The following is a 56,814-nucleotide window of genomic DNA, read 5'->3' as shown; positions in this document are numbered from 1 at the left end:
CCTGGCGGCGGCCGGGGAGGCGGTCAGCGCCGTCACCGCCGCCGGGATCGTGCCGAGCGCGCTGGAGCTGGTCGACCGGCACTGCCTGCGCGCGGTGGACGAGTGGAAGAACATGGGCCTGTCGGCCGACGCGAACGTGCTGCTCCTCGGCCGCACCGACGCCCCGGGAGAGGCCGGCGACGCCGAGGCCGACACGATGGCCGGCTGCTTCAAGCGCGCCGGGGCCACGTGGAGCACGCGGTCGACCGACCAGGAGGAGGCGGACGCGCTCTTCTCCGCCCGCCGCCTCGCCTATCCCGCGCTGGAACGGCTCGGACCGGTCCTCACCGAGGACGTCTGCGTGCCGCGCGTGCTCGTCCCGGAGATGCTCACCCGCGTCGAACGCGCCGCCCGCGATCACGGCACGCACATCGCCAACGTCGCGCACGCGGGCGACGGCAACCTGCATCCGCTGATCATCGTGCCCGCGGGCGACGAGGACGCGCGGGCCCGCGCCGAGCGCGCGTTCGACCAGATCATCGACGACGCGATCGCGCTCGGCGGCACCGTCACGGGCGAGCACGGCGTCGGCCTCCTCAAGCGCCGCGGCCTGCACGCCGAGCTCGACCCGGCGGTGGTCGCCATGCACCACGCCGTGAAGGACGCGCTGGACCCGGCGGGCATCTTCAACCCCGGCAAGGTCTTCGGCACCCCCGCCTGACGCACCGGCCACAGCCTGAGTCCGGCCACGCGGTCTGAGCCTCGGCGACGCGGTCAGCCGACCGTGGGCGCCAGGTAACCGCGAAGCACCTTCTTGAGCTCCACGATGGCGGCGGCCCGTTCGGCGCCCTCGGCGGAGGTCACGAGCGGGACCATCGCCTGGAAGATCTGGATGAGGACGCGGGCCATGCGCCCGCGTTCCGCCTCGGGCATGCCGGGCGCGCGGGTGGCGAGCATCTCCTCGACACGGCCGAGGAGCGCGGCCTGGATGGGCTGGGCGGCCTCGGCCAGGCCGGGCGGCATGTCCGGGCGGGCGAACAGTGCCTTGAAGCCCGGGTTGGCGATGTTGAACGCGACGATCGGGTCGACCATGCGGTCCAGCAGATCGTCGAGCCCGAGGGCGGCGAAGTCGACGGCGCCGAACGCCTCCTGGTGCGCCGCCCGCATCTGCGTGACGAACCGGTCGGCCAGCGCCTGGGCGATCGCCTCCTTGTTCTTGAAGAACTGGTAGAGCGAGCCCGGTGAGATCCCCGCCGACGAGGCGATCGCGTTGGTGGTGGCCGCCTCGTAGCCGGCCTTCGCGAACACCTCGGCGGCGGCGGTGAGGATCTCCTCCATCCGCCGTTCCCCCCGTGCCTGCCGTCGTCGCGGCGGCCGTTCCTCCACGCGCGTGCCTCCCTGATCGATCAGCCCGGATTGCAAATACGAGTAATCGCTCGTATTGTCCGAACCTAATGCGAGCGGTCGCTCGTAAATGCAGCCTACCCAGGGGGACCTCATGCTCGGAAGGTTCGTCGTCCATAGATCGCGATGGATCGTGGCCGCCGGCACGGTCGTGCTGATCCTCGCCGGAGTGATCGGCGCCGGCACGCTCAACGTGCTCTCGCTCAACCGTTTCGAGGCGCCCGGCTCGGAGTCGATGCACGCCCGGGTGGCGCTCGCGCGGGACTTCGGCACGGGCAGCCCCAACGTCGCGCTTCTGGTGACGGCACGTCAGGGCACCGTGGACGGCCCGGAGGCCGCCGAGGCGGGAAAACGGCTGACGGCCGAGCTCGCCGCCTATCCCGGCGTGGGCGACGCCTGGTCCTACTGGACGCGCGGCGCCCCCGACACGCTTCGCAGCCGCGACGCACGCCAGGCCGTCGTCCTCGCCTGGCTGCCCGGCGACGCCGACCATGTGCGCCGGGAGATCCTGCCCGAGCTGGCTCCCCGCTTCGAGCGGACGCAGGGCGCGGTGACGGTCGAGATCGGCGGCGGGGACGAGGTGTTCCGGCAGGTCATGGAACAGGCGCGCCAAGACTTCCTGCGGGCGGAGCTGGTCATCCTGCCGCTCGTCCTGTTGCTGCTATGGCTGGTCTACCGGCGGTTGTCGGCGGCGCTGGTCACGCTCGGCGTCGGCCTCTTCGCGGTGCTCGGCTCGCTGGCACTGCTCCGGGGCGTCGTCGCGTTCACCGAGATCTCCACGTTCGCGTCCAACATCGCGCTGGTCATGGGGATCGGGCTCGGCGTGGACTACGGGCTCTTCGTCATCTTCCGCTTCAGGGAGGAGCTGCGGCGGGGGCTCGACGTGCCGGCCGCCGTGCGGCGCACGGTCCGCGGCGCCGGACGCACGGTGCTCTTCAGCGGGGTCACGGTGGCGGCCGCGCTGTCGGTGCTGCTGGTCTTCCCGTTCCCGTTCCTGAGCTCGTTCGCGTACGCGGGAGTCGCGGTGGTCATCGCGGCCGTGGCCGGGGCGACCGTCCTCCTGCCCGCCGCCCTCATGCTCCTGGGCCACCGGGTCCAGCGCGACGCGGAGCCGCGCGACGGGCTCTGGTACGGCCTCGCCACGCGGGTGATGCGACGGCCGCTCCTCCTCGGCGGCGCGGCTCTGGGCATCGTGCTCGTGCTCGGCGCCCCGTTCCTCGGGATCCGCTTCGGCCTGCCGGACGACCGGGTGCTGCCCAGTTCGGCGCCGGCCCGGCAGCTGTACGACCAGATCCGCGCGGGCTTCCCCGTGGAGGAGGCCGACGCCTTGCAGGTCGTCGCCCCGGACGCCGACCCGCGGGCGGTCGCGCCCTACGCGGCCCGTCTGTCCCGGATCGACGGCGTGGTCCGCGTCGACACGATCACCTCCAGGAAGGGCACCGGCACGGGCGCCGCGCTCTCGGTCGTCGTCTCGTCCGAACGGCGCGAGGCCGACACCATCGGGCTCGTCCGCGACGTACGGGCCGTACCCGCCCCGTTCGAGGTGCTCGCCGGCGGCGCCCCGGCCGAGCTGGCCGACTACCGCGACGGCGTGACGGCGCGCCTGCCGCTGGTGGCGGGCCTGATCATCATGGTGACCTTCGTCGTGCTCTTCGCGATGACGGGCAGCGTGGTCGCGCCGCTCAAGGCCGCATTTCTCAACATGCTGAGCCTGTCGGTGATGTTCGGCGCGCTGGTGTTCGTCTTCCAGGAGGGCCGCCTGTCGGGGCTGCTCGGCTTCACGCCGACGGGCTCGATCGAGCCGAGCGTCCCGATCCTGATGTTCTGCGTCGCCTACGGGCTGTCGATGGACTACGAGGTCTTCCTGCTGTCGCGGATCAAGGAGGAGTACGACCGGACGGGGGACGCCGTCCGGTCGGTGCCCCTCGGCATCGCCCGGAGCGCCCCCCTGGTCACGGCCGCCGCGCTCATCCTGGCCGTGTCGTTCGCCGCGTACGCGAGCGGACGGGTGGTGTTCCTCCAGCAGCTCGGCATCGGCATGGCGCTGACCGTCCTCGTGGACGCGACGCTCATCCGGGGGGTGCTGCTGCCCGCGTTCATGCGCCTCGCCGGGCCCGCCAACTGGTGGGCGCCGCGGCCGCTGCGCCGCCTGCACGACCTGGGCCGCCTGCACGACCCGGCGAGAAGCGGGTATGCGTCCCCCATGAATGATCGCCAAGAGCCGGGCCACGCGCCCGAGAAGACCCATGACAAGGAGTTCGCGCCGGTCAACGAGGGCGCCGACGCCCGCGGCCGGCAGCGGGGCGCGGCTTCCGAAGGGGCCGGCGGGACGGGCGTACCGGGCGTGGACAAGGCCCATCCCGACACGCTTCCGCCCACCGAGGAGGGGGTCCGCGAGGCCGAAAGCCACGACGACTCCCGCTGAGCGTGGCCCCGGGTGCCCGCGGGCGGGTGGCGCGAGCGGATGGCCGCAGGCGCGTGGGCGCGGGCGGGCGCCACGGGCGACGGTGGAGTGTCAGCCGTAGATGGCGTCGCGGGTCCGGTCCAGGGCGGTCAGGACGGCTCCCTGGAGGATCGCGTTGCCTTCCACAGTGGTCGGGCGGACGGCGGTGGGCGCGGGCGAGCGGGCGCTGAGCCGGTCGGCGACCAGGGCCGCCAACTCGTCCCCGCCCTCGCGGCCCGTCCTGCCACCGAGGACCACCAGGCCGGGGTCGAGGACCGCCACCAGCGTGAGCACACCCTTGACGATGCGGTCGGCCGCCGCCTCCAGGGCCAGCCCCTCCGTGAAGCGCGCCTCCATCAGGTTGCAGAACTCGACGCCGCCGGAGTCCAGGAACCCGACCTCCCCGGCGCCGCCGGAGACGCCGCGCCGGAGGCGGCCGCCCAGCACGACCCCGGCCCCGACGCCGTCGTCCAGCCAGAGGAGGGCGAAGTCCTCGTGGCCGGCCGCCGACCCGACCCGGTGTTCGGCGACGGTGGCGAGGTTGACCTCGTTCTCCAGCACCAGGTCCTGGACGGTGAGGCGGTCGGCGAGGGCCTCCCGGACGGCGGCGGCGAGGTCGGGCCGCCAGCCCGGCAGGCCGCTGTCGGTCGTGAGCCCGGTGCGGGGATCGACCAGCCCGGGCGCGCCGAGCACGACGGTGTGCAGCTCACGGCCCGCCGCCGCTTCGGCCACGGTGGCGGCGATGAACGACGCCAGGTCGTCCGGCTCGGCGACCTTCGTGGCGCTGCCGGCGACGCCGCCGATGATGTCTGCGACGGTGACGTGCAGGGATCCCCGGCGCACGTCCACCCCGGCGACGTGGGCCCGGCCGGCCACCAGGCCGTAGAGGCGCGCGTTGGGGCCGCGCCGGTCTTCGCCGTACTCGCCGGTGACCTGGATCAGCCCGTCGGCCTGGAGGCGCTCCAGGAGGTCCGACACCGTCGGCCGTGACAGTCCCGTGAGCGTCCGGAGCTGAGGGGCGGTCAGCGGCCCCTCGGCGAGCAGCAGGTCCAGGGCCAGCCGGTCGTTGATCGCGCGGGCCATGGCGGGGGTGGCGGTCTTCACCCGCCACATATTAGTCAGGGAGCCTGCCTGATATCTCTTTTCATCAGGAAGCCTGCCTGTTAATTTGTTGGATCATGAGCCATCAGCGCGCGATCACCCTCGTCTTCGCCGTCCACGGCGCGGTGGCGGGCAGCTTCGCCACCCGCATCCCCTGGATCCAGGACCAGCTGAGCCTGAGCCCGGCCCTGCTCGGCGGCGCGCTCCTGTGCCCGTCGATCGGCGCCATCGTCGGCATGCCGATGGCCGGCCGCCTGGCGCACCGTCTCGGCGAACGCCCGGCCATCCAGGTGCTGCTGGCGATGTGGTGCGCGCAACTGGTGCTGCCGGCGCTCGCGCCGGCCCCGGTCTGGCTGTTCGGTGCGATGGTGCTGTTCGGCGTGGCGGCGGGCATGTCCGACGTCGTCATGAACGCGCACGCGGTACGGCTCGAACGGCACCTCGGCCGTTCGATCATGACGGGCCTGCACGGGATGTGGTGCGTCGGCAGCCTGGCGGGCGGCGGGGCCGGCATGGTGGCCGCTCACCTGCACATCGACGCGCGGGCCCACTTCGCGGCGGTCGCGGTCGTCCTGCTCGGCGTGGGCCTGGTGAACGGACGCTCGTTGTTCGCCGGCCAGGCGGCGGCAGCGGAACCCGCGCCGCGCCGGTTCGTCCTGCCGTCCAAGGCGATCGCCGCCATCGGCGTCGTGGGTTTCTGCGGGACGTTCGCGGAGGGCGCCACCGCCGACTGGGCCGCCGTCTACCTGACCAGGGTGACCGACGCCGGGCCCGGGGTCGCCGCCGCCGGATACACGATCTTCATGCTGGCCATGGCGTCCGCCCGGCTGGTCGCCGACCGGTTCGTCCGGCGCTTCGGGCCCGTCGCCGTCGTGCGCTGCGGCGGCACCGTGGCCGCCGCGGGAGGGGTGCTCGTCGTGATCGCCCGGACGCCCGCCGCCGGCATCGCGGGCTTCGCCCTCCTCGGGCTGGGCGTCGCCGCGATCGTGCCACTGGTCTTCACGGCCGCGGGCAACGCCGCCCGGACCCCGGCCGAGGGCGTCGCGGGCGTCGCCACGATCACCTATCTGTCCGTGCTGACCGCGCCGGCCGTCACGGGCTGGGCCGCGGACGCCGCGTCCTACCCGGTGGCCTTCGCGCTGATCACCGGGGTGATCGTGGTGATGACGCTGCTGGCGGGCGTCCTCACCGTGCGCGGCGAACCCCCGGCGCCCACGTCCGCCGGCCAGGAGAAGCCCGTTCCACCAGAGAAGCAGCCCGACCCCGCCTCGGCCTGAGCCCCGCAACCATGATCGGCTCTTTACCCCGTTAGCTCCGATGATGATCGGGCAGGGGCCCGCCGATGGGATTCGCTGGTCGGATGAGCCGGTCGCGGGGGCGTTTCGAGCAGACCCGGCGATCGTTGCGCCGTGCCCTGCGCGGGCAGGACGGGAACGGGACCTGCTCGTCCAGTCCATGAAGGCGGCCGTGGCGGCCGTGCTCGCGTGGGTGATCGCGGACGAGTGGCTCGGCGCCCCGATGTCGTTCCTGGCGCCCTAGGTGGCGCTGGTCATGGTCCACGCGACCGTGTACCAGTCGGTGATCAAGGGCGGGCAGCAGGTGCTCACCGTCCTCGCCGGGCTGCTCGCGGCGGCCGGCGGGCAGCTGGTGACCGGCTACCGCACGCTGGCGCTGGCCCTGGTGCTGGTGGTCACCGCGCCGCTCGCCAACTGGCATGTCCTCGGCGACCCGGGACGTCGCGGACGGGCTGCGCGGCGCGGTTCGTCGCCTACTACACCGATCTCCTCGACCACGCGGCCGCCGTGGTCGGGGCGTACCGCCACTCCAGGCTCGGCGAGGCGGAGGTGCCCGCCGGGCCCGATCTCGCCGCCGAGATCGACGCCGCCCGGGACCGCCGCCGGGGCCTTCAGGAGCACCTGCGCTCGGACGAGTTCGAGGGCGACGGCTGGCTGATCTACGGGGCCCTGCTGCTGGAGGTCGACCGGCTGCTGTCCGGCCTGACCCCCGACTGACCTGCATGGTTCCGGAGTGGCTCACGAGGGTAGGCGTGCGGTGTGTGCGACGAGGAGCTGCCTACGATCACCACGCTGGACGAGCTCGCCGGCCTGGTGGAGGGAACGCACGCCCTCTTCGTCCGGTGGTCCCGCGGTCCGGACGCGGACGCCGCCGGATCCAGCAAGGACGCCCTGACCGGTGTGGACATGCCGGGCCTGTCGGCGAACCCGCTGATCGTGGAGGACTGGTGGCGGCCCCGGCCCACCTGGATCTGGGTGGCGCGCCGGCTCTACGACTACTCCCATCTCGAGCACGAGAAGGCCCCCGGCATCCGGCCCTGGGTGCTGGAGGGCGAGGAGCTGGCGCGCGGCCCGGACAACGAGCCGCTCGTCCGCGTGCACCGGCCGGTCGCCTGGGTGGCCGAGTCCGTCCTGGCGGAGGTCAGAAAGGTGATGACGGAGCAGAACGGCCGATGGGGGCCGCTGCGGCGACCGTGACGCAGACCTCAGCCGACCGTGACGCACACCTCGGGTTGGACGCCGCCGTGGGGGTAGGGCAGGCGGTCCAAGCGCCCTGAGCGAGGGGCGCGCGGAGTTGGGAGCCTTCATGACCCGGCAGAGTGACGACACGGTGGTGGGCCTGCTGTTGCGGCAGCACACCGAGATCCGCGACCTGTTCGCCCAGGTCGAGAAGAGCAGCGGGAAGTCCCGCGACGAGGCGTTCGGGCGGCTGCGCCATCTGCTGGCCGTGCACGAGACGGCCGAAGAGGAGATCGTGCACCCGTTCGCCCGCCGGACCATCGGCAACGGCGAGCGCATCATCGACGCGCGGCTGAAGGAGGAGAAGGGCGCCAAGGAGATCCTGCAGGAGCTGGAGAAGTCCGGCACCGGCTCGGACGAGTTCGACGCGCTCTTCGAGCGGCTGCACAAGGCGGTCGAGTCCCATGCCGAGCAGGAGGAGCGCCTGGAGTTCCCCGAGCTCGCCGAAAAGGCCACGCCGCAGCAGCTCAAGGGGATGCGGGCGGCGGTGAAGGCGGCCGAGGCCGTCGCGCCGACCCATCCCCATCCCGGTACCGAGTCGGCGACCAAGAACGCCGCGCTCGGCCCGATGGCCGCGGTGATGGACCGGACCCGTGACGCCATCCGCAAGGCGATGAGCTGAGGCGGGCGGCGGGCCGCCACCGCACAGCCGAGTGAGTCGCGCAGCCGAGTGACCGGTACGGGAACCCCAGGGGATCTGTGGCCCGTGCCGGTCACTCGGCGATCAACACGGCGATGTGACGGCCGCGTGGTCTTCATGTACCCCCGAGGTGAGCACTAAACGGGCGTCCGAATCCCCCCTTGGCGGATAGCCCCGGCGAGCGGCGGGCACGACGCCGCCATGCGAACCGCGATTCTGGACGTGGGCTCGAACTCCGCCCATCTGAAGATTGTCGACCTCGTGGCCGGTGAGCCGATCCGCACCGTCCTGTCCGTGAAGCGGCCGACGCGGCTCGCCGAGGCGATCCAGCCGGACGGCCGGATCTCCCGCACCGCGGTGGAACGGCTGGTGTCGGCGGTGTCGGAGGCGCACCGCGCCGCCCGCGCCGAGGGCTCGGCCGAGCTGATCGCCTTCGCCACCTCGGCGGTCCGCGACGCCGTCAACCGCAGCGACATCGTCGACCAGGTCACCGGCCGGACCGGCGTGGACCTGTGCTTCCTGTCGGGCCGGGACGAGGCCCGCCTCACCTTCCTCGCCGCCCGCGCCTGGTACGGCTGGTCGGCCGGGCCGCTGCTGATGGCCGACATCGGCGGCGGCTCGCTGGAGATCGCCACCGGCACCGGGGCGGAGGCGGCCACCGCGCTCTCGCTGCCGCTGGGGGCCGGCCGGCTCACCCGCGACCACCTGCCCGGCGACCCGCCCGCGCGCAAGCACGTCCGGCGGCTGCGCCGCTTTCTCACCACCCAGCTCGCCGAGCATCTGAGCCCCGGCGACCACGGGCAGCCGAAGGCGTACCCGATCGCCACGTCCAAGACCTTCACCCAGCTCGCCAAGCTCACCGGCGACCGCAATCCCAACGGATATCGCGTGCTGCGCCTCAAAGAGCTCGACAGGCAGATCACCCGGCTGGCCAAGCGCACCGCCGAAGAACGCGCCGAACTCCGGGGAATCTCCCGGTCGCGGTCGCGGCAGATCCTCGCCGGCGCGTTGATCGCGGAGTCCGTCATGACCGTCCTCGCCCTGACCCGTATCGAAATCTGCCCCTGGGCATTGCGCGAGGGCATCGCGCTGCGCCGCCTCCAGCAACTGCATGCGGGCACAGCGCATCACATCGACGACATCGGGCATCTTCTGCAGCCGCTCCGGGATGTTCCGACCCCGATCCGCGCGCTGAGTCCGGTCAGCGCATAGCGGCACGCCGCCCAAAACAGCCACAAAACAACTCAGCCAAGGCCCCGAACGCTTGGCTGAGTGGAGAACTCCGCTGCGAAGCCGGAACGCGTCAGTGCGCCGCTTCGTACTTGTCGATGACGTTGGCCGGAATACGGCCGCGGGCGTTGACCTCGATGCCGCTCTTGCGGGCCCATTCGCGGATCGCGGCGGACCGCTCCCGGCTGCCGGCGGCGGACGAGGCCGCGCCGCGGCGGCGCGCCTTGGCCGGCTTGCGGGCGCCGGCCAGGAACGGCTCGATGCTCTTGCGCAGCTTCGCCGCGTTCTTCTTGCTCAGGTCGATTTCGTACGCGGTGCCGTCGAGCGAGAACCGGACGGTCTCGTCGGCCTTCCCGCCGTCCAGATCATCGACCAGCAGAACTTCGATCTTCTGTGCCATACGAGCCCCCCAATTCGATTACTTCCCGACTATGCGTCCGGCTTGGCATCCGGATGATCGTCAATGAACGCCGCATAGACCTCGTCGGAAATCTTACCGCGTTCCGGCACTTCTACGCCCTTGCGCCTGGCCCATTCTCGGACTTCGGCATTGGTGTAGCCCTTCACCTTTGCCTGGCTCGGGGCTTTGCGCCCCTTACCGGCGCGCTTCACCTCCACGGACTTGCCGATGTACAACGCGACGGTCTCCAGCGCCTCGTTGAGGCGCTTGTGGTTGTCATCGCCCAAGTCGATGGTGAACATCCGGTCCAGGATTTCGAAGTCGCGCTTGGCGACATCGCCCCCTTCGGAACCGTCGATGTCATCTACGCGAATGACCTTCTCGGCCATATGTGTCCGTCTTCCTTCCTCTTGCCGGTGCGGCGCCCATGACCTTAGCGGATTGCGCGCCCCGTCCCCGACCTGACCGGCGGCGCCGCGCCCGGACGCCCCGCCGGATCGCCGCGACCCTTGATCATCGCACCGGAATGTTAGAGTTCGGCCATCATGTCGAGAGCCCGACGATTTCTGTGCCCCCGGCCGGCAACACCGGTCGCCGGGGCGAATCGGCGTGCTCTGACCTGACGCATGAGGATCTGACGAGTGCGGCCGTATCGGTGCCGGCGCGGCCCGGCCGGGGGGATCTCCCGCCCACCCGGACACCACGCACCGATCGGAGCACCTCCATGCGTTCCCCCTTGCTCAGCCCTGACGAGCTCGCACGCGCGCTGAGCGTCCGAGATCTGACCGACCCGTCCCAGGGCCCGCACGCCGCGCAACTCGCCGCGGGTCTCCTCGCCGAAGCCCTCCAGGCCCGCTGGCGGAACGAGCTACTCCTCGTCCGCGCCCATCCCCTCGTCCCCGTCGAGGACAACTACGAGCGGCTGGGCTATCCGGCCGGCGCCGTGACCCGCGACGCCCGCTACACGCGCTATGCCAGCGAGACCTGCATGCTGCGCAGCCACACCAGCGCCATGATCCCGCCCGCCCTCCGCGACCTCGCCCGCGCGCCGGACCGGCACGACGTCCTGCTGGCCTGCGCGGGCGTGGTGTACCGGCGGGACGTGGTCGATCGGATCCACACCGGTACCCCGCACCAGCTGGACCTGTGGCGCATCGTGCGCGGCCGCCCGATGGGGCCGGACGACCTCGACGAGATGATCGACGCCGTCGTGCGCGCGATCCTGCCGGACGCCCCCTACCGCACCGTTCCGGCCGTGCACCCGTACACCACCGGCGGGCTCCAGATCGACGTCCGGACGGGCGGCGAGTGGGTCGAGCTCGCCGAGTGCGGGCTCGCCGCCCCGCACGTCCTGGGCCGCGCCGACCTCGGGCCGGAGACCACCGGCCTGGCCCTCGGCCTCGGCCTGGACAGGCTCCTGATGCTCCGCAAGGGGATTGCCGACATCAGGCTCCTGTCGGCCGCCGACCCGCGCGTCTCCGGCCAGATGCTCGACCTCGATCCCTACCGGCCGGTGTCGGCGCACCCGCCGATCTCGCGTGACCTCTCGGTCGCCGTGCCGGCCGAGGCCGACGCGGAGACTCTCGGCGGCACGGTGCGCGACGCGCTCGGTGACGGCGCGGCCGGAGCCGTCGAGGAGGTCCGCGTCCTCTCCGAGACCCCCGTCGAGGACCTGCCCCCGGCCGCGGTCGCACGCCTGGGCGCGAGCCCCGGCCAGAAGAACGTGCTGCTCCGCGTCGTTCTCCGGGACCCCGTTCGCACCCTGTCCGACGACGAGGCCAACGTCCTGCGCGATCGCGTCTACGCGGCCGTCCACCAGGGCACCGCTCACCAGTGGGCGACCGCGGGCGGTCCGCGGACATGACGACGAGGCGAGGGCGGATCGCGGGATCCGCCCTCGCCCTCTGTCGTGCGCGGGTCAGTGGACGGGTTCCGGTTCGGGGGTCGCCGCCTCGGCCAAGGCCACGCGGTCGTGGACGCGGCGGAACGGGCGGGGCAGCCACCAGTTGCGGTGGCCCAGGAGCGTCATGGTCGCGGGGACCAGCAACATCCGCACGATCGTCGCGTCCAGGGCGATCGCGAGGACCAGGCCCAGCCCGATCGCCTTGATCGGGGCGAAGCCGCCGAACACGAAGCCGGCGAAGACGACGCCGATCAGGAGGGCGGCGGCGGTGACGATGCCGCCGGTGCGCTGCAGGCCTTCGGCGACCGAGTCCCGGGGCCCGGCGCCGGCGAGCCAGCGTTCGCGGATCCGCGACAGCAGGAACACCTCGTAGTCCACCGACAGCCCGAACGCGATCGCGCCGACGAGCACCGGGACGGTGAGGTTGATGTAGCCGAGTCCCTGGGTGCCGAGGAGCCCGGCGAAGTGGCCGTCCTGCAACACCCAGACGACGATGCCGAGGGCGGCGCCGATGCTGAGGACGTTGGTGAGGACGGCCTTGACCGGCAGGACGATCGAGCCGGTGAAGGCGAAGAGGAGCACCAGGGTGCCGAGGACCATGAGCGCCGCGGCCCACGGGATCCGGCCGGCCAGCATCGCCCGGTAGTCGACCATCCGGGCCGAGTCACCGGTCACCTCGACCTTGAACGGCACCGGCAGGTCGCGGATCGCCTTCACCGCGTCCTCGGCGGGCTTCTCGCCCGGCCCCTGAGGGGTCGCCAGGAGCACGGTCTGCGTCGCGTTCAGCTTCACCTCGTCCACGTCGGCGGCCCCGGGCATGGCCTCGATGGCCCTGCGCATCCGGGCCAGGTCGGGGTTCCCGGCGGGGGCGTCGGCGAGCACCTGGATCCGGCCGGCCCACTGCGCGCGCTCGGGGTAGTGAACGGCCAGCTTGTCCCACAGCTGCCGGGTCGAGGTCGACTCGGGCAGCATCCTCGGGTCGCCCTGCGAGATGTGCATGCCGAGCACGGGCCCGGCGAGCGTGGCCATCACGCCGAGCGTGGCGACCATGGTCAGGACGGGGCGGCGCTGCACGCCGTGGGCGATGCGGGCGAAGACGCCGCGTCCCTGGCGCTCCTTGGCCGGGGAGATCCGGTGGCCGAAGCGGGCCAGCAGGGCGGGCAGGAGGGTCAGCGCGGCGGCCATGTCGGCGAGGACGACCGCGCCGCCCGCCATGCCCATCGAGCGGAGGAACGGGTCGGGGAAGACCAGCAGGGCGGCGAACGCGACCATGACGGTCAGGCCGGAGAACACGATCGTGCGTCCGGCGGTGGCGGTCGTGCGGGCCACGGCCGCTGCGACGTCGGGTGCGGTACGGCGTTCTTCCTTGAACCGGCTGACCATGAGCAGCGCGTAGTCGACGCCGAGCCCGACGGCGAGCATGGTGGTGACCTGGATCGAGTACACCGAGACGTCGGTGACGGTGCTGAACGCGTAGAGGATGCCGAAGGTCGAGCCGATGCCGACCACCGCGATCAGCAGCGGCAGCCCCGCCGCGAGCAGTCCGCCGAAGACGACCAGCAGGAGGATCAGCACGACCGGCATGCTCAGCATCTCGGCGCGCGCCACGTCCTTCTGTGCCTGGTCGTCGAACTCCGCGTCCGACAGCGGTCCGCCGGCGATGGTCACGTCCGCGCCCGCGACGCCGTGCAGTTTCGCCGCGGCGGCCTCCGCCGCGCCCTTCGCGGTGTCGCCCGGCGCGACCATGACCTCGATCAGCAACGCGGCGCCCCGCCCCGATGACGCTGTGGACGGCACCGGTTCGGTGAGCCCTGCGATGCCCGGCACGGCGCGCACGGCGGCCAACGCCGAGCCCAGCGCGGGGTCCCCGGCCCGCTTGCCGGTGATGACGGCGGTCAGCCGTTCGGGCCGGGGCGCGGCCTGATCCAGCCGCTTCTCGGCGCTGGCGGACTCGCTGCCCGAGACTTTGCCGACTTCAGGCGTCAGCCGTTCGAAGACGCCGGTGCCGATTCCGAAGCCGCCGGCCAGCACGGCGACCCAGACCACGATGACGAGGAACGGCCGGCGGACCGAGAATCCGGTGACGGTGCGGACCATGACAGCCTCCGTAGATTGAGAGCTGTCCTGATACTCCGCCCCGGACCTGCGGTGACGCCTCGCCGTGAGGAGCGGATCGGCATCCCGCTCTCAGGAGCGGGGCCCTCACTCCGAAGACGGAGTCTCGCCGGGCTTCACCAGTCCCGACTCGTACGCCAGGACCACCGCCTGCACCCGGTCGCGCAGGGCGAGCTTGCTCAGCATGCTGCTGACGTGGGTCTTGACGGTGTGCTCGGTGACGAAGAGCTCCCGCGCGATCTCGGCGTTCGACAGTCCCCTGGCGACCTGGCGCAGCGTGTCGGTCTCGCGGGCGGTGAGCGCCTCCAGGCGGGCGTCCGGACGCGACACCGGCGCGTGGCCGCCGCGCCCGACCACGTCGGCGATGAGCCGCCGGGTCACGGTGGGCGCGAGCAGTGCCTCGCCCCGCGCCACCACGCGCACCGCCTCGACCAGCTCGGCGCGGCGCATGTCCTTCAGCAGGAAACCGCTCGCCCCGGCGCGCAGCGCGTCGTACACGTACTCGTCGAGGTCGAACGTGGTGAGGACGAGCACCCTGGCGGACGTGTCGCGGCAGATCGCCGCGGTCGCCTCGATGCCGTCCACGTTGGGCATGCGCACGTCCATGAGCACCACGTCGGGGGCCAGCTCGCGCGCCGCGCGGATCGCCTCGGCCCCGTCCGCGGCCTCCCCCACGAGGACGAGGTCGGGTTCCTCGGAGAGGATCATTCCGAAGCCGTCGCGGACCAGTGCCTGATCGTCGGCGATGAGGACACGGATCGTCTCGTTGGCTGGCACGCCCCCAATTCAAGGGCACCCGCTAATTCAAGGGCAACCGGGCCGCCACGCGGAAGCCCGATCCGTCCGCCGCCGGTCCGAAGCTCAGGTCTCCCCCGGCCGCCGCGACGCGTTCGCGCATCCCGGTCAGACCGTGCCCGCCGCCTGCAGCGCCGCCTGCCACACCGCCCGACGCGCCGCCGCCCGTGCCGTCCCGCCGGTGACCGTCGTCGCGGATCTCCAGCCGCAGCATGCCGCGTTCCCATCCCACTTCGACCCGCACGCTGCCCGCCTCCGCGTGCTTGACGGCGTTCGTCAGCGATTCCTGGACGATCCGGTAGGCGGTGGTCCCCAGGTCCGGCGGCACCGGCCGTGGTTCGCCCGTCTCCTCCAACGTGACGGTCAGCCCGGCCTTCCGTACGCCCTCGACCAGTGCGGGCAGTGCCGCCAGGTCCGGCTGCGGAGCCCGCGCCGCGCCCTCCGACCGCAGGACGCCGAGCGCCCGCCGCAACTGGGCCAGCGCCTCCCGGGACGTGACGGAGATGGTCTCGAAGACCTGCTCGGCCTTGGCCGGATCGCGGTGCGCCACGGCCGACCCGCCCTCCGCCTGGATGGCGATCATGCTCATGGAATGGGCGATGATGTCGTGCATCTCCCGGGCGATCCGTTCGCGCTCGCGGGTCGCGGCGGCCTCCTGCTCCTCGGCGAGCCGCCGCGCGCGTTCCTCCAGCATCGCGATCCGGTCGCGCCGCGCCCGCGCGCCCGTGCCGAGCGCGTACGCCACCGCGAACCCGATGCCGACGACGCCGATGTTGAGGGTCTCGTCCTTGGGGATCACGATCGAGGTGGTGATGCCGATGACGGTGCCCACCACGGACAGCAGCCTCTTCACCGGCGGGCACAGCTCGGCGAAGGTGTAGGTGGCGACCAGCTGGACCGACGGGAACTGGCCCAGCAGATGCGTCGGCGCGATCAGCGACGTGCCGACCCCGCAGACGAACGTCACCGCGAACGGGTACCGCCGCCGCCACATCAGCGGCAGCGCGTACGCCGACACCATGAGCGGCACCCACCACTCGAGCCGCTGGTCCACCCCGGCCTGGAGCAGGATCTGGACGGAGCACACGATGGCGATCACCGCGTCCACCGCCGGCTGCGGCAGCGCCCGTGCCCGCTCGATGATCGACACGTGATCGCCTCCCGCCCGGCCGGCCGATCACCAGTATCGAGCCCGGACGCGGCGCCGTCCTCACTCCCAAGAGGGAGGCCGCCCGAGGGCTAGCGGACGGCGTGGGCCAGGAGGGCGCAGGCGGGAAGGGCCACCCGGCCGTCGGGGGTGGCGTACCCGGCGACGATCCGGTCGTACTCGGCCCTGATCCGGTCGATGGTGGCGGGACCCTGGCGGGCGATGACCGTGCCGGTGAGGGCCGTGCCGGCCAGGACGTCGGCCCACCAGACGCCGGGATCGACGCGGTGCGTCCAGCGCAGGGTGTCGGCCGCCGCGCCCTCGAAGCCCGCCTCGGCCAGGAGGCGGGCGAACGGCGTCGGCTCGGCGTAAGCGGAGAAGGGCGACTCGGTGGGCACGTCCGCGGGGTGGTCGGCGCCCGCCGAGCGGAGGGCCTCGGAGAACACCGCGCCCGCCCGGTGTTCCGGGTATTTCCAGCAGGTGAGCGCGATCGTGCCGCCGGGCCGCAGGACGCGGTGGAGCTCCCGGGCGGCGGCCGCCGGGTCGCCGGTGTGGTTGACGACGAAGTTGCCGATCACGGCGTCGAACGACTCGTCCGGGAACGGGAGGTCCGGCAGGACCGCGACGCGCACCTCGGTGTGCGGGTGACGGCGGGCGACGAGCTCGGCCATGTCGAGGTCGGCGTCGACCGAGGTGACCCGGGCGCCGAGGGCGAGGGCGGCCGCCGTGACCGGGCCGGGGCCGCAGCCGACGTCGAGCAGGCGCGTGCGGGGGCCGACCGCGGCGCTGTTGAGAAGGGGCTCGACCAGGTGGGCGGTCATCAGGGCGAAGCCGCGCTCGTACGCTTCGGCGCGGCCCTCCCAGCTCGAACGCTCGAACGCGTCGAAGTCCACGCTCAGCCCCCCAGGCGGTCGACCGCGGTCACCCGGAGGACGGCCTCGCCCGCCTCGTCGGACCCGGCCAGGTCGACCTCGGCGCTGATGCCCCAGTCGCGGTCGCCCGCCGGGTCGTCGAAGACCTGGCGCACCCGCCACAGCGAGTCGTCGGGCACCTCCTCGATCTGCAGGAGCTTGGGGCCGCGCGCGTCGGGCCCGGTGAGCAGCTCGTCGTGCTCCTCGAAGTAGGCGTTCATGGCCTCGGACCAGGCGGCGGCGCCGAACTCGGGGTCGAGCTCGCCGAGCTCGCCGTACCGTTCGAGCGCCGCGAGCTCGACCCGCCGGAACAGCGCGTTGCGCACCAGCACCCGGAAGGCGCGGGCGTTGGCGGTGACCTTGGTGACGCGCTCCTCCAGGTCTTCGGCGAGGGTCTCGTCGCCCGGGTTGGCCAGCTGCTCCCACTCGTTCAGGAGGCTGGAGTCGACCTGGCGGACCAGCTCGCCGAGCCACTCGATGAGGTCGATCAGGTCATCGTTCTTGATCGACTCCGGCACGGTCTGCTGGAGGGCCTTGTAGGCGCCGGACAGGTAGCGCAGCACCAGGCCCTCGCCGCGGGCGAGCTCGTAGTAGCCGATGTACTCGGTGAACGTCATCGCCCGCTCGTACATGTCGCGCACGACGGTCTTGGGACGCAGCGGATGGTCGCCGACCCAGGGATGGCCGCGCCGGTAGATCTCGTACGCGGCCTCCAGCTCCTCCTCCATCGGCTTGGGATAGTCGATGTCCTGGAGCGCCTCCATGCGCTCCTCGTACTCCATGCCCTCGGCCTTCATCTCCGCGACCGCCTCGCCGCGGGCCTTGTTGAGCTGGGCGGCGAGGATCTGGCGCGGATCGTCCAGGGTGGATTCGATCACCGACAGGACGTCCAGCGCGTACGTCGGGGAGGCGGGGTCCAGGAGCTCGAAGGCGGCCAGCGCGAACGTCGACAGCGGCTGGTTGAGCGCGAAGTCCTGCTGGAGGTCCACGGTGATCCGCGCCCAGCGGCCCTGCTCGTCGGGGACCTCCAGCTGCTCGACCACTCCCCCGGCCAGCAGCGACCGGTAGATGGCGATCGCCTGGGAGATGTGGCGGCGCTGCTGGGGCCCCTCCTCGTGGTTGTCGGTGAGGAGCTTGCGCATCGCCTGGAACGCGTTGCCCGGCCGGGCGATCACCGACAGCAGCATGGCGTGGCTGACCTGGAAGCGGGACCTCAGCGGCTCGGGCTCGGCGGTCTGCAGCTTGGCGAACGTCTCCTCGTCCCAGCCGATGAAGCCCTCCGGGGGCTTCTTCCGCTGCACCTTGCGCCGCTTCTTGGGGTCGTCGCCCGCCTTGGCGAGGGCCTTCTCGTTCTCGACGACGTGCTCGGGCGCCTGCGCGACGACATATCCGATCACGTCGAAACCGGCCCGCCCCGCCCGGCCCGCGATCTGGTGGAACTCCCGCGCCCGCAGCCGCCGCACCCGGTGCCCGTCGTACTTCGACAGCGCCGTGAACACCACCGTCCGGATCGGCACGTTGACGCCGACGCCCAGCGTGTCGGTCCCGCAGATCACCTTGAGCAGCCCGGCCTGCGCCAGCCGCTCGACGAGCCGCCGGTACTTCGGCAGCATCCCCGCGTGGTGCACGCCGATCCCGTGCCGGACGAAGCGCGACAGATTGCGCCCGAACTTCGTCGTGAAGCGGAAGTTGCCGATCAGATCGGCGATCTGGACCTTCTCCTCCTTGCTGCACACGTTGATGCTCATCAGCGACTGCGCCCGCTCGATCGCGGCCGCCTGCGTGAAGTGCACCAGGTAGATCGGGGCCTTCTGGTCGGTCAGCAGGTCCTCGATGGTCTCGTGCAGCGGCGTGACCCGGTACTCGTACTTCAGCGGGACGGGCCGTTCGGCCGACGTCACCACCGCGGTCGGCCGTCCCGTCCGCCGCTTCAAGTCCGTCTCGAACCGCGCGACGTCGCCCAGCGTCGCGGACATCAGCACGAACTGCGCCTGCGGCAGCTCCAGCAGCGGGATCTGCCACGCCCATCCCCGCTCCGGCTCGGAGTAGAAGTGGAACTCGTCCATCACCACGAGCCCGATGTCGGCGTCGGCCCCGTCCCGCAGCGCGATGTTGGCCAGCACCTCCGCCGTGCAGCAGATGATCGGCGCGTCCGCGTTGACGCTCGCGTCGCCGGTCATCATCCCGACGTTCTCGCTGCCGAACATCGCGATCAGGTCGAAGAACTTCTCCGACACCAGCGCCTTGATCGGCGCGGTGTAGAAGCTGACCTCGTCCCGGCCCAGCGCCGCGAACTGCGCCCCCGCCGCCACCAGGCTCTTGCCCGACCCCGTCGGCGTCGCCAGGATCACGTTCGACCCGGAGACCGCCTCGATCAGCGCCTCCTCCTGCGCCGGATACAGCGTGATCCCGCGCTCGGACACCCACCCCTCGAACGCTTCGAAGAGGGCGTCGGGGTCGGCGGACTCGGCAGGCAGGCGGTCGATGAGGGTCACCCCACCATCCTGCCCTTGATCACCGCCTGCTCGTGCCATCCCCCGGTGGGTGCCGCGCGTCCAATGATCAGAAACCGCCACACGAGCGGCAATCTGCGCAGGGTCGCCGTTCACGGGACGAGAGGTGTTCATGAGCGACGATCAGCAGCCGCCTCCGGACTGGGTCGCCCCAGGGTCCGACCCGGGCTCGCAGGCGACCCCGCCGCCCGGCCCCCCGCCGCCCGGTCCGCCGCCCCCGGCCGCGCCGCAGTGGCCGCCGCCGGCCCCCACCCAGCCCGGAGTCTGGGGTCCGCCGGCCCCGCCGGCGGCGAAGCGGCCGATCGGCCTGATCATCGGTGCGGCCGTCGCGGTGGCGGTGCTGGCCATCGGCGGCGCGATCGTCGGCGCCGTGGCCCTGTCCGGCGACGAGTCGGCGCCGCGGGCGACCCAGAGCGCGGAGGCACCGGCCGCGAACGGCCAGACTTCGGCCGCCCCGGTGCCCGAGACTCCGACGGCCTCGACGCCCTCCTCGCCTCCGCCCGCGCGCTCACTGAGCCTTCCCAAGTCGGTGGCCGGTTTCGACCGGCAGACCGGGAACGTGGCACGCCGCGTCATCGGCGAGATGCGCAAGGCGATGGCGAACAGCGATCCCATGTTCAAGGCCAATGGGGACAAGATGAAGACCGGGCTCTACGCGAAGGACGGCGAGCAGGTCATCTTCATGGGCTTCTCCTACACCGAGATGTTCGGGCAGGGCCTGCCTCCGGATGAGTCGCCGTCCACCGCGGTCGACACCATGTTCGTCGGCATGGGCGTCCCCGATACCAAGGACTACCCCGAGGGCCGGCTCGGGGGTGAGCTGCGATGCGGTCAAGCCAAGTCACAGGGGATCTCCATGCAGGTCTGCGCCTGGGCGGACGCCTCGGTGCTGGGCATCGTCATCGGGCCCACCACCCCGCAGAAGGAGCTGTCGTCGGTCACGCTGAAGTTCCGCGAGGCCGCGGAGCGCTGACCGCCGGGTGCCGCATGCATCTGGGAACGTTCCGGTTCAATCCAGGCCGCTCCCGGCCGCAGCGCTGGTCGACCGCCCCGGCCGGATGGACGATTTGTCCTGACTGATCCTGTTCATCGAGGACAAGGGGGCCGGTCAATGAGGCGCTATGTGACCGAGTTCATCGGGACGTTCTTCCTGGTCTTCACGGTGGGGTGCACCGTGCTGGCCAAGTCGCCGCTGGCACCGCTGGCCATCGGGGCGGTGCTCATGGTGATGGTGTACGCGGGCGGCCACATCTCGGGGGCCCACTACAACCCGGCCGTCACCCTGGGGGTGCTGGTCCGCGGCAAGATCGAGCCGATCGAGGCCGCCTTCTACTGGGCCGCCCAGCTGGTGGCGGCGGTGCTGGCCGCCGTCCTGGCCGACTACGTGGTCGACCCGCCGGCGGTGTCCGCGCTGTCGCCGTCGGGCCGGGACCTCGGCGCCGCGCTGGTCGCCGAGGCGCTCTTCACCTTCGCGCTGGTGTACGTGGTCCTCAACGTGGCCACGAGCCGGGACCACCCGGACAACTCCTTCTACGGGCTGGCCATCGGGTTCACCGTGGCGGCCGGGGCGTTCGCCGTCGGCGGCGTCTCGGGCGCGGCGTTCAACCCGGCGGTGGCGCTCGGCGCGTCGGTCATGGACCTGTTCGCCTGGTCGAAGATCTGGCTCTGGCTGGTCGCCGACCTGGCGGGCGGCGCCGCCGCCGGAGCCGCGTTCCTGACACTGAACCCCGACGACCGGGTCGCCGCAACACCAGCCGAGCACGCCCCAGCGCGGAGCTGAGCCACGGCGCGGAGCTGAGCCACGGCGCGAGGCTGAGCCGCGGCGCGGGCCCGAGCCCCGGCGCGAGGTTGAACCCCGGCGCGGGCGTGAGCGCCCCGGCGCGAAGTTGAGCCCGGCGCGAAGCCGAGCGGCCCGGCACGGGGCTGAGCGGCCCGGCACGGGGCTGAGCGGCCCGGCACGGGGCTGAGGGCGGCCGAGGCCCGCCAGGACGGCGCGCCCGTCCTGGCGGGCCCGGGGCTCAGGCGCCGACCTCGGCGCGGTCGCCGCCCCAGAGGGTGTGGAACGAACCGTCGCGGTCGGTGCGGCGGTAGGTGTGGGCGCCGAAGAAGTCGCGCTGGCCCTGGGTGAGCGCGGCGGGCAGCCGGTCGGCGCGCAGCGAGTCGTAGTAGGCGAGCGCGGCGGAGAAGCCGGGCGTCGGGATGCCCAGCCGCACGCCGGTGGTGATCACGTCGCGCCAGGCGTCCTGCGCCGCGCCGACGGCGTCGGCGAAGTGCTCGGCCTTGAGGAGGGTCGGCAGGGCCGGGTCGGCGTCGTAGGCCTCGCGGATCTTGTCGAGGAAGCGGGCGCGGATGATGCAGCCGCCGCGCCAGATCGTGGCCATGGCGCCGGGGTCGATGCCCCAGCCGTACTCGGCGCTGCCCGCCTGGATCTCGTGGAAGCCCTGCGCGTACGCGACGATCTTGGAGGCGTAGAGGGCCTGCTCCACCGCGTCGGCGAAGCCCGGCTCCTCGACCTTGGCGCGGGCCGGGCCGGGGAGGTTCCGGGACGCCTCCCGCAGGTCGGCGTGGCCGGAGACGGCGCGGGCGAAGACGGCCTCGGCGATGCCGCCCACCGGGACGCCCAGGTCGAGGGCCGTCTGCACGGTCCAGCGGCCGGTGCCCTTCTGCTCGGCCTGGTCGAGGACGACGTCCACGAACGGCTCGCCGGTGGCGGCGTCGGTGTGCGCGAGCACCTCGGCGGTGATCTCGATGAGGTACGACTCCAGCCGGCCGGTGTTCCAGGTGCGGAAGACCTCGGCGATCTCGGCCGGGGCGAGCCCGGCGGCGTGCCGGAGCAGGTCGTAGGCCTCGGCGATGAGCTGCATGTCGGCGTACTCGATGCCGTTGTGCACCATCTTCACGAAGTGCCCGGCGCCGTCCGGGCCGACATGAGCAGCACAGGGCACACCGTCGACCTTGGCCGAGATGTCTTCGAGGAGTGGCCCGAGCGCCTCGTACGACTCGGCCGAGCCGCCCGGCATGATGCTCGGGCCGTTCAGCGCGCCCTCCTCGCCGCCGGAGATGCCGGCGCCGACGAAGTGGATGCCTCGCTCGCGCAGCGCCGCCTCACGGCGGCGCGTGTCGGCGAAGTGCGCGTTGCCGCCGTCCACGATCATGTCGCCCGGCTCCAGCAGCGGCGCGAACTCGTCGATCACCGCGTCCGTCGGCTTGCCCGCCTTGACCATGATGACCAGCCGGCGGGGCCGCTCCAGCGCGGCGACGAACTCCTCGGCGGTCTCGGCGGGGACGAACGTGCCCTCGTGGCCGAACTCCTCCACGAGCGCCTTGGTCTTGGTCGAGGTGCGGTTGTGCACCGCCACCGGATGCCCGTGCCGGGCCAGGTTCCGTGCCAGGTTGCGGCCCATGACCGCGAGTCCGGTGACACCGATGCGCGCCTGCTGTGCCATGGCGATGTTCCCTCTCCGTTGTGGCTCCCACGCCGTACCCCAACGTACGCGCGCCGCGGGGCCGCCGTTCGACCGGGCCCGAAATTGATCAACCCCCGTGCATGGCCTTGTCTTCCCTGGGGACAAGTCAAACGGTGGGGCGGAAATCTGAACGCGGAGGGAACGGCGTGCTGGGACTGCCGGAGCAGGTCGAGGCCTGCCTGTTCGACCTGGACGGAGTGCTCACCCGGACGGCCTCGGTGCACGCGGCCGCCTGGAAGGAGATGTTCGACGACTTCCTGCGCGGACGTGCCGCCTCGACAGGCGAGCCGTTCGTACCGTTCGACCCCGTCAAGGACTACGGCGCGTACGTGGACGGCAAGCGCCGCGAGGACGGCACGCGCTCGTTCCTTGAGGCGCGGGGCGTCACGCTTCCCGAGGGAACGCCGGACGACCCGCCCGAGGCCGACACCGTCCACGGCCTCGGACGGCGCAAGAACGCGCTCGTGCTGAAGCTGATCGAGGAGCAGGGCGTCGAGGTGTTCGAGGGCTCGATCGACTACGTGCGGGCCGTGCGCGACGCGGGCCTGCGCGCCGCCGTCGTCTCGTCCAGCGCCAACACCGTCCAGGTGCTGAAGTCCGTCGGGATCACCGACCTGTTCGACGCCCGCGTCGACGGCGTCGTCGCGCAGGAACGCAACCTGCCGGGCAAGCCGGCGCCCGACATGTTCCTGGCGGGCGCGGAGGCGGTGGGCGTCCCGGCGGACCGGGCGGCCGTGTTCGAGGACGCGCTGGCCGGCGTCGAGGCGGGCCGCGCCGGCCACTTCGCCGTGGTGGTCGGGGTCGACCGGGTCGGGCCCGACCACGCGGCGGCCCTGGCCGAGCACGGCGCGGACATCGTCGTTTCGGACCTGTCCGAACTGCTGGAATCCGGCACGTCCGAGGGGGGCCGATGAGCGACCGAAACGAGGCGGACATCCCGGCCACCGACCGGCCGGTCTTCACGGTCGAGCCGTGGTGCGTGCGGGAGCCCGAGCTGAGACTCGACCGACTCGCGCAGACGGAGTCGGTCTTCGCCCTGTCCAACGGCCACGTCGGGCTGCGCGGCAACCTCGACGAAGGCGAGCCGCACGGCCTCCCCGGCAGTTACCTCAACTCGTTCTTCGAGCAGCGGCCCCTGCCCTATGCGGAGGCGGGCTACGGCTTCCCCGACTCCGGCCAGACCGTCATCAACGTCACCAATGGCAAGCTCATCCGGCTCCTCGTCGACGACGAGCCGTTCGACGTGCGCTACGGCCGCCTGCGCTCGCACGAGCGCAATCTCGACATGCGCGCCGGGACCCTCACCCGCACCGTCGAGTGGACCTCCCCCGCCGACCGGACCGTCCGCATCAGCTCGGTGCGGATGGTCTCGCTCACGCAGCGGGCGGTCGCGGCGATCTGCTACGAGGTCGAGCCCGTCGGCCACGCCGTCCGCATCGTGGTCCAGTCGGAGCTGGTCGCCAACGAGTCGCTGCCCGACATGGGCAAGGACCCCCGCGTGGCGGCGGCGCTGGAGTCGCCGCTGGTGAGCGAGGAGCACCAGACCAACGGCACCAAGGCGATCCTCGTGCACCGGACCCGGACCAGCGGGCTGCGGATGGCCGCCGGGATGGCCCACCACATCCAGGGGCCCGACCGGATCGCGGTCGACTGCGAGAGCTTCCCCGACGTCGGCCGCATGACGATCGCGACGCGGCTGGAGCCCGGCGAGCGGCTGCGGATCGTCAAGTTCCTGGCGTACGGGTGGTCCAGCCAGCGGTCCCGGCCGGCGCTGCACGACCAGGTGGTCGCGGCGCTCGCGGGCGCCCGGCACGCCGGCTGGGACGGGCTGCTGGCCGAGCAGCGCGCCTACCTCGACGAGTTCTGGCGCGGCGCGGACGTCGAGGTCGACGGCGACGCCGAGGTGCAGCAGGCGGTGCGGTTCGCGCTGTTCCACATCCTGCAGGCCGGCGCGCGCGCCGAACGCCGGATGATCCCGGCGAAGGGCCTGACCGGGCCCGGATACGACGGGCACACGTTCTGGGACACCGAGACGTTCGTGCTGCCGGTGCTCACCTACACCCATCCGTCCGCCGCCGCCGACGCGCTGGCCTGGCGGCACATGACGCTGCCGCTGGCGCGCGAGCACGCCGAGAAGCTCGGCCTGGCGGGCGCCGCGTTCCCCTGGCGGACGATCCGGGGCCAGGAGTGCTCGGGCTACTGGCCCGCGGGCACCGCCGCCTTCCACATCAACGCCGACATCGCCGACGCCGTGGTCCGGTACGTGGACGCCACGCAGGACGAGGCGTTCGAACGCGAGGTCGGCCTGGAGCTGCTGGTGGAGACCGCGCGGCTCTGGCGGCGCCTCGGCCACCACGACGTGGAGGGCGTGTTCCGGATCGACGGCGTCACCGGCCCGGACGAGTACAGCGCGGTCGTCGACAACAACGTCTACACCAACCTCATGGCCCGCCGTAACCTGCGGGAGGCGGCGGCGATGGCGATGCGCCATCCCGACCTCGCCGAAGAGCTCGGGGTGTCGACCGAGGAGGCGGCGTCCTGGCGGGACGCGGCGGGGTCCATGCTGATCCCGTTCGACGAGCGCCTGGACGTGCACCCCCAGAGCGAGGGCTTCACCAACCACGCCCGCTGGGACTTCGCCGGCACCGCGCCCGAGCACTACCCGCTGCTGCTCAACTACCCCTACTTCGATCTCTACCGCAAGCAGGTCATCAAGCAGGCCGACCTGGTGCTGGCGATGCACCTGTGCAGCGACGCGTTCACCGTCGAGGAGAAGGCCCGCAACTTCGCCTACTACGAGGCGCTGACCGTGCGCGACTCCTCACTGTCGGCCCAGACGCAGGCGGTCATCGCGGCCGAGGTCGGGCATCTGGACCTCGCGCACGACTACCTGGCCGAGACCGCGCTCATGGACCTGCACGACCTCGCGCGCAACACCCGCGACGGCCTGCACGTCGCCTCGATGGCGGGGGCCTGGAGCGGGCTGGTCGCCGGGTTCGGCGGGATGCGCGCCTGCGCGGGCGAGCTGCGCTTCGCGCCCCGGCTGCCCGGCGGGATCAGCCGGCTGGCGTTCCGGCTGCGGTACCGGGGCAGCCGTCTGCGCGTGACGGTGAGCGCGACCACCGCCTCGTACGAGCTGCTCGAAGGCCCCGAGCTCCCCCTGGTCCACCACGGCGAGCACTTCACGCTCGGCGAGAAGCCCGTCGAGCTGGACGTGCCGACGACGCCGACGCCGCCCCGTCCCACCCAGCCGCACGGCCGCGAGCCCCATCCCCGCCGCACCGACCCCTCCTCGTTCCAGGGCCCACGCCACTAAGACTTCGCTAGCAGCAGGGCCCGCCGTCACCGGCGGAACCAGCGTTGGCATCGGAGGTGCGGTCGCAGGCGCCGCCCTGGTGGCGGTCCTGCGTGACATCGCCGTTGCCGCCGGCGGGCCGGGCCCGGTCGGAGGCGTCGGAGTGCCGGACGAGCAGGCGGCGCGGCCCGGGGCCCTCGTCGCCGAGCTGGTCGTACGGGTTGGCCAGGGCGCACTTCTTGATCGACAGGCATCCGCAGCCGATGCACTCGGTGAGGCTGTCGCGAAGGTTCAGCAGCTGGGTGATGCGCTCGTCGAGCTCCTCGCGCCAGGTCTCCGACAGCCGCGCCCAGTCGTCGACGGTCGGGGTCCGCTCCTCGGGGAGCGTCGCCAGGGCCTCCTTGATCTGGCTCAGCGGGATGCCGACCCGCTGCGAGACCCGGATGAACGAGACCCTGCGCAGCGTGTCGCGGGAGAACCGGCGCTGGTTGCCGGCCGTCCGGCGGCTGCTGATCAGCCCTTTGGACTCGTAGAAGTGCAGCGCCGAGACGGCGACACCGCTCCGTTCGGCCAGCTGGCCGACGGTCAGCTCGTGCACCCTGTGTTCCAGCCGCGTCATGCCGTGCATGGTATTCGGCCGAGGCGCCCGGTTGATCGCGGCACGCACCCTCAGGCCCGTCCTCGGACGCGCGCTCTTAGAGGGGTGCCGCCGACGCGCCGCCGCCCGCGGCCATCCCGCCGCGCCGCTCGACCTCGCGGGCCAGCCTGCGGAGCCGGAACGCCGCACCGATCATGAAGGCGCCGAACAGGATCGAGAAGAAGCCGATCATCCAGACCACCGCGAGCGCGCCCGAGACGGGCCAGCCGAACAGCAGCACGCCGAACAGCACCGACACGGCGCCGGTGAGCATGTACAGCCACTCGTTCTCGATCCGGTCGCGCAGGCTGAACGCGGTGAAGATCTCGAAGACGCCGGTGACGACGGCCCAGGCGGCGATCAGCATCAGCAGCGCGAAGCCGGTGATGGCGGGCCAGGCCATCGCGACGACGCCCAGGACGATCCCGCTGATTCCGGTCAGCGCCAGCCAGCCGCGCGGCTGCCCGGCCCCGCCGCGGACGGCCCCGGCGAGCGCGATCGCCCCGTCCACCAGCGCGTACGCGCCGAACAGGACGACCAGCGCCCAGAGCGTGATGCCCGGCCAGATCCAGGCGACCACGCCGAACAGGACGGCGAACGCGCCGCGCAGCGCCAGCACCCACCAGTTGCGGGCCATGAAGTCGAACATCGTTGCCTCCCGCGGATCGACGGCTCCTCGTCCGCCCTTACAGATCGCGGGGCCGTATTCCACTGGTAGCCCCAAGTGGCCACCGCGAACACCAAGGCCGCCCCCCAGTTGGGCAAAGTCACCTTTTTCGGAGACCTCCCGGACACACCGAAGGGACCGCGCCCGGCCGGCGCGGCCCCTTCGATCTCCTCAGCTCCTGCGAACTAGCCGAGGCGGTTGACCAGCGCGTTGTACTCGTCCCACAGCTCCTTGGGCAGGTGGTCGCCGAAGGTCTCGAAGTGGTCGGGGACCAGGGCGGCCTCCTCCTTCCAGATCTCGTTGTCGACCGACAGCAGCGTGTCGAGGTCGGCCTCGTCGATCGTCAGCCCGTCGGTGTCGAGGGCCTCCTTGGTCGGCAGGTGCCCGATCGCGGTCTTGACCGCGTCGGCCTGGCCGTTGAGGCGCTCGACGATCCACTTGAGCACGCGGCTGTTCTCGCCGAAGCCCGGCCAGATGAACTTGCCGTCCGCGTTCTTGCGGAACCAGTTGACGTAGTAGATCCGGGGCAGCTTCTCGGCGTCCGTGGACTTGCCGATCTTCAGCCAGTGGCCGAAGTAGTCGCCCATGTTGTAGCCGCAGAACGGCAGCATCGCGAAGGGGTCGCGGCGCAGCTCGCCGACCTTGCCCTCGGCCGCGGCGGTCTTCTCCGACGCCACGTTGGCGCCGAGGAAGACGCCCTGCTGCCAGTCGAACGACTCGGTGACCAGCGGCACCGCGGTGGCGCGGCGGCCGCCGAACAGGATCGCCGAGATCGGCACGCCCTTGGGGTCCTCCCACTCCGGCGCGATGATCGGGCACTGCCCGGCCGGGGTGGTGAAGCGGGCGTTGGGGTGGGCCGCCGGGGTCTGCGACTCCGGCGTCCAGTCGTTGCCCTTCCAGTCGGTGAGGTGGGCGGGCGGCTCGTCGGTGAGGCCCTCCCACCAGATGTCGCCGTCGTCGGTGAGGGCGACGTTGGTGAAGATGCTGTTGCCCCACAGCGTCTTCACGGCGTTGGCGTTGGTGGAATCGCCGGTGCCCGGCGCCACGCCGAAGAAGCCGGCCTCGGGGTTGATCGCGTAGAGGCGGCCGTCCTCGCCGAACCGCATCCAGGCGATGTCGTCGCCGATGGTCTCGACCTTCCAGCCCGGGATGGTCGGCTGGAGCATGGCGAGGTTGGTCTTGCCGCAGGCCGACGGGAACGCGGCGGCCACGTAGCGGGTCTCGCCGGTGGGCGGGGTGAGCTTGAGGACGAGCATGTGCTCGGCCATCCAGCCCTCGTCCCGCGCCATCGTCGAGGCGATGCGCAGCGCGTAGCACTTCTTGCCCAGCAGGGCGTTGCCGCCGTAGCCGGACCCGTAGGACCAGATCTCGCGGGTCTCGGGGAAATGCGAGATGTACTTCTCGGAGTTGCACGGCCACGGCACGTCGGCCTGGCCGGGCTCCAGCGGGGCGCCGACCGAGTGCACCGCCTTGACGAACTGGCCGCGCTCCTCGATGAGGCGCAGCGCGCCCTCGCCCATCCGGGTCATGATCTTCATTGACACCGCGACATAGGGCGAATCGGTGATCTCCACGCCCAGCTGCGAGATGTTGCCGCCGAGCGGGCCCATGCAGAACGGCACCACGTACATGGTGCGGCCCTTCATACAACCTTCGAAGAGTCCGTCGAAGGTCTTGCGCATCTCCGCCGGGGCGATCCAGTTGTTGGTCGGACCGGCGTCCTCTTCCTTTTCGGAGCAGATGAACGTGCGGTCTTCTACTCGCGCGACATCACTGGGATCAGAGGCGGCGTAGAAGCTGTTGGGCCGCTTTTCGGGATTGAGGCGTTTGAAAGTGCCCTGCTCGACGAGGAGGCCGGTCAGGCGCTCCCACTCGGCTTGCGAGCCATCGCACCACTCGACTCGCTCAGGCTGGGTCAGTTCGGCGATCTCCCGCACCCAGTCAATCAGTTCGGCGTGACTGGTCGGGGCCTGGTCGAGGCCGGGGACGACCTGGTTGGACACGGGCAACTCCTTCAGCTGTTCGCAGGATCCCTGCATCATGAACAAGGACCCGCGTTTTTGCCATTTGGTCTGGACCACTCAGTGCCCTCTATTGGGCGATGCATGGCCCTTTTGTGAGGGAAATCACCCGGCGTCTCCCCCGGTTCTCCCCACCGCGCCCCGACCTCGCCATACAGTCGGTCAAGCCGGGTAGACCCGCGTTTCCGTGGCCTTGACGGCGGCCCATACGACGCTGCCCTCGACCAGCCCCAACTCGGCCACGGCCCCGGGTGTCACGTCCGCGGCGGCGGCCAGCGGCGGGCCTTCCAGCCGCACCCGGACGCGGTCGCCCTGCCTTTCGATCGCCTCGACGCGGGCCTGCCAGAGATTGCGCGGGCTGCCGTCCGGACGGCTCCGGTACAGCGCCACCGCTGATGGCGCGAAGGCCAGGAAGACCTGGCCTTCGAGCCGGTCGACTGTATCCAGCTTGATAGCCCCATCATCGATCAGGACGCTTCCGGCGGCGGCATGACCTCGGTAAAGATTCAGTCCGACCAGCCGCGCCACATAGTCCGTCCGGGGATGCCGTGCGATCTCGGCGGGCGGCCCCTCCTGCACCAGCCGCCCGTTCTCCACCACGACCAGCCGGTCGGCGAGGACCATGGCGTCCAGCGGATCGTGGGTCACGAGCACCGCGGCGCCGTCGAATCCGGCCAGATGGCGGCGCAGTGCGGCCCTGATCTCCAGCCGGGTGTGGGCGTCCAGCGCCGACAGCGGCTCGTCGAGCAGCAGCAGCCGGGGCCGCACCGCCAGGGCCCGGGCCAGCGCGACCCGCTGCGCCTGCCCGCCCGACAGCGCCCTGGGCTTGGCGGAGGCGTACTCGGCCAGCCCGACGTGCGCGAGCCACTCGGCGGCGCGCTGGTGCGCCTCCCGCTTGCGCGTCCCCTGGCTGCGCGGGCCGAACGCCACGTTCTCCAGGGCACTCAGATGCGGGAACAGCAGGTAGTCCTGGAAAACCATCCCGATCCCGCGCCGTTCAGGCGGCAGCGGGCGCAGGTCCTCGCCGTCCACGCGCAGGTGCCCGCCGTGCAACGGCACCAGGCCCGCCAGAGCGCGGAGCGTCGTCGACTTCCCGGCCCCGTTGGGCCCGAGGAGCGCCACGACCTCGCCCGGCTCCGCCGACAGCTCCAGATCCAGGTCGAACGTCCCGCGCCGGACGACCAGGCGCGCGTCGAGCCCCGCCGCCCCGCTCACGAGCCGCCCATGCTCACGTGGGGTCCCGCGCTCATGAGGCGTTCACCCACCGGTCCCGCAGGGCGGCGAGGACGAGGACGGAGACGGCCAGCAGCACCAGGCTGAGGACGATCGCGGCCTGGGGATCGGTCTCCAGGGCCAGGTAGACGGCCAGCGGCATGGTCTGGGTGCGGCCCGGGAAGTTGCCCGCGAACGTGATCGTCGCCCCGAACTCGCCCAGCGCCCGCGCCCAGCAGAGGATCGCTCCAGCCGCGATGCCCGGCGCCACCAGCGGCAGCGTGACCCGGCGGAAGATCGTCCAGCGGGTGGCGCCCAGCGTGGCGGCCGCCTCCTCGTAGCGGAGGTCGGCCGCCCGCAGGGCCCCCTCGACGCTGATCACCAGGAACGGCATGGCCACGAACGTCTCGGCGAGCACGACCCCCGCCGTCGTGAACGGCAGCGAGATCCCGAACGTGTCGTACAGCCAGCCGCCGACCAGGCCGCGGCGGCCCAGCACCAGCAGCAGCGCCACACCGCCCACCACCGGCGGCAGCACGAGCGGCACCGTCACCAGCGCCCGCACCAGCCGCGACCCGGGAAAAGGCACCCGCGCCAGGAGCCAGGCGAGCGGCACCCCCAGCAGCAGGCACAGGCCGGTGGCGAGAGTCGCGGTCACCAGCGAGAGCCGCAGGGCCTCCAGAACCTGTGGCTCCCCCAGGCGGGTGCCGATCGTCGACCAGGGCGCGCGGATCAGCAGCCCCGCCAAAGGCAGGACCAGGAAGGCGAGCCCCACCAGAGCCGGAAGGACCAGCATCCACGGTGGACGCCCCGGAAGCTTGTCGGCCTCCCGGCCCGGCTTGGCGCCGGGCTCGGCCCGCCGCCCGGTACCCGGCCCGGCGCCGCTCAGCATGCGGTGCTCACCATGCGATCAGCTGGGACTCGCGGGCTCGAACCCGGCCCGCGTCAGGACCGCCTGCCCCTGCGCGGACAGCACGAGCTGGACGAGCTCCTTGGCCAGCGCGGACTGCGGAGCCTTGGGCAGGGCCACGATCGGATAGTCGTTGATCGCCTTGGCCGACTCGGGGAACTCGATCCCCCGCACCTGCCCGGCGGCGGCCTTGGCGTCGGTGCGGTAGACCAGGCCGGCGTCGGCCTCGCCGAGCCGCACCTTGGTCAGCACGGCCTTGACGTCCTGCTCCTGCGAGGCGGCCTTCACCCGCACCCCGGCCGCCGCGAAGGCCTTGACCGCGGCGGCACCGCAGGGCACCTGCTCCGCGCAGACCACGACCTTCAGCTTCGGCGCCGCCAGGTCGGCGAGCTTGGTCACCGTGCCCGGGGCCTTCGCGGGCACGGCGATCACCAGCCGGTTCCTGGCGAACACCTGGGAGCTCGCGCTGACCTGCTTCATGGTGGCGGGACTGGCGGACGCGAAGACGTCGGCCGGGGCGCCCTGCCCGATCTGCTGCGCCAGCCCCGAGCTGCCGCCGAAGTTGAACCGGACCTTCACCCCCTGGTGCGAGGCCTCGAACGTCTTGCCGAGCGAGGTGAACGACTCGGTCAGGGACGCGGCCGCGAACACCGTCACGGTCTTCCCGCCGCCCGAAGACCCGCCGCCGTCTCCGGTGTCTCCACAGCCTGCGATCAGCAGCATCAACCCGGCGGCGATGGCGACGCGCTTCATGGACGGCTCCCAGGGGATCGGTCGGCGAGCTCGACGACGACGTTGGTGGACTTCACGACGGCCTCGGCGATGACCCCGACCTCGAGCCCGAGCTCGTCGGCCGCCTCCCGGCTCATGAGCGAGACGACCCGGAACGGCCCGGCCTGGATCTCCACCTGGGCCATGACGCCGTCACGGAGGACGTCGGTGACGATGCCGCGCATCCGGTTGCGGGCGGACGAGGCGCGGTGCTCCCCGGGTTCGTTCTGGAAGGCCTGGGATCGCGCGAAGGCGGCCAGCTCGGGGCCGGGCACGAGCCGGTGCCCGTGCTCGTCGCGGACGGCCGCCAGGCGCCCGCCGTCCACCCAGCGGCGGACGGTGTCGGCGCTGACGCCGAGCAGCGTCGCCGCCTCACTGATCCGGAACGTCGTCACACGCAAAGACTACACATCGCACATGCCAGGCACATCCGGCAGATACCCCAGAAGATACGAGCCAGAAAGGCAGCAGGCCCTGGCAAATGTTCCACACCGGCCAGGCTCGCCGGGCGGTGCCGCCGCGCGGGGCACGCCCCCGCCCGTGGCGGAGCGGGCCTGCGCACGTAGTTCGGCCGCAGGTCGGAATCGTCGTACAGCCGATGGAACACCGGGGTCGCCGACCCCGAGATGGGCGGCACGATCCAGCTCCAGTCGGCCGGGCACGTCCGCCCGGCCGCCTCCTCCTTCGCCAGATGGGCGAGGAACCGCCGCGACTCGGTGTGGTGGTCGGTGATGGTCACCCCCGCCTCGCGGAAGGAGTGCAGGACGGCGACGTTCAGCTCCACGAGCGCCCGGTCGCGCCACAGCGTCGTCTCGTCCGAGGTGTCCAGGCCGAGCCGCCCGGCCACCTCGGGCAGCAGGTCGTAGCGGCTCTCGTCGCCGAGGTCGCGCGCGCCGATCTCGGTGCCCATGTACCAGCCGTTGAAGGGCGCGGCCGGATAGGTGATGCCGCCGATCTCCAGTTCCATGTCCGAGACGGCCGGGACGGCGTGCCAGCGGAGCCCCAATCCGGCGAACCAGCCGAATTCGGGATGCGTGAGCCCGACCTCCAGCACGGCCTCGGGCGGCACGTCGAAGAAGCCGATCGGCTCGCCGGGCGCCTCGATCACCAGGGGCAGCACGTCGAACGGCGTGCCGCGCCCGCCCTTCCAGCCGAGCGCGCGGGCGGTCCGGGTCAGCGCCACGTTCTGCGGGTCGCCCATGACGGTCAGGTCGTGCCGGTGGTATCCGGCATACCGGATCAGCTGGTCGTTGCGGATGCGCGGCCCGGGTTCGCCGGGCCTGTCGGGCGCGAAGACCGTCACGATCGGCCGGATCCGCCCGCCGGCGGTCGCCTCCTTGAGGTGCTCGAAGCACTCGGACGCGACGGTGCGGGCGGCGCGCACGTCGCGCCGGTCACGGACCCGCAGGCTGCGCCAGTAGAGGCGGCCGATGCAGCGGCTGCTGTTGCGCCAGGCGACCCGCGCGCCGAAGGCGAGCTCCGCCTCGGTGTGCCGGTACGTCCCGGTGCGATGGATCTCCGTCCGGACCCGCCTCAGCCGCGCCGCCAGGCTGCCCGCCGATGGGTTCTCCGCGTGGAAACCCCGCAGGAACTCCGCGGCGGCGCGTTCGAGCTCCGTGGGTCGAGATCTGAAAAGTCCCATTGATACGTCCGTGACCGTTCGTGAGTAGTTGATCACTCGACGTCACATGATGTCACGACGAACCAGGACCGGCCGGGCTTAGCGGGGATTCCTTAGACCTCGGCACTGTCCGTCAAGACCTGGGCGATCATGCCGAGCGTCCCCCAGTCGACCAGCCGCTCCCGCAGGATCTCCCCGAAGGTCGCGATCTCGACGTAGGTGCGCTCGCTGTCGGCCGCCACTCCGCCGGGCCCGGCCGCACGCAGCAGTGCGATCTCCTCGTCGGTGACCTCGGCGGCGAACAGGTGCGCGCGGTGCGCGGACATCGTGGCATTGACCTGGCGGTCGCCGTGCGGCCGCAACCGCCCGGCGGCCAGGCGCAGCCCCGTCTCCTCGGCGACCTCAGCCACCGCGCGCTCCAGCGGATCGGCGGGCCCCGCGCCGCCGGGCAGTTCGTGCACGAACCCGTCGGCGGTGGTCGCGGGGCTCCGGAACTCCCGGACGAGCACCACGAGCGTGTCGTCGAGCGCCGGAGCGGGCTTGTAGAGGACGACGGTGCTGATGTCGGGCCGCGCGATGACGATCTCGTTGCTCTTCACCCGGTCCTCGGCCGCCACGTACACCTGGACGTGCAGCCCCCAGTGCAGGCCCATGCGCCAGTGCACGCGCGCCCCGCGCAGGGAGTTGCCCGCTCCGCGCTGCGCCGCGTACCAGCGCTGGAACGCGCCGGTGCGCCAGATCAGCAGCGGCACCTCACGTTCGCCGTCCGCGCGCGGGTCTCCGGCCCCGATCCGGTCCAGCGCCGCCGCGACCGTCCCGGGCAGGTCCGTCGCCGTCGGAACGCCGAGCTTGACGGCGTAGTGCCGCAGGTACTCGTTCTTGGGCGCGTCCGGAGGGGCGCCGAAGACCGCGCGGCCGCTGTCGTGCCACACGCCCCACTCGACGTTCGTCGTGAACGCGGGCATCGTCGCCAGCTCGCGCGGCACGTAGAAGAGCACCTCGTCGGCGAGATGGAGGCAGCGTTCCTCCCACTCGATCTGGCCGATGTAGTCGCCGTAGACGCCGTGCCGGTGCTCGGGCACGAAGACCACGAGCCGGCCGTCACCGCGCCATCGCTCGCGCAGTTCCGCCAGGGCGGCGGGCCGCCACGACTCCACGTCCGGCGAACGGGGCGTCGGCCCGGCGAGGAACACCGCCGCGTGCCAGCTCCCGGGCGGCTCCTCCTGCGCGTGAACGACGCTGACCTCGTGTCCCACTGTGCCTCCGCTCAGGCGTGCTTGGACCGTCCCCTTCGGGGTAAACGCCACCCAAAACAATCACATAAGCCCGGTCAGGAGGACCGATCATGGCTGGGACGATGCACGTACCGCGCACCCGTGGCGTTCTGAGCGGCACGCTGCTGGTGCTCCTCGGACTATGGGGCGGGCTGCTCCCGTTCGTCGGCCCGTACGCCGACTTCGGCTTCGCCCCCGACGACACCTGGGTCTACGACACCGACCGCCTGCAGCTGAGCATCGCGCCCGCGATCGCCGTGACCCTAGGCGGCCTGATCGTTCTGTTCAGCGCCAACCGCGCGCTCGCCATGTTCGGCGCGTGGATCGCCGTCCTGGGCGGCGCCTGGTTCGCCGTGGGCGGGCTGGTCGCCACACTCTGGGACGTGGAGGGCGTCGGCGCGCCCCTGGGCACCGACGAGGGCCGGCAGGTCGCCGAACAGCTGGCCGGCTTCACCGGGCTCGGCGTCCTCGCGGTGTTCTTCGCCGCCCTGGCCCTCGGCCGCTTCGCCGTGGTCGGGGTGAAGGACGCCAAGCTGAACGACGTCGGCGAAGAACGGACAGGCGACGGCTGGGACAGGACCACCGGCGACCACGACGAGGCTGACCACAAGAAGACGCAGCCCATCGTGCGGAGTTCGTACGGCCGCTACGGACGCGACTCGGCGAACCCCACACCCCCGCCCGCACCGCTGCCGCAGCGCCCGCCGGACACCGCGCCGGAGGACCAGCGGGTCGCGGGCGAGCGGTTCGCGAGCGAACGGGGAGCCGGGCGCCGCTAAGGGCGCGTCCAGCGCCGGCAGCAGACCGAAGGAGCAGGCATCGCTGATCAGCGGTGCCTGCTCCTCATGTTGCGGACGGACTTCTCGGTCTCGTAGCTGCGCTTCTCGTCCACGCGCACATCGTCACGGTCGGTGAACATGGCGACGAACGCGACGAGCAGGCCGACGCCGCCGATCCACGGCTCCCGCCACAGGAAGCTGAGGACCACGCACCCGACCGCCACGGACATGAGCAGCAGAAGCTTCACGTTCGCACTCCCCGACCCGCGCCAGACGTCAGCCAGTTCTCGTTGTGCGGTCAACGAGTAAGAGGGAGCTTACATCCGGGAGCGGCGCGGCGGGAAGGTCACTTCTTCTTGCCGCGCTTCTCCCGGATCTTCATGGTGATGTCGAGCGGTGTGCCCTCGAACCCGAACTCCTCGCGCAGCCGCCGCTCGATGTAGCGGCGGTAGCCCTCCTCCAGGAAGCCGGAGGTGAAGAGCACGAAGCGGGGCGGCCGCACCCCCGCCTGGGTCGCGAACAGGATCTTGGGCTGCTTGCCGCCGCGGATCGGGTGCGGGTGCGAGTTGACCAGGTCGGCGAAGAACTGGTTGAGCTTGGACGTCGGCACGCGGGTGCCCCAGCCGTCCAGCGCCGTCTCGATCGCGGGGACGAACTTCTCCATGTGCCGCCCGGTCTTGGCCGAGACGTTGACCCGGGGGGCCCAGCGCGCGTTGTGGAGCTGCCGGTCGATCTCGCGCTCCAGGTAGTGGCGGCGCTCCTCGTCCAGCAGGTCCCACTTGTTGTAGGCGACGACCAGGGCGCGGCCCGACTCGACCACCATGGAGATGATCCGCAGGTCCTGCTCGGTCAGGGTCTCGCTCGCGTCGACCAGCACGACCGCGACCTCGGCCCGCTCCAGCGCGGACTGGGTGCGCAGCGTGGCGTAGAAGTCGGCGCCCTGGTTCTCGCGGTGGCGGCGGCGGATGCCGGCGGTGTCGATGAACCGCCAGGTCTTGCCGCCCAGGTCGATCAGCTCGTCGACCGGGTCGCGGGTGGTGCCGGCGACCGAGTCGACGACCGCCCGCTTCTCCCCCGCCACCTTGTTGAGGAGGCTGGACTTGCCGACGTTGGGCCGGCCGAGCAGGGCGATCCGGCGCGGCCCGCCGACCTCGCCGAACGTCTCGGCGGGGGCCTCCTCGGGCAGCGCCTCCAGCACCGCGTCGAGCAGGTCGCCGCTGCCGCGCCCGTGCAGGGCGCTGACCGGGTGCGGCTCGCCGATGCCGAGCGACCACAGGCCCGCCGCGTCGGCCTCGGCGGCCACGTCGTCGACCTTGTTGGCCACCAGCACGACCGGCTTGCCGGACCGGCGCAGGATCTCGACCACGGCCTCGTCGACGTCGGTGGCGCCCACGGTCGCGTCGACCACGAACATCACCACGTCGGCCAGGTCGACCGCGAGCCGGGCCTGCTCGGCGATCGCGGCGGCCAGGCCCTGGGCGTCCGGCAGCCAGCCGCCGGTGTCGACCACGGTGAACCTGCGGCCGCTCCAGGTCGCGTCGTAGGCGACCCGGTCGCGGGTCACGCCGGGCACGTCCTCGACGACCGCCTCGCGGCGGCCGAGGATCCGGTTGACCAGGGTCGACTTGCCGACGTTGGGCCGGCCGACCACCGCCACCACCGGGGCGGGCGGCGCGTCCGGCGCCAGGCCGTCCTCGTCGACGGTCACTGTCTCAAGTTCGTATTCGCTCACTGTGTTCTCCGCATACCGGCGGAGGCGCCTTCCGGCGCCGCCTTCCCTCGTCGCTCTGGTCGCAAGCTCCCGCCGCTCCTCAGTCCAGGCGACACCGCGCCTCCTCCAGCATGCTCACTGTGTTCTCCGCATACCGGCGGAGGCGCCTTCCGGCGCCGCCTCCGGCATGCTCAGTTGTGGTCTTTCGCGAGGCGGAGGACCGCCTCGATGACCTCGCCGAGGCTCAGCTCGGTCGAGTCGATCTCGTGTGCGCCCGTCGCCTTGGCCAGCGGGGACGCCTTGCGGGTGGAGTCGAGCCGGTCGCGGCGGGCCTGCTCGGCCTGCGTCACCGTCACGGTGGCGCCGGGGTCGGCGGTCAGGTCCTTGGCCCGCCGTGCCGCCCGTGCCTCCTCGCTGGCGGTGAGGTAGACCTTGACCTGAGCGTCCGGCATGACGACCGTGCCGATGTCGCGGCCCTCCACCACGATGTCCCCGGTTCCGATGATCTCACGCTGGAGGGCCACCAGGCGCGTCCGGACCTCCGGAACGGCGCTCACGGCGCTGACGGCGTTGGTCACCTCGCGGGTGCGGATCGGGCCGGACACGTCGGCGCCGTCCACGCTGATCGTCGGGGCGTCCGGGTCGGTGCCGCTCTCCAGCACGGGCTCGCCGGCCCTGGCGGCCACCGCGGCTGCGTCCTGCACCGGGACGCCCTGCTCCAGCATCCACCACGTCATGGCGCGGTACATGGCGCCGGTGTCGAGGTAGCGGAGCCCGAGGGCGCGCGCCACGCCCTTGGAGGCGCTGGACTTGCCGGACCCGGAGGGGCCGTCCATGGCGATGACGAGCGACACGATCGCTGCCTTTCGGTCAAAATTCGGAACGGGTTCAAGATCGGAACATGTGTTCAGGATCGGAACACGAACTCGGAACACGAAAATGGGCAGCGAGCACGCGTCGCGCCGCCCGCTGCTCCCCGCGGAGGCCCCGGCCCCTCAGGCTACCGGGCTCAGGGCTCAGCCCGGGACGGACCAGCCGCGCGCCCGCAGCTCCTCGGCGAGCTTGTCGGCGGCCTCGGGCTTGACCGAGATCTCCAGGACGCCCAGCGGGCGGCCCGGCGAGTGCTCGATCGTCACGTCCTCGATGTTGACCCCGGCGATCCCGGCCGCCTGGAAGATCATCGCGAGCTCGCCCGGCCGGTCGGGGATCACCACCGGCACCACGGCGTAGGTCTTCTGGTCGCCGCCGTGCTTGCCGGGGATGCGGGCCCGGCCCGCGTTGCCGCGCAGAAGCAGGTCGGCGACGTGCGCGGCGGCGCCCTCGCTGCCGTCGCGCAGCAGCGAGGCCGCGACGGCCAGGTCGGTGGCGACGGCCTCCAGTACCTCGGCGACCGGCTCGGAGTTGGCGGACAGGATGCCGATCCACAGCCGGGGGTCGCTGGCGGCGATGCGGGTGACGTCGCGGACGCCCTGCCCGGACAGGCCGAGGGCGACGTCGTCGGCGCCGGTAAGGCGGGCGGCGACGGCCGCCGACACCACGTGCGGGCCGTGCGAGACCAGCGCGACGGCGCGGTCGTGCTCCTCGGCCTCCACGGCCACCGGCTGGGCGCCGCAGGCCTCGGCGAGCGCGGTGACGGCCGCGACCGCCGCCGGCGTGGCCTCGGGGGGCGCGCACAGCGCCCACGGCCGGCCGAGGAAGAGATCGTCCTGCGCGGCGGCGGGCCCGGACCGTTCGCGCCCGGCCAGCGGGTGCCCGGCCACGAACACGCTCAGATCGCAGCCCAGCTGGGCGGCCTGGGCCAGCGGCAGGGCCTTCACGCTGGCGACATCGGTGTAGACCTTGGCCAGCCCGCGCTTCTGCGCGTCCAGCAGGGTGACCGCCACGGCGGCGGGCGGCACCGCGAGCACCGCGAGGTCGGCGGGCTCCTCGGCGGCCCCGTCCGGAAGCGCCTGGCCCGCGCCCAGCTCCACCGCCAGCAGAAGCGAGCTCTCGTCCCGGTCGGTCAGCAGCACCTCGGCGCCGCGCTTGCGCATGGCCAGCGCGATCGAGGTACCGATCAGCCCGGTACCGACGACGACGATGCGCCCTGGAATGCCCTCTTCAGCCACCGGAACAGCCTAGCGGCCCCACCGCGCCCGGCTGACGTACGCGCACCGTCTGCCAGGGCTCCGGCTACTGGGCGATGTCCAGGCGGAGCGCGGTGGCGCCGCGCAGGTAGACGTGCTGGATCTCCGACCGGGGACGGTCGACGTCGACATGCGCCATCAGCCGGATGACGCGGGGCAGCGCGTGCGGCACCGCGAGCTCGCTCGCGCACAGCAGCGGCACCTCGTGGAAGCCGAGCTTGCGGGCCGCGAGCGCCGGGAACTCCGCGGTCAGGTCGGGGGTCGCGGTGAAGATCACGCTGATGACGTCGTCGGTGGTCAGCTCGTTGCGGGTCATGACCTCGGTGACGAGCTCGGTGGTCGCCTCCAGGATCTGGTCCCGGTCGTCGGCGTCGACCTGCGTCGCCCCCCGGATCGCGCGTACCGCCACTTGCGTCCCCCTCCTGCCGATCCACGGCCCTGCAGATTCACACCGGCAGATCCACGCCTACAGATCCACGGCCTTGTAGAGCTCGCCGACCTCTTTGACGTTCAGCGCCCGCATGTTGCCCGGCTTGAGCAGGCCGAGCTTGATCGGTCCGAACTCTATGCGCGCCAGCTGCTGGACGGGGAACCCGACCTCCTTGAGCAGCCGCCGCACGATGTGCTTGCGGCCCTCGTGCAGCGTGATCTCCACCAGCACCCGGCGGCCGACCTGGTCGAAGATCCGGAACTTGTCGGCCTTGGCCGGGCCGTCCTCCAGCTTCACGCCCGCCTTGAGCCGGCGGCCGAGGTCGCGCGGGATCGGGCCGTGGATCTCGGCCAGATAGGTCTTCTCCACGCCGTAGCTGGGGTGGGTCAGCCGGTGCGCCAGCTCGCCGTCGTTGGTGAGCAGGATGAGGCCCTCGGTGTCGGTGTCGAGGCGGCCGACGTGGAACAGGCGCTCGGGCACCTCCACGTAGTCGGCCAGCGACTTGCGGCCGCGCTCGTCGCTCATCGTGCTGACCACGCCGCGCGGCTTGTTGATCATGTAGTAGCGCATCTCGGCGCGGGTCTCCACCCGGCGCCCGTCGACGTGGATGACGGCCCGCTGGGGGTCGACCCGCTCGCCGAACCGGAACACCACCTTGCCGTCGACGGTGACCCGGCCCTCGCCGATCAGTTCCTCGCAGTGGCGGCGGCTGCCGATCCCGGCCTCGGCCAGGACCTTCTGCAGGCGTACCTCGTTGGCGCGCCCCTCGTTCTCTTTCAATGTCCCTCGATGATCTCGTCAGGTAGGTCGTCGGGCAGGTAGGGGGCCAGGTCGGGGAGGTCCTCGACGCTGCGCAACCCCAGCCTCTCCAGGAAGTACCCCGTCGTGCGGTAGAGGTGCGCCTGGGTCTCGGGATCCTGTCCCGCGTCCTCGATCAGCCCGCGCAGCGTCAGGGTCCGGATGACCCCGTCGCTGTTGACGCCGCGGATCGCCGACACCCGGGCCCGGCTCACCGGCTGGCGGTAGGCCACCACGGCGAGCGTCTCCAGGGCGGCCTGCGTCAGCCGGGCCTGCTGGCCGTCGGTGACGAAGCGCTCGACCACCGGGGCGCACACGTCCCGGGTGTAGAAGCGCCAGCCGCCGGCGATCTCCCTCAGATCGAACCCCCGGCCCTGCTCGGTATATTCCGCGGCCAGCTCCCGCAGGGTGGCCACCACCTCGCCGCGCGGCCGCTCCAGGATCTGCGCCAGCGTGATCTCGGTGACCGGCTCGTCCACCACCAGCAGGATCGCCTCGACCGAGGCGCGCAGCCCCGGCAGGCCGGCCGCGGCCGCCTCCCCGGCGGAGTCCTCGGCGGAGGCCCCGGTGAGGTCCTCGTGGGCCTGCTCAGTCATCGTCGTCGTCTTTCCCGTCCTTGGCGGGCTCGGGCGAGCCCTCGTACTCGTCGACCTCGACATCGCCGTCGTCGGTGCCGGTCCAGGTGATGTGCAGCTCGCCCAGCGGCTCGGCCTGCTCGAACGAGACGGACAGCTCACGATAGAGCTCCAGCAGCGCCAGGAAGCGGGCCACGACCTGGTAGGTGCCGTCCACGTCCTCGGTGAGCTCGCGGAAGGTCGTCGTCCGCAGCCGCCGCAGGCGTTCGACCACGATCGCGGCCTGCTCCCTGATGCTGGCCTTGGGCTGGTACATGTGCTGGACGGAGACCGACGGCGGCTCCTTGGGCGCGAAGACCTTGCCCGCCAGCCGGGCGAACTCGGCCGGGCCGAGCCCGAGCAGCACCTCCGGGAGGAGGTTGGCGAACCGGGGCTCCATCGGGACGATGCGCGGGAACCGCTTGGCCTCCTCGGCCATCCGCCCGGTGAAGACCTTGGCGACCTCCTTGTACGCGCGGTACTGCAGCAGCCGCGCGAACAGCAGGTCGCGGGCCTCCAGCAGCGCGAGGTCCTCCTCGTCGTCCACCTCGCCCGAGGGCAGCAGGCGGGCGGCCTTCAGGTCGAGCAGGGTCGCCGCGACCAGCAGGAAGTGGCTGGCCTGGTCGAGGTCCCAGTCCTTGCCGTGCGACCGGATGAACGCGATGAAGTCGTCGGTGACCTTGTGCAGCGACACCTCGGTGATGTCGAGCTTGTGCTTGGAGATGAGCCCCAGCAGCAGGTCGAACGGGCCCTCGAAGTTGTCGAGGTGGACCTGGAAGCCGCGGGCCTGCTCGGAACCGGGCTCGGTATCCGGCTCCGCACCCGGTTCGACCGGAGTCTCGTCCACGTCGTTCATGCTCGCGGAGGCCAATCAGCCCTCGCCGTCGCGCAGGCGGCGGACCAGGGTGCTGCCCTCGCCCCGCGCCTCGAAGTCGGCGAGGATCGCGGCGACCGCCTCGCGGACGATCCGGCCGCGGTCGACGCTCAGCGCGTGCTCGGCGCGCAGCGTGAGGCGCAGGCGTTCGAGGTCGAGCAGCTCGGCCGCGGAGACATAGACCGTGATCTTGGAGTCATGGCGCTGGCGGCCGGTGGAGCGGCGCCGGGCGGCCGCGCGGGCGGGCGGCGGCACGGCGGCAGGGACGGCGGGTGGCGGGCCGCCTGCCGCGGCGAGCGGCACGGTGGCCTTGCCGGGAGGTTTCGGGGCGGTGGGACGGAAGATCTCATCCGCTCCGGGCAGCCTTACCCGACGTGACGCCACCTTTCGAGCACCTCCCGCGCGAGACCACGATATGCGTTCGCCCCCATCGAGTTGGGGTCGAAGTACGTGATCGGCTCCCCGGCGACGGTCGCGTCAGGAAACCGTACCGTGCGATTGATGACAGTGTGGAAGACCTGGTCACCAAACGCCTCGACGATTCTGCCGAGGACCTCGCGGGTGTGCAGCGTGCGGGAGTCGTACATGGTGCCGAGAACGCCGTCGATCTCCAGGCCCGGGTTGATCCGGCCCTGCACCTTCTCGATGGTCTCCATCAGCAGCGCGACCCCCCGCATGGCGAAGTACTCGCACTCCAGCGGGATGAGCACGCCCTCGCTGGCGGCCAGCGCGTTGACCGTGAGCAGGCCGAGCGACGGCTGGCAGTCGATGAGGATGTAGTCGTAGTGCGGCACGGCCGGCTTGAGCACGCCGGCGAGGATGTACTCACGGCCGACCTCGTGCACGAGCTGGACCTCGGCGCCCGACAGGTCGATGTTGCTCGGCAGCAGGTCGAGCCCGTCGACGCCGGTGTCGATGACGACGTCCTCCCACTCGGTGTCGCGTTCGAGCAGCAGGTTGTGGACCGTGACGTCGAGCTGGCGCGGGTCGCCCTTGCCCAGGCCGACCGAGAGCGCGCCCTGCGGGTCGAAGTCCACCAGCAGCACACGGCGGCCGTACTCGGCGAGCGCCGCGCCCAGGTTGATGGTGGTGGTGGTCTTGCCGACCCCGCCCTTCTGGTTGCAGATCGCCACGATCCGCGCCGGGCCGTGCTCGGCCAGGGGCTCCGGATCCGGGAACGTCGGCACGGGGCGTTGAGTCGGCCCGAGGGCACGACTCGGATCGGTCTCTATGGTGGCGGAGGACAGTACGCCCTCCGCAGCGTGTGTGCTGGTCACCAGATCCCTCCCGGGCGGCCCGAAAATGCCATCCAGAACGGGGACTCTAGGGCTTGACACCGTGCGTCTCAAGCCGACGCGCGCCGATAGTCGGGATTCGTCGCCCGCCGGCACGCGGGCGAACCGCCGTGTGCGCGGGGCTGTCAGGCGCCCGATCGGCCGCATACGCGGGGCTGGCGGGCGCCCAATCGGCTGCGTGCGCGGGGGCGGCGGAGGCCTGCCCGGCCGTGCGCGCGGGTGTCAGGCGCCCGATCGGCCGCGTGCGCGGGCTGTTCAGCCTCTCGCGCGGGGGTGGGAGGTCGCGTAGACCTCGCGCAGCAGCTGGACCGTCACCAGCGTGTAGACCTGGGTCGTGGTCACGGAGGCGTGGCCGAGCAACTCCTGGACGACGCGTACGTCCGCTCCCCCGTCGAGCAGGTGCGTGGCGAACGAATGGCGCAGGGTGTGCGGCGAGACGTCCGACAGCCCGGCCCGTTCGGCGGCGGCGCGCAGGACCATCCAGGCGCCCTGCCGCGACAGCCGGCCGCCCCGGGCGTTGAGGAAGAGCGCGGGGCCGCCGCGGCCGGCCCTGGCGAGCTCGGGCCTGGCCCGGACGAGGTAGGCCTCGACGGCCCGCCGGGCGTAGTCGCCGATCGGCACCACGCGCGTCTTGCCGCCCTTGCCGGACACGCGGGCGAACCCCTCGTCCAGGTCGAGGTCGTCGACGTCCAGGCCGACCGCCTCGGAGATCCGGGCGCCCGACCCGTACAGCAGCTCCAGCAGGGCACGGTCACGGAGCCCGCGCGCGGCCTCGGCGGACCCGCCGGGCTCGCCCGCGGCCGCGCCCGCGCCCGCCGCCGCCAGTAGCCGCTCGACGGCGTCGAGCGAGATGGCCTTGGGCAGCCTGCGGGGCGGTGTCGGCGGCTTGACGTCCCGGGCAGGGTCGCCGGGCGCGAGGCCCTCGCGGAGCGCGAACCGGTGCAGGCCGCGGACGGCGACGACCGCTCGTGCCGCCGAACCCGCCGACAGGGGCGGGTGCTCCTCGTCGCCCTCGCGCAGGCCCACCAGGAACGCGCGCACGTCGTCCTCGGTGATCTGGTCGATGCCGTCGCGCCCCCTGCCGGACACCACGGTGACGTACCGGCGCAGGTCGCGCCGGTAGGAGCTGAGCGTGTTGGCGGCCAGACCCCGTTCCACCGCCAGGTGGCCGAGGTAGGTGCGCACGGCGGAGGCCAGCCCGGTCTCCGGACCGGCGGGGGTTCGCTCGGCGTACCGGCCGGTCGTGCTCGGTGACAGTTGCGGCACCTCTTCCGGGCGGGGCGGCGGACGGCGGCGGACAGCGGACGTGCCCATCATGCCCGCCCATCATGCCGTCTCCCGCCGCCGGGAGGGACGCTGACGCCCCGGCGGCCGATCGGGCCGCCGGGGCGCCCGGCGTCGTGGGCGGTCCCGGTCACCCCTCCGGGGCGTCGGCCGGGCGCAGGTCGCGGAAGCCGCGCGCGTGCGCGGCCCGCACCGCGAGGATGCCGGTCGCGGCGATCATGTTGTGGATCTCGCCGGCGAGCACCTTGCCGACCGCCTCGTCCAGCGGGACCCAGACGACCGGCATGTCGGCCTCCTCGTGCACCCGCTCGAAGTCGATCTCGTCGGCGGGGACCTCGGTCAGGTCGCGCGCCAGGAAGATCCGGGTGCGCTCGTCCGACATGCCCGAGGACGGGAAGACGTCGACGAGCGTGTGCCACCGCTCGGCGCGGTAGCCCGCCTCCTCCAGCAGCTCGCGCTCGGCGAGCCCCCGGAGGGGCTCACCGTCCTTGTCGCGCAGCCCCGCGGGCGCCTCCCACAGCAGGTAGCCGACGGGATGCCGGTACTGCCGGACGAGGAGCACCCGGTCGTGCGCGTCGAGCGCGAGGATGCCGACCGAGCCGAGGTGCTCGATGACGTCCCGCTTGACGATCTCGCTGCCGTCGCCCTTGGGCATCCGCACCGAGTCGCGGCGGACCTTGAAGACGGGCCCGTCGAACTCCTCGCCGCTGCCGGTGACCTCCCAGCGCTCGGGCCGGTCGCGGACGTCGCCCGGCCCGAGGCCGTGCCCGGTCGCCGGCCCGTCCGCGGACCCGTCCGCCGGGCCGGTCGCCGGGCCGGTCGCCGGGCCGGTCGCCGGGCCGCTCACTGGGCCGCGCCGGTGCGGCTGTCGGCGTAGTCGAGCGCGGCCGAGATCAGGCCGGTGAACAGCGGGTGCGGGCGGGTCGGCCGGGACCGGAACTCCGGGTGGGCCTGGGTGCCGACGAAGAACGGGTGCGCCTCGCGCGGCAGCTCCACGTACTCCACCAGCCGGCCGTCGGGCGACAGGCCGCTGAAGCGCAGGCCCGCCTTCTCGATCTCGTCGCGGTAGGCGTTGTTGACCTCGTAGCGGTGCCGGTGCCGCTCGGACGCCTTGGCCTCCCCGTACAGCTCCCGGACGATCGAGCCCTCGGCCAGGTCGGCCGGGTAGAGGCCGAGCCGCATGGTGCCGCCCATGTCGCGTTCGCCGGCCACCACGTCGATCTGGTCGGCCATCGTGGCCACCACCGGGTGGGTGGTGGCGGGGTCGAACTCGGTGCTGCCCGCGTCGGCGAGCCCGGCCAGCGTGCGGGCCGACTCGATCACCATGCACTGCAGGCCGAGGCAGATGCCCAGCAGCGGAATGCGGTTCTCGCGGGCGTGCCGGATCGCGCCGAGCTTGCCCTCGATGCCGCGCACCCCGAAGCCGCCCGGGATGAGCAGGCCGTCGACGCCGTCGAGCTCGCGCTTGGCGCCCTCGGGCGTCTGGCAGTCATCGCTCTTGACCCAGCGGATGTGGACCTTGGAGTCGTTGCCGAACCCGCCGTGGCGCAGCGCCTCGGTGACCGACAGGTAGGCGTCGGGCAGGTCGATGTACTTGCCGACCAGCGCGATCGTGACCTCGCGGGCGGGCCGGTGGACGCGGCGCAGCAGCTCGTCCCAGGCGCCCCAGTCGACGTCGCGGAACGGCAGGCCGAGGCGCCGCACCACGTAGGCGTCCAGGCCCTCGGAGTGCAGCACCTTGGGGATGTCGTAGATGCTGGCGGCGTCGACGGCCGAGACGACGGCCTCGCGGTCGACGTCGCACATCAGGCTGATCTTGTGCTTGAGCCCGTCGGTGATCGGCCGGTCCGAGCGGCACACGATCGCGTCGGGCTGGATGCCGATGGAGCGCAGCGCGGCCACCGAGTGCTGCGTGGGCTTGGTCTTGAGCTCGCCGGACGGCCCGATGTAGGGCAGCAGCGAGACGTGCAGGAAGAAGCAGTTGTCGCGGCCGATCTCGTGCCGGATCTGCCGGACCGACTCGAGGAAGGGCAGGGACTCGATGTCGCCGACCGTGCCGCCCACCTCGGTGATCACCAGATCGACGTCACCCTCGGCCATGCCGCTGATGCGGTCCTTGATCTCGTTGGTGATGTGCGGGATGACCTGGACGGTGTCGCCGAGGTACTCGCCGCGGCGCTCCTTGGCGATCACGTTGGAGTAGACCTGGCCGGTGGTGACGTTGGCCGAGCCGTGCAGCTCGGTGTCGAGGAACCGCTCGTAGTGGCCGATGTCGAGGTCGGTCTCGGCCCCGTCGTCGGTGACGAAGACCTCACCGTGCTGGAACGGGTTCATGGTGCCGGGGTCGACGTTGAGGTAGGGGTCCAGCTTCTGCATGGTGACGCGGAGGCCGCGGAGGGCGAGAAGCCGCCCCAGGCTGGACGCCGTCAGTCCCTTGCCGAGGCTGGAGGCGACGCCGCCGGTGACGAAGAGGTGCTTGGTAGGACGTGACCTACCAGTGGCTGCCGAAGGCAAGAAGACGCTCCCGTGGTCGTTGCGAGGCGGACGTTAACCGCACTGTCCACGGGCCACCAGAATAACAGCCGCCTGGACCTGCGGCGTCCGGGAGGTGTCCTCCCGGGTGTGTCGCGCCCCTGGTCAGGGGCCGCGACGCCGCGCCCGCGACCGGATTCGCCGCGGGCGGAGGGCCGTCGCGCCGCCTTCACCGGGCGGCGCGACGGGGCTCGAAGGTGCCGGGCTCCGGGGTCTCGGAGCTCGGAAGCGTCGGATTGCGAGCGTTCGGAGTCGGGAGCGTCGAGGTCGGGACTGCGCGGTCGCGAACGTCGGTGTCGCGAACGTCGGGATCGAGAGCGGCGGGGCTTCGGGTGCCCCGCGCTCTGGGGGCGCGGGGTCTCGAGGGGACTTGCCTAGAGGCGGGGGGCCGCCGTCGGCATGATCGTGCGCAGCTGGCGGGTGAGCTCGTCGATCAGTGAGCGGGCCTGGTCGGCGGAGGTGCGGGCCTGGTCGCGTTCCTGGGAGAGCTCGGCGATGGCGGCGCGCTGCTCGGTGACGGCCTGGGCGAGCTGGTCGACCCACTGGTCGCGCTCGGCGAGCTTCTCGGCGATCGCGTCGCGTTCGGCGAGCAGCTCGCGCAGACCGGCGGTGGCCTTGTCGAGCTCGCGGGTCGCCTTGTCCGCACGGCCGCGGTCGAGCGTGCGCTCGGACTCGACACGCGCCTGGGCCTGGACGGCGGCCTCGCGGGCGCGCTCGGCGACGTCCCTGGCCAGCTCGGCCTTCTTGGCGGCCTCCAGCGACTGCGCGGCGGTGTCGAGGGCCTGCTGCCGCTCGGCCTCGGCCTCGGCGGCGCGGCGCCGGGCGTCCTCGGCGTCCTTGGCGGCGGCCGCCGCCGTGTGCTGGAAGTTCTGGGCGGTCATCTCGGCGTCGGTGGCCTTGGCGCGCAGCGCCGACAGCTCACTGTGCGCCTTCTCCAGCGCCCGGGACAGCTCGCCGCCCTGCTCGGCGACCCGGTCGCGCTCGGCCTCGGCCGAGCGGCGGGCGCTGACGGCGTCCTCGAGCGCGCGGTTGGCGTCGTCGCGGGCCTCGCTCATCGCGTCGCGCTGCGTGACGGCCTGGCGGACGGTGGCCTCGGCCTCGGCGATCCTGCGTTCGGCCTGCTCGACCTGCGCCTGGGCCTGCTCCAGCTGGGCGCGCGCGTGATCGGCCTGGGCCCGCGCCTGCTCTGCCTGGGCCCTGGCCTGCTCTGCCTGGCCGCGGGCCTGGTCGGCCTGGACACGGCCCTGCTGGGCCTGGTTCCACGCGGCGGCGGCGTCGCGCTGGGCCGACTCCTTCTCCGCCTGGAGCGCGGCGACCTGCGCGGCGGCCTCGTTCTGCACCTCGGCGGCATGGTGCTCGATCTCGGCCACCCGCTGCTCGGCCTCGGCGAGACGGCGCTCGGCGTCGATGGCGCGGCGCTCGGCCTGCTCGGCCTGACCGCGGGCGCGCTGGACCTCGCCCCAGGCGGCGGCCGCGTCACGCTGCGCGGAGTCTTTCTCGGCCTGGACGGCGGCGAGCGCCGCGGTGGACTCCTGCTGGGCTTCGGCGAGGCGGCGCTCGGCCTCCATCGCCCGGCGGTCGGCCTGCTCGGCCTGACCGCGGGCGCGCTGGACCTCGCCCCAGGCGGCGGCCGCGTCACGCTGGGCCGCCTCCTTCTCCGTCTGCACCGTGGCCACCTGGGAGGCGGCGTCGGTCTGCGCCTCGGAGACCTTGCGCTCGCCCGCGGCCAGCGCGTCGCCGATGAGATCGGCCATCTGGCGCAGGCGCTCGACGATGTCCCAGGGCTGCGCCTCGGGAGGCTGGGACTCGGCGACCTGCCGGACGTCGCCGCCGGATCGCTCCGCCTTGTGGGTGGCTTTGATGGGCACGTCGGGCTGCGGCCCCGGATCACGTCCCGGGATCGGCCAGGGCGAGCCGGCGTCCGGGACGGGACGCGAACCACCCGATCCGTTGAGATCGCTCACGGAAAGCACTCTAGTGGGGACCCGGACGACGTTTGCCCAGTTTGGGGTTTAGTTTCTTGATCCTCGGGCTCTCTTCGGCCAGGTCCGGCCGCGAGTGGACGGGCGGGCGGGCGTGAAAGAATCACAGCTCATGGAGCCTCGCACCCTTTACCCGCCGATCGAGCCGTACGACTCCGGGCTGCTCGATGTAGGCGACGGCAATCACATTTATTGGGAGGCCTGCGGAAATCCCGCCGGGAAGCCCCTGGTGATGTTGCACGGCGGCCCCGGTGCGGGCTGCGACGCCGACCATCGCCGCCAGTTCGACCCGGCCGCGTACCGGATCGTCCTCTTCGACCAGCGCAACTGCGGCCGCAGCACACCGCACGCGAGCGATCCGGAGGTCTCGCTCGAGAACAACACCACCTGGCACCTGGTCGCCGACATGGAGCTGCTGCGCGAGCACCTCGGCATCGACCGCTGGCTGGTGTACGGCGGCTCCTGGGGCAGCGCCCTCGCGCTCGCCTACGCCCAGACGAACCCGGACAGGGTGACCGAGCTGGTGCTGCGCGGGATCTTCACGCTGCGGCCGTTCGAGCTCTACTGGTTCTACCAGGAGGGCGCCTCGCTGATCTATCCCGACCTGTGGGAGAAGTACCTGGAGCCGATCCCCGAGGACGAGCGCGAGGACCTCATGAGCGCCTACGAGGAGCGGCTCAACTCCCCCGACCCCGCCGTCCGGATCCCCGCCGCCAAGGCGTGGGCGCAGTGGGAGGCCGGGACCATCCGGCTGGTCCCCGACGCCGCCTCGGTCGCCGAGGCGGGCGAGGAGCGGAGCGCCGTGGCGTTCGCCCGCATCGAGAACCACTACTTCGTCAACGAGGGCTTCTTCGAGGACGAGCAGCTGATCGAGGGCGTGGACAAGATCAGGCACATCCCGGCCGTCATCGTGCAGGGCCGCTATGACGTCTGCACGCCGCCCGCCACGGCCTGGGACCTGCACCGCGCCTGGCCGGAGGCGGAGTTCCACATGGTCGACGACGCCGGTCACGCGTTCACGGAGCCGGGCATCACGCACCGCCTCATCGAGGCGACCGACCGCTTCGCCAAGACCTCCTGACACACGCCTCCAGGTCCGGCGGGCGGCACGACGCGCCCGCCGGGCTTTCGGCGTTCGCGGAGGCTTCGCGGAGGCTTCATCGTGCGGGTGTGCCGTGCGGAGGTGCAGCGTGCCACCAGACGCCCGGGAGCGATATCCCGTTGACATAAAATCTCAGTGATTCAGCTCACACAAATGTAATGTGACGCCGGGACCTGCGTTGTCACCTTTAACGCTCTGTCATCACCGTGGGGTGGCCGTCGATCACCCTCGGACACTCCCCGGAAAGTCCCAGGTGACAGCGGCGCGCCCTACTTTCGAAGCGGCGCGGTAGCGCGAATGCGGCACCCGGAATCGAGTAATCGACCCCTCCTACCCGCGCTTCCAGCGGCCAAACATCCTCTTGATAACAATCGCGGTCGGGGTGTTCGCGAAGTTCGCTAAGTTGCCTGGGCATGGCACCGCAACCCCTGCAATCACGCCCACGACGAACTGACGAAGACTCGAAGGTACGACTCTCGGAGCCGAGCCTGGAGGACGGCCGGGAGTTGTGGCGGATGGCACGGGAGTCGCAGGTTCTCGACGTCAACTCGCCCTACAGTTACACGCTCTGGTGCCGCGACTTCGCCGGCACTTCGGTGGTCGCCAGATCCGGGGACGAGGCCTGCGGGTTCATCACCGGATATGTGCGTCCCCAGCAGCCCGACACGTTCTTCGTGTGGCAGGTGGCCGTCGACCGCGCGCACCGCGGGCGGGGCCTGGCCCGGCGCATGCTGGACGAGCTCGGCGACCGGATGGCCGCCCGCGGCTGCCGGTACCTGGAGGCCACGGTGACCCCCGCCAACACCGCGTCCACCGCGATGTTCGAGTCGTTCGCGCGCGACCAGGGCTGCGCCCTGGCCCGCCGCCCCCTCTTCGGCTCCGAGCACTTCCCGCCCGGCCACGGCCACGACCCCGAGGTGCTGTTCCGCATCGGCCCGCTGGCCGCCGCACGCACCTGAGCGCCCCGGCCCTGTCCAGCGGTTCCACCCGTTCCGAGGTCCCGGGGTTCCGCCCTGTCCAGCGGCTCCATCCTGTTCCGCTCCCATCCGTTCCGCTCCCCATCCTGTTCGCTCCCACCCTGTTTCGCTCCCACACAGCCCGGAGGAAAGATGGACGTTTTCGCACGTCTTGAATCGGAAGTTCGCGGCTACTGCAGGGGCTGGCCCACGGTGTTCACCACCGCGCGGGGCAGCCATATCACCGATGAGAACGGCAAGACCTATCTCGACTTCTTCGCCGGCGCCGGCACGCTCAACTACGGGCACAACAACCCGGAGCTGAAACGCCCGCTGATGGACTACCTCGCCGGTGACTCCATCGTCCATAGCCTGGACATGTACACCGACGCCAAACGCGCCTTTCTGGAACGTTTCAACGAGGTCGTGCTCGCCCCTCGCGGCCTCGACTACAAGGTGCAGTTCCCCGGCCCGGCGGGCAACCACTCGGTGGAGGCCGCGCTCAAGCTCGCCCGCAAATACACCGGCCGCGAGACCGTCGTCAGCTTCACCAACGCCTTCCATGGCATGACCCTCGGCGCGCTCGCGGTGACGGGCAACTCGATGAAGCGCACCGGCGCGGGCGTGCCGCTCGGTCACGGCGTGGCGATGCCCTACGACAACTACCTCGACGGCCGCACGCCCGACTTCCTGCTCTTCGACACGATGCTCGACGACAGCGGCAGCGGCCTGGACAAACCCGCCGCGGTGATCGTCGAGACCGTGCAGGGCGAGGGCGGGATCAACGTGGCGAGCCCGGAGTGGCTGCGCGGCCTGGCGGACCTGTGCAAGCGCCACGACATCCTGCTGATCGTCGACGACGTGCAGATGGGCTGCGGGCGGACGGGCCCGTTCTTCAGCTTCGAGGAGGCCGGCATCACGCCGGACATCGTCTGCCTGTCCAAGTCGCTGAGCGGGTACGGCCTGCCGTTCGCGGTGACGCTCATGCGTCCCGAGCTGGACGTGTGGGAGCCCGGCGAGCACAACGGAACGTTCCGGGGCTTCAACCCCGCCTTCGTCACCGCGACCGCCGCGCTTGAAGAGTTCTGGTCCGGCGAGGGCCTGGAGAAGCAGACCCTCGCCAAGGGCGAGCAGATCGAGCGGGCCCTCAACGAGATCGCCATCGAGCACGCCGGGGCCGTCGACACCGTCCGGGGCCGCGGGCTCGTCTGGGGCATGGTCATGAAGGACGCGGAGCTGGCGCCCAAGGTCTGCGCCGAGGCGTTCGAGCGCGGCCTGCTGATGGAGACCTCCGGTCCCGAGGGCGAGGTCGTCAAGCTGCTGCCGCCGCTCACGGCCACCGAGGCCGAGCTCGCCCAGGGCCTGCAGATCATCGCCGAGTCGGTGCGCGCCGTCCGCGCCGCCGTCGCCGTCTGACCTGTTCACGCTGAGGAGTTCATCAATGATCGTTCGATCGCTGAACGAGATCGTCGGCACCGAGCGCGACGTCCAGGCCGAGACCTGGTGCAGCCGCCGCCTGGTGCTGGCCAAGGAGAGGGTCGGTTTCTCGCTGCACGACACCGTCCTGTACGCGGGCACGGAGACGCGGATGTGGTACGCCAACCACATCGAGGCGGTCTACTGCATCGAGGGCGAGGGCGAGCTGATCAACGACGAGACCGGGGAGAAGCACCGGATCGAGCCGGGCGTCATGTACCTGCTCGACGGCCACGAGCACCACACGCTGCGCGCCCACACCGACGTGCGCACGGTCTGCGTCTTCAACCCGCCCTGCACCGGCAGGGAGGTCCACGACGAGAACGGCGTCTACCCGCTGCTGACCGAGCCGACCGAGCCCGCCGAGTTGCCCGCCGAGTTGCCCGCCGAGAAGGAGGACGCATGAGTCTCATCGAGTCCCACCCCACGATCAACGACGCGTACCCGACCCGGGTGTCCACCGAGCCCACGCTGCTCTACCGGCAGGACCCCGTCGTCTACGGCGGCCCGGCCGACGGGCCCATCGACGCCGAGACGCTCGACTCGTTCGAGGCCAACGGCTACCTGAGCGTCGAGCAGCTGATCGGCCCCGAGGAGGTCGAGACCTACCGGGCCGAGCTGCGTCGCATGGTCGCCGACCCGGAGATCCTCGCGAACGAGCGGACGATCACCGAACGCGACTCCGACGAGGTGCGCTCGATCTTCGAGGTCCACAAGATCAGCGACGTTTTCGCGGAGCTCGTGCGCGACCCGCGCGTGGTCGGCCGGGCCAGGCAGATCCTGGGCTCCGATGTTTACGTCCACCAGAGCCGGGTCAATTACAAGCCAGGATTCACTGGCAAGGACTTCTACTGGCACTCGGACTTCGAGACCTGGCACGCGGAGGACGGCATGCCTCGCATGCGCGCGGTGAGCATCTCCATCGCGCTGACCGAGAACTTCGTGCACAACGGAGGTCTCATGATCATGCCCGGCTCGCACAAGACGTTCGTCGCGTGCGTCGGCGAGACCCCCGCCGACCACTACAAGGCCTCGCTGAAGGCCCAGGAGGTCGGCACCCCCGACCCCGGCAGCCTGTCGATCCTCGCCGACAAGCACGGCATCGAGCTGTTCACCGGACCGGCGGGCTCGGCGACGATGTTCGACTGCAACTGCATGCACGGCTCCAACGGCAACATCACCCCGTTCCCGCGCTCGAACGTCTTCATCGTCTTCAACAGCGTCGAGAACACCTGCGCGGAGCCGTTCTCCGCTCCCACCCCGCGCCCGTCGTTCATCGGCGCGCGCGACTTCACGCCCATCACCGACTGATCCCGCACGACTGATCCGCCCGACTGATCCCGTCCGCCCGGGGACCGGACGCTCCCCCCGCTCCCAGCCCCCGGCCCATCGCCGCTGACCGCACACCATCCCCGAGTCCCCGTCCCCGATTCCCGCTCCCAACCCCATGTCCCGCGCCCGCCGGAGGCCCCGGAGCCCCCGGCGGGCGCGGCGGCACACCCACAGGAGTTCAAAGATGACTTCCTCCCGTCGCGATTTCCTCCGCAACGGCGTCCTGCTCGCCGGCGCCGTCCCGATCCTCGGCGCGGCCGGCTGTTCCACCACCGACCCCGAGAAGGAGAAGGCCGGCGGCGGCACCCTGGAGCGTGCCAAGAAGCAGGGCTACATCCAGGTCGGCTACGCCAACGAGGCGCCCTACGGCTTCACCACCAGCGACGGCAAGCTCACCGGCGAGGCCCCCGAGCTCGCCAAGGTGATCTTCAAGGAGCTCGGCATCAACGAGGTCCGGGGCGTCCAGGTGGCGTTCGACGGGCTCATCCCGGGCGTCCAGGCACGCCGGTTCGACGCCATCGCGGCGGGCATGTTCATCAATCCCAAGCGCTGCGCCCAGATCTCCTTCGCCGACCCCGAGTACATCGCCAAGACCGCCTTCATGGTGCCCAAGGGCAACCCCAAGGGCCTCAAGACCTTCGACGACGCCATCAAGCAGAAGGTCAAGGTCGGCGTGATGAAGGGCGCGGCCGAGGCCGACTACGCCGAGAAGCTCGGCGTGGCGAAGGGCGATATCAAGTCGTTCCCGGACGGGCCGGGCGCCTTCGACGGCCTGAAGGCCGGGCGCTGCGACTGCATCGCGCTCACCCGCATCTCGCTGGTCGACCTGCTGTCCAAGCACAAGAACGACCCGTTCGAGGTCACGCCGGCGTTCGACGTGATGATCGACGGCAAGGAGCAGTCCGGCGCGGGCGGCTTCGGCTTCCGCACGGCCGACACCGATCTCGTCCAGGCGTTCAACGGCGAGCTCACCGAGCTCAAGAAGAACGGCCGCCTGCTGCAGATCCTCCAGCCGTTCGGGTTCACCCAGGCCGAGATGCCCGGCGACCGTAAGGCCGCCGAGTTCTGCAAGGCCTGATCCCCGTGTCGGAAATCCTCAAGAGCCCGCTCCTGTGGGACGGGGCCCTGAAGACCTTGCAGCTCACGCTGTATTCGGCGGTGGTCGCGCTGGTCCTGGCCTTCGTCTTCGGGGTGATGGGCACGTCGGCGCACCGCTGGGCGCGCGCGGCCGGCCGGACGTACGTGGAGTTCTTCCGCGGCCTTCCGGCGCTGGTCCTGCTGTTCTGGTTCTTCTACTCGCTCCCCCTCGTCGGTTTCAGGATCGAGACGCTGTTCTGCGGCGTGCTCGCGCTGGCGCTGAACTACGGGGCGTACGGGGCCGAGGTGGTGCGGGGCTCCATCAACGCCGTGCCCAAGGCCCAGTTCGAGGCGACCGTCGCGCTCAACATGCGGCCGGCGCAGCGCATGTGGCGGGTGCTGCTGCCGCAGGCGGTGCCGCTCATGCTGCCCCCGTTCGGCAACCTGCTGATCGAGTTGCTCAAGGCCACCGCCATCGTCTCGCTGATCAGCATCAGCGACCTGATGTTCGGGGCCGAGAAGCTGCGCGCCTCCACCGGCAAGAGCGTCACCGTGTACCTGATCGTGCTGGTCGTCTACTTCGTGATCGCGCAGGTGCTCCAGGTGCTCGTCCGCCTCCTGGAACGCCGCAGCCAGCGCATCCTCGGCCGCCGCCCGCAACGGCGCGCGGCCACGGCCATCGCCGGCACCGCGGGATCCGCGGGCGCCGGCAGCCTGAGCGGCGCGGGGAGGGCGGGCTCATGACCTGGAACTGGACCTACGCGGGCGACCTGGTGTCCCCGCTCTTGCAGGGCCTGCGCTACACCCTGGGGGCCACCGCGCTGGGCTACGTCCTGGCGCTGCTGCTCGGCCTGGTCTGGGCCATCCTCCGCCGGTCGTCCAACCTCCTGGTCAACCAGGTGGTGCGCTGGGTGGTCGAGTTCATCCGCAGCACGCCGCTGCTGGTGCAGCTCGTCTTCCTTTTCTACGCGCTGCCGCAGGCGGGCGTGCAGTTCAGCCCGTTCTGGACGGGCGTGATCGGGCTCGGCGTGCACTACTCCACCTACGTCTCGGAGGTCTACCGCGCGGGCATCGAGGACGTGCCGCGCGGGCAGTGGGAGGCGTGCACCGCCCTCAACCTGCCGCGCAGCCGGGTCTGGTTCGGCGTGGTGCTGCCGCAGGCGGTGCGCAAGGTGATCCCGACGCTGGGCAACTACCTGATCGCGCTGTTCAAGGACTCGCCGCTGATGCTGGTGATCACCGTCCCGGAGATGATGTCCGTGGCGACCACCGAGGGCGGGAAGACCGCCAGCTATCTCGAACCGCTCACCATCGCCGCCGCGATCTTCGTGATCGTCAGCATCCTGTCCTCTGTACTGATCCGACGCATGGAGGGCCGTTATGCCGCCATCTAACGCCACACCCGAGGCCCCCACGCCAGAGGACGCCCAGGAGGTGCCCATGGACAAGCCGGCCG

At 71.8% G+C, this 56,814-nt stretch carries 55 protein-coding genes and 1 pseudogene (2 of these 56 only partly in view); 23 read left to right on the top strand and 33 right to left on the bottom strand.

What is annotated here, in order from left to right:
• Window positions 1–700, top strand: the 3' portion of a protein-coding gene (locus tag ACGFNU_RS14145; RefSeq protein ID WP_392593409.1) for an FAD-binding oxidoreductase. The gene continues 683 nt to the left of window position 1, outside the view; the window shows 700 of its 1,383 coding nt (coding positions 684–1,383); its start codon lies off the left edge, out of view; its stop codon occupies window positions 698–700.
• A gap of 53 nt (window positions 701–753) precedes the next feature.
• On the opposite strand, the gene ACGFNU_RS14140 is transcribed toward ACGFNU_RS14145, so the two are convergent.
• Window positions 754–1,365 (bottom strand): TetR family transcriptional regulator, encoded by a 612-nt coding sequence (locus tag ACGFNU_RS14140; protein ID WP_392593407.1) that lies wholly within the window; start codon window positions 1,363–1,365, stop codon window positions 754–756.
• A 112-nt stretch (window positions 1,366–1,477) separates the two neighbouring features.
• On the opposite strand from ACGFNU_RS14140, the gene ACGFNU_RS14135 reads away from it, so the two are divergent.
• Complete coding sequence (locus tag ACGFNU_RS14135; protein ID WP_392593406.1) at window positions 1,478–3,808, top strand: MMPL family transporter; 2,331 nt, start codon at window positions 1,478–1,480, stop codon at window positions 3,806–3,808.
• Window positions 3,809–3,898: 90 nt separating this feature from the next.
• Here the strand turns inward: ACGFNU_RS14135 and ACGFNU_RS14130 are convergent, their stop codons facing one another.
• Window positions 3,899–4,930 (bottom strand): ROK family transcriptional regulator, encoded by a 1,032-nt coding sequence (locus ACGFNU_RS14130; protein WP_392593404.1) that lies wholly within the window; start codon window positions 4,928–4,930, stop codon window positions 3,899–3,901.
• Between the two features lie 74 nt (window positions 4,931–5,004).
• Here ACGFNU_RS14130 and ACGFNU_RS14125 point away from each other — a divergent pair, with 74 nt between their 5' ends.
• The 6 genes from ACGFNU_RS14125 to ACGFNU_RS14100 all read left to right on the top strand — a co-directional run bounded on the left by ACGFNU_RS14125 (window position 5,005) and on the right by ACGFNU_RS14100 (window position 9,313).
• Window positions 5,005–6,204 carry an MFS transporter gene (locus tag ACGFNU_RS14125; RefSeq protein WP_392593402.1) on the top strand — a complete coding sequence of 400 codons (1,200 nt, stop codon included), beginning with the start codon at window positions 5,005–5,007 and terminating at the stop codon, window positions 6,202–6,204.
• A gap of 40 nt (window positions 6,205–6,244) precedes the next feature.
• Window positions 6,245–6,466: a hypothetical protein gene (locus ACGFNU_RS14120; protein WP_392593400.1), complete on the top strand. Its 222-nt coding sequence runs from the start codon at window positions 6,245–6,247 to the stop codon at window positions 6,464–6,466.
• A gap of 263 nt (window positions 6,467–6,729) precedes the next feature.
• The gene (locus ACGFNU_RS14115; protein ID WP_392593399.1) at window positions 6,730–6,939 is read left to right on the top strand and encodes a hypothetical protein; all 210 of its coding nucleotides are present in this window, start codon (window positions 6,730–6,732) and stop codon (window positions 6,937–6,939) included.
• A 42-nt stretch (window positions 6,940–6,981) separates the two neighbouring features.
• Window positions 6,982–7,419 carry a DUF6098 family protein gene (locus ACGFNU_RS14110; RefSeq protein WP_392593397.1) on the top strand — a complete coding sequence of 146 codons (438 nt, stop codon included), beginning with the start codon at window positions 6,982–6,984 and terminating at the stop codon, window positions 7,417–7,419.
• A gap of 109 nt (window positions 7,420–7,528) precedes the next feature.
• Window positions 7,529–8,083 (top strand): hemerythrin domain-containing protein, encoded by a 555-nt coding sequence (locus tag ACGFNU_RS14105; protein WP_392593395.1) that lies wholly within the window; start codon window positions 7,529–7,531, stop codon window positions 8,081–8,083.
• Window positions 8,084–8,302: 219 nt separating this feature from the next.
• Complete coding sequence (locus ACGFNU_RS14100) at window positions 8,303–9,313, top strand: Ppx/GppA phosphatase family protein (protein ID WP_392593393.1); 1,011 nt, start codon at window positions 8,303–8,305, stop codon at window positions 9,311–9,313.
• A gap of 91 nt (window positions 9,314–9,404) precedes the next feature.
• Here ACGFNU_RS14100 and ACGFNU_RS14095 read toward each other — a convergent pair whose 3' ends face one another.
• Both ACGFNU_RS14095 and ACGFNU_RS14090 read right to left on the bottom strand, forming a co-directional pair.
• Window positions 9,405–9,731: an Lsr2 family protein gene (locus ACGFNU_RS14095; RefSeq protein ID WP_392593391.1), complete on the bottom strand. Its 327-nt coding sequence runs from the start codon at window positions 9,729–9,731 to the stop codon at window positions 9,405–9,407.
• Between the two features lie 29 nt (window positions 9,732–9,760).
• Complete coding sequence (locus tag ACGFNU_RS14090) at window positions 9,761–10,120, bottom strand: histone-like nucleoid-structuring protein Lsr2 (RefSeq protein WP_392593389.1); 360 nt, start codon at window positions 10,118–10,120, stop codon at window positions 9,761–9,763.
• Window positions 10,121–10,455: 335 nt separating this feature from the next.
• On the opposite strand from ACGFNU_RS14090, the gene ACGFNU_RS14085 reads away from it, so the two are divergent.
• Entirely contained in the window at window positions 10,456–11,595 is a 1,140-nt protein-coding gene (locus tag ACGFNU_RS14085) for a hypothetical protein (protein ID WP_392593387.1), read from the top strand.
• Between the two features lie 54 nt (window positions 11,596–11,649).
• Here ACGFNU_RS14085 and ACGFNU_RS14080 read toward each other — a convergent pair whose 3' ends face one another.
• From ACGFNU_RS14080 to ACGFNU_RS14060, 5 genes are all read right to left on the bottom strand, one after another.
• Window positions 11,650–13,731 carry an MMPL family transporter gene (locus ACGFNU_RS14080; protein ID WP_392593385.1) on the bottom strand — a complete coding sequence of 694 codons (2,082 nt, stop codon included), beginning with the start codon at window positions 13,729–13,731 and terminating at the stop codon, window positions 11,650–11,652.
• 105 nt (window positions 13,732–13,836) lie between these two features.
• Window positions 13,837–14,526, bottom strand: coding sequence for a response regulator (locus ACGFNU_RS14075; RefSeq protein ID WP_392593384.1), 690 nt, complete (start codon window positions 14,524–14,526; stop codon window positions 13,837–13,839).
• Between the two features lie 22 nt (window positions 14,527–14,548).
• Window positions 14,549–15,694 (bottom strand): sensor histidine kinase, encoded by a 1,146-nt coding sequence (locus ACGFNU_RS14070; protein ID WP_392593382.1) that lies wholly within the window; start codon window positions 15,692–15,694, stop codon window positions 14,549–14,551.
• 89 nt (window positions 15,695–15,783) lie between these two features.
• Window positions 15,784–16,584, bottom strand: coding sequence for a class I SAM-dependent methyltransferase (locus tag ACGFNU_RS14065; protein ID WP_392593381.1), 801 nt, complete (start codon window positions 16,582–16,584; stop codon window positions 15,784–15,786).
• A gap of 2 nt (window positions 16,585–16,586) precedes the next feature.
• Window positions 16,587–19,097 carry a DEAD/DEAH box helicase gene (locus tag ACGFNU_RS14060; protein ID WP_392593379.1) on the bottom strand — a complete coding sequence of 837 codons (2,511 nt, stop codon included), beginning with the start codon at window positions 19,095–19,097 and terminating at the stop codon, window positions 16,587–16,589.
• 130 nt (window positions 19,098–19,227) lie between these two features.
• Between ACGFNU_RS14060 and ACGFNU_RS14055 the strand changes: the two genes are divergently transcribed.
• Window positions 19,228–20,088 carry a hypothetical protein gene (locus ACGFNU_RS14055; protein ID WP_392593378.1) on the top strand — a complete coding sequence of 287 codons (861 nt, stop codon included), beginning with the start codon at window positions 19,228–19,230 and terminating at the stop codon, window positions 20,086–20,088.
• A gap of 138 nt (window positions 20,089–20,226) precedes the next feature.
• Complete coding sequence (locus tag ACGFNU_RS14050; protein WP_392593377.1) at window positions 20,227–20,895, top strand: MIP/aquaporin family protein; 669 nt, start codon at window positions 20,227–20,229, stop codon at window positions 20,893–20,895.
• 238 nt (window positions 20,896–21,133) lie between these two features.
• On the opposite strand, the gene gndA is transcribed toward ACGFNU_RS14050, so the two are convergent.
• Window positions 21,134–22,561, bottom strand: coding sequence for an NADP-dependent phosphogluconate dehydrogenase (gene gndA / locus ACGFNU_RS14045; RefSeq protein ID WP_392593375.1), 1,428 nt, complete (start codon window positions 22,559–22,561; stop codon window positions 21,134–21,136).
• A gap of 167 nt (window positions 22,562–22,728) precedes the next feature.
• Between gndA and ACGFNU_RS14040 the strand changes: the two genes are divergently transcribed.
• Window positions 22,729–23,496, top strand: a complete 768-nt coding sequence (locus ACGFNU_RS14040; RefSeq protein WP_392593373.1) for a beta-phosphoglucomutase family hydrolase — start codon at window positions 22,729–22,731, stop codon at window positions 23,494–23,496.
• Window positions 23,493–25,898: a glycoside hydrolase family 65 protein gene (locus tag ACGFNU_RS14035; protein WP_392593371.1), complete on the top strand. Its 2,406-nt coding sequence runs from the start codon at window positions 23,493–23,495 to the stop codon at window positions 25,896–25,898. The genes ACGFNU_RS14040 and ACGFNU_RS14035 overlap by 4 nt, the downstream gene beginning before the upstream one ends.
• 148 nt (window positions 25,899–26,046) lie before the next feature.
• Here ACGFNU_RS14035 and soxR read toward each other — a convergent pair.
• The 9 genes and pseudogenes from soxR to ACGFNU_RS13990 all read right to left on the bottom strand — a co-directional run.
• Window positions 26,047–26,496 (bottom strand): annotated as a pseudogene (soxR, locus tag ACGFNU_RS14030) (redox-sensitive transcriptional activator SoxR); the annotation flags it as partial.
• A gap of 76 nt (window positions 26,497–26,572) precedes the next feature.
• Window positions 26,573–27,163, bottom strand: a complete 591-nt coding sequence (locus ACGFNU_RS14025) for an HdeD family acid-resistance protein (protein WP_392593369.1) — start codon at window positions 27,161–27,163, stop codon at window positions 26,573–26,575.
• 203 nt (window positions 27,164–27,366) lie between these two features.
• Window positions 27,367–29,184, bottom strand: a complete 1,818-nt coding sequence (locus ACGFNU_RS14020; RefSeq protein WP_392593367.1) for a phosphoenolpyruvate carboxykinase (GTP) — start codon at window positions 29,182–29,184, stop codon at window positions 27,367–27,369.
• 180 nt (window positions 29,185–29,364) lie between these two features.
• A complete protein-coding gene (locus ACGFNU_RS14015) occupies window positions 29,365–30,417 on the bottom strand; it encodes an ABC transporter ATP-binding protein (protein ID WP_392593366.1) in 1,053 nt (350 codons plus the stop codon).
• Window positions 30,418–30,448: 31 nt separating this feature from the next.
• Window positions 30,449–31,306, bottom strand: a complete 858-nt coding sequence (locus tag ACGFNU_RS14010) for an ABC transporter permease (protein ID WP_392593364.1) — start codon at window positions 31,304–31,306, stop codon at window positions 30,449–30,451.
• 18 nt (window positions 31,307–31,324) lie between these two features.
• A complete protein-coding gene (gene modA, locus ACGFNU_RS14005; protein WP_392593363.1) occupies window positions 31,325–32,077 on the bottom strand; it encodes a molybdate ABC transporter substrate-binding protein in 753 nt (250 codons plus the stop codon).
• Window positions 32,074–32,490, bottom strand: coding sequence for a molybdopterin-binding protein (locus tag ACGFNU_RS14000; RefSeq protein WP_392593361.1), 417 nt, complete (start codon window positions 32,488–32,490; stop codon window positions 32,074–32,076). Before ACGFNU_RS14000 ends, modA begins: the two co-directional genes overlap by 4 nt.
• Window positions 32,487–33,737, bottom strand: coding sequence for a nitric oxide synthase oxygenase (locus ACGFNU_RS13995; RefSeq protein WP_392593359.1), 1,251 nt, complete (start codon window positions 33,735–33,737; stop codon window positions 32,487–32,489). The genes ACGFNU_RS14000 and ACGFNU_RS13995 overlap by 4 nt, the downstream gene beginning before the upstream one ends.
• Before the next feature lie 92 nt (window positions 33,738–33,829).
• Entirely contained in the window at window positions 33,830–34,972 is a 1,143-nt protein-coding gene (locus ACGFNU_RS13990) for a nucleoside 2-deoxyribosyltransferase domain-containing protein (protein ID WP_392593358.1), read from the bottom strand.
• An 89-nt stretch (window positions 34,973–35,061) separates the two neighbouring features.
• On the opposite strand from ACGFNU_RS13990, the gene ACGFNU_RS13985 reads away from it, so the two are divergent.
• Window positions 35,062–35,769 carry a hypothetical protein gene (locus ACGFNU_RS13985; protein WP_392593357.1) on the top strand — a complete coding sequence of 236 codons (708 nt, stop codon included), beginning with the start codon at window positions 35,062–35,064 and terminating at the stop codon, window positions 35,767–35,769.
• A 47-nt stretch (window positions 35,770–35,816) separates the two neighbouring features.
• Here the strand turns inward: ACGFNU_RS13985 and ACGFNU_RS13980 are convergent, their stop codons facing one another.
• The 14 genes from ACGFNU_RS13980 to ACGFNU_RS13915 all read right to left on the bottom strand — a co-directional run bounded on the left by ACGFNU_RS13980 (window position 35,817) and on the right by ACGFNU_RS13915 (window position 49,397).
• Window positions 35,817–36,017: a hypothetical protein gene (locus ACGFNU_RS13980; protein ID WP_392593355.1), complete on the bottom strand. Its 201-nt coding sequence runs from the start codon at window positions 36,015–36,017 to the stop codon at window positions 35,817–35,819.
• Between the two features lie 98 nt (window positions 36,018–36,115).
• The gene (der, locus tag ACGFNU_RS13975; RefSeq protein WP_392593354.1) at window positions 36,116–37,501 is read right to left on the bottom strand and encodes a ribosome biogenesis GTPase Der; all 1,386 of its coding nucleotides are present in this window, start codon (window positions 37,499–37,501) and stop codon (window positions 36,116–36,118) included.
• Between the two features lie 170 nt (window positions 37,502–37,671).
• The gene (cmk, locus tag ACGFNU_RS13970) at window positions 37,672–38,334 is read right to left on the bottom strand and encodes a (d)CMP kinase (protein ID WP_392593352.1); all 663 of its coding nucleotides are present in this window, start codon (window positions 38,332–38,334) and stop codon (window positions 37,672–37,674) included.
• Window positions 38,335–38,496: 162 nt separating this feature from the next.
• Window positions 38,497–39,588, bottom strand: a complete 1,092-nt coding sequence (locus ACGFNU_RS13965; protein WP_392593351.1) for a prephenate dehydrogenase — start codon at window positions 39,586–39,588, stop codon at window positions 38,497–38,499.
• Between the two features lie 64 nt (window positions 39,589–39,652).
• Window positions 39,653–40,015 (bottom strand): chorismate mutase, encoded by a 363-nt coding sequence (gene aroH / locus ACGFNU_RS13960; RefSeq protein WP_392593349.1) that lies wholly within the window; start codon window positions 40,013–40,015, stop codon window positions 39,653–39,655.
• Between the two features lie 57 nt (window positions 40,016–40,072).
• Window positions 40,073–40,816 (bottom strand): pseudouridine synthase, encoded by a 744-nt coding sequence (locus ACGFNU_RS13955; RefSeq protein ID WP_392593347.1) that lies wholly within the window; start codon window positions 40,814–40,816, stop codon window positions 40,073–40,075.
• On the bottom strand, window positions 40,813–41,430 hold the full coding sequence (scpB, locus tag ACGFNU_RS13950; RefSeq protein WP_392593345.1) for an SMC-Scp complex subunit ScpB: 618 nt from the start codon (window positions 41,428–41,430) through the stop codon (window positions 40,813–40,815). Before scpB ends, ACGFNU_RS13955 begins: the two co-directional genes overlap by 4 nt.
• A complete protein-coding gene (locus ACGFNU_RS13945; protein WP_392593343.1) occupies window positions 41,423–42,304 on the bottom strand; it encodes a segregation and condensation protein A in 882 nt (293 codons plus the stop codon). Before ACGFNU_RS13945 ends, scpB begins: the two co-directional genes overlap by 8 nt.
• Window positions 42,305–42,319: 15 nt before the next feature.
• Window positions 42,320–42,706: a hypothetical protein gene (locus ACGFNU_RS13940; protein WP_392593341.1), complete on the bottom strand. Its 387-nt coding sequence runs from the start codon at window positions 42,704–42,706 to the stop codon at window positions 42,320–42,322.
• A complete protein-coding gene (locus ACGFNU_RS13935) occupies window positions 42,688–43,569 on the bottom strand; it encodes a ParA family protein (protein WP_392593531.1) in 882 nt (293 codons plus the stop codon). Before ACGFNU_RS13935 ends, ACGFNU_RS13940 begins: the two co-directional genes overlap by 19 nt.
• A 303-nt stretch (window positions 43,570–43,872) precedes the next feature.
• On the bottom strand, window positions 43,873–44,934 hold the full coding sequence (locus tag ACGFNU_RS13930; protein ID WP_392593339.1) for a site-specific tyrosine recombinase XerD: 1,062 nt from the start codon (window positions 44,932–44,934) through the stop codon (window positions 43,873–43,875).
• A gap of 97 nt (window positions 44,935–45,031) precedes the next feature.
• Window positions 45,032–45,748 carry an NUDIX domain-containing protein gene (locus ACGFNU_RS13925; protein WP_392593337.1) on the bottom strand — a complete coding sequence of 239 codons (717 nt, stop codon included), beginning with the start codon at window positions 45,746–45,748 and terminating at the stop codon, window positions 45,032–45,034.
• Window positions 45,745–47,415, bottom strand: a complete 1,671-nt coding sequence (locus ACGFNU_RS13920; RefSeq protein WP_392593335.1) for a CTP synthase — start codon at window positions 47,413–47,415, stop codon at window positions 45,745–45,747. The genes ACGFNU_RS13925 and ACGFNU_RS13920 overlap by 4 nt, the downstream gene beginning before the upstream one ends.
• Before the next feature lie 392 nt (window positions 47,416–47,807).
• Window positions 47,808–49,397 (bottom strand): hypothetical protein, encoded by a 1,590-nt coding sequence (locus ACGFNU_RS13915; protein WP_392593334.1) that lies wholly within the window; start codon window positions 49,395–49,397, stop codon window positions 47,808–47,810.
• A 130-nt stretch (window positions 49,398–49,527) separates the two neighbouring features.
• Here ACGFNU_RS13915 and pip point away from each other — a divergent pair, with 130 nt between their 5' ends.
• From pip to ehuA, 9 genes are all read left to right on the top strand, one after another.
• A complete protein-coding gene (pip, locus tag ACGFNU_RS13910) occupies window positions 49,528–50,496 on the top strand; it encodes a prolyl aminopeptidase (RefSeq protein ID WP_392593332.1) in 969 nt (322 codons plus the stop codon).
• Window positions 50,497–50,930: 434 nt separating this feature from the next.
• A complete protein-coding gene (ectA, locus tag ACGFNU_RS13905; protein WP_392593330.1) occupies window positions 50,931–51,476 on the top strand; it encodes a diaminobutyrate acetyltransferase in 546 nt (181 codons plus the stop codon).
• A 150-nt stretch (window positions 51,477–51,626) separates the two neighbouring features.
• On the top strand, window positions 51,627–52,889 hold the full coding sequence (ectB, locus tag ACGFNU_RS13900; protein WP_392593328.1) for a diaminobutyrate--2-oxoglutarate transaminase: 1,263 nt from the start codon (window positions 51,627–51,629) through the stop codon (window positions 52,887–52,889).
• Between the two features lie 25 nt (window positions 52,890–52,914).
• Window positions 52,915–53,355 carry an ectoine synthase gene (locus tag ACGFNU_RS13895; protein ID WP_392593326.1) on the top strand — a complete coding sequence of 147 codons (441 nt, stop codon included), beginning with the start codon at window positions 52,915–52,917 and terminating at the stop codon, window positions 53,353–53,355.
• Window positions 53,352–54,260 (top strand): ectoine hydroxylase, encoded by a 909-nt coding sequence (gene thpD / locus ACGFNU_RS13890; RefSeq protein WP_392593325.1) that lies wholly within the window; start codon window positions 53,352–53,354, stop codon window positions 54,258–54,260. The genes ACGFNU_RS13895 and thpD overlap by 4 nt, the downstream gene beginning before the upstream one ends.
• 205 nt (window positions 54,261–54,465) lie before the next feature.
• Window positions 54,466–55,359, top strand: a complete 894-nt coding sequence (gene ehuB / locus ACGFNU_RS13885; protein ID WP_392593323.1) for an ectoine/hydroxyectoine ABC transporter substrate-binding protein EhuB — start codon at window positions 54,466–54,468, stop codon at window positions 55,357–55,359.
• Between the two features lie 5 nt (window positions 55,360–55,364).
• Complete coding sequence (gene ehuC / locus ACGFNU_RS13880) at window positions 55,365–56,102, top strand: ectoine/hydroxyectoine ABC transporter permease subunit EhuC (RefSeq protein WP_392593321.1); 738 nt, start codon at window positions 55,365–55,367, stop codon at window positions 56,100–56,102.
• Window positions 56,099–56,752 (top strand): ectoine/hydroxyectoine ABC transporter permease subunit EhuD, encoded by a 654-nt coding sequence (gene ehuD / locus ACGFNU_RS13875; RefSeq protein ID WP_392593319.1) that lies wholly within the window; start codon window positions 56,099–56,101, stop codon window positions 56,750–56,752. Before ehuC ends, ehuD begins: the two co-directional genes overlap by 4 nt.
• Before the next feature lie 46 nt (window positions 56,753–56,798).
• On the top strand, window positions 56,799–56,814 hold the start of the coding sequence (ehuA, locus tag ACGFNU_RS13870) for an ectoine/hydroxyectoine ABC transporter ATP-binding protein EhuA (protein WP_392593317.1). Its footprint extends 827 nt past the window's final position; the window shows 16 of its 843 coding nt (coding positions 1–16); the start codon lies at window positions 56,799–56,801; its stop codon lies beyond the right edge, outside the window.

Source organism: Spirillospora sp. NPDC048911, assembly GCF_043198015.1.
GTDB lineage: Bacteria > Actinomycetota > Actinomycetes > Streptosporangiales > Streptosporangiaceae > Spirillospora.
Note: the sequence above shows the minus strand (reverse complement) of the source record. Positions and strands in the feature narration are given on the sequence as shown.

Bases quoted from the DNA above. Each gene is read 5' to 3' on its own strand.
- ACGFNU_RS13985 (WP_392593357.1), top strand. From the start codon at position 35,062: ATGGCTGGGACGATGCACGTACCGCGCACCCGTGGCGTTCTGAGCGGC.
- ACGFNU_RS14125 (WP_392593402.1), top strand. From the start codon at position 5,005: ATGAGCCATCAGCGCGCGATCACCCTCGTCTTCGCCGTCCACGGCGCG.
- ACGFNU_RS14050 (WP_392593377.1), top strand. From the start codon at position 20,227: ATGAGGCGCTATGTGACCGAGTTCATCGGGACGTTCTTCCTGGTCTTC.
- ACGFNU_RS14090 (WP_392593389.1), bottom strand. From the start codon at position 10,120: ATGGCCGAGAAGGTCATTCGCGTAGATGACATCGACGGTTCCGAAGGG.
- ACGFNU_RS14035 (WP_392593371.1), top strand. From the start codon at position 23,493: ATGAGCGACCGAAACGAGGCGGACATCCCGGCCACCGACCGGCCGGTC.
- ACGFNU_RS14010 (WP_392593364.1), bottom strand. From the start codon at position 31,306: ATGCTGAGCGGCGCCGGGCCGGGTACCGGGCGGCGGGCCGAGCCCGGC.
- ACGFNU_RS14085 (WP_392593387.1), top strand. From the start codon at position 10,456: ATGCGTTCCCCCTTGCTCAGCCCTGACGAGCTCGCACGCGCGCTGAGC.
- ACGFNU_RS13930 (WP_392593339.1), bottom strand. From the start codon at position 44,934: ATGATGGGCACGTCCGCTGTCCGCCGCCGTCCGCCGCCCCGCCCGGAA.
- ehuD (WP_392593319.1), top strand. From the start codon at position 56,099: ATGACCTGGAACTGGACCTACGCGGGCGACCTGGTGTCCCCGCTCTTG.
- ACGFNU_RS14095 (WP_392593391.1), bottom strand. From the start codon at position 9,731: ATGGCACAGAAGATCGAAGTTCTGCTGGTCGATGATCTGGACGGCGGG.
- ACGFNU_RS14055 (WP_392593378.1), top strand. From the start codon at position 19,228: ATGAGCGACGATCAGCAGCCGCCTCCGGACTGGGTCGCCCCAGGGTCC.
- ectB (WP_392593328.1), top strand. From the start codon at position 51,627: ATGGACGTTTTCGCACGTCTTGAATCGGAAGTTCGCGGCTACTGCAGG.
- ACGFNU_RS13945 (WP_392593343.1), bottom strand. From the start codon at position 42,304: ATGAACGACGTGGACGAGACTCCGGTCGAACCGGGTGCGGAGCCGGAT.
- ACGFNU_RS14105 (WP_392593395.1), top strand. From the start codon at position 7,529: ATGACCCGGCAGAGTGACGACACGGTGGTGGGCCTGCTGTTGCGGCAG.
- ACGFNU_RS13895 (WP_392593326.1), top strand. From the start codon at position 52,915: ATGATCGTTCGATCGCTGAACGAGATCGTCGGCACCGAGCGCGACGTC.
- ACGFNU_RS14100 (WP_392593393.1), top strand. From the start codon at position 8,303: ATGCGAACCGCGATTCTGGACGTGGGCTCGAACTCCGCCCATCTGAAG.
- ectA (WP_392593330.1), top strand. From the start codon at position 50,931: ATGGCACCGCAACCCCTGCAATCACGCCCACGACGAACTGACGAAGAC.
- pip (WP_392593332.1), top strand. From the start codon at position 49,528: ATGGAGCCTCGCACCCTTTACCCGCCGATCGAGCCGTACGACTCCGGG.
- ACGFNU_RS14120 (WP_392593400.1), top strand. From the start codon at position 6,245: ATGATGATCGGGCAGGGGCCCGCCGATGGGATTCGCTGGTCGGATGAG.
- modA (WP_392593363.1), bottom strand. From the start codon at position 32,077: ATGAAGCGCGTCGCCATCGCCGCCGGGTTGATGCTGCTGATCGCAGGC.
- scpB (WP_392593345.1), bottom strand. From the start codon at position 41,430: ATGACTGAGCAGGCCCACGAGGACCTCACCGGGGCCTCCGCCGAGGAC.
- ehuB (WP_392593323.1), top strand. From the start codon at position 54,466: ATGACTTCCTCCCGTCGCGATTTCCTCCGCAACGGCGTCCTGCTCGCC.
- gndA (WP_392593375.1), bottom strand. From the start codon at position 22,561: ATGGCACAGCAGGCGCGCATCGGTGTCACCGGACTCGCGGTCATGGGC.
- ACGFNU_RS14080 (WP_392593385.1), bottom strand. From the start codon at position 13,731: ATGGTCCGCACCGTCACCGGATTCTCGGTCCGCCGGCCGTTCCTCGTC.
- ACGFNU_RS14025 (WP_392593369.1), bottom strand. From the start codon at position 27,163: ATGTTCGACTTCATGGCCCGCAACTGGTGGGTGCTGGCGCTGCGCGGC.
- thpD (WP_392593325.1), top strand. From the start codon at position 53,352: ATGAGTCTCATCGAGTCCCACCCCACGATCAACGACGCGTACCCGACC.
- ACGFNU_RS13995 (WP_392593359.1), bottom strand. From the start codon at position 33,737: ATGGGACTTTTCAGATCTCGACCCACGGAGCTCGAACGCGCCGCCGCG.
- ACGFNU_RS14135 (WP_392593406.1), top strand. From the start codon at position 1,478: ATGCTCGGAAGGTTCGTCGTCCATAGATCGCGATGGATCGTGGCCGCC.